General features: G+C 58.4%; 58 protein-coding genes and 1 pseudogene (2 of these 59 running past the window's edge). 33 read left to right on the forward strand and 26 right to left on the reverse strand.

What is annotated here, in order from left to right:
* On the forward strand, positions 1–740 hold the final stretch of the coding sequence (gene amaB, locus ACR0B7_RS14480) for an L-piperidine-6-carboxylate dehydrogenase (RefSeq protein ID WP_170486182.1). It extends 757 nt beyond the left edge of the window; 740 of the gene's 1,497 nt are visible here — the last part of the coding sequence; its start codon lies beyond the left edge, outside the window; the stop codon is at positions 738–740.
* Between the two features lie 39 nt (positions 741–779).
* On the opposite strand, the gene ACR0B7_RS14485 is transcribed toward amaB, so the two are convergent.
* A complete protein-coding gene (locus tag ACR0B7_RS14485; protein ID WP_170486158.1) occupies positions 780–2,357 on the reverse strand; it encodes a DUF5928 domain-containing protein in 1,578 nt (525 codons plus the stop codon).
* Positions 2,358–2,499: 142 nt separating this feature from the next.
* Between ACR0B7_RS14485 and ACR0B7_RS14490 the strand changes: the two genes are divergently transcribed.
* Positions 2,500–3,318, forward strand: coding sequence for a sulfotransferase family protein (locus ACR0B7_RS14490; protein ID WP_170486157.1), 819 nt, complete (start codon positions 2,500–2,502; stop codon positions 3,316–3,318).
* Positions 3,319–3,520: 202 nt separating this feature from the next.
* Here the strand turns inward: ACR0B7_RS14490 and ilvD are convergent, their stop codons facing one another.
* Complete coding sequence (ilvD, locus tag ACR0B7_RS14495; protein ID WP_170486156.1) at positions 3,521–5,353, reverse strand: dihydroxy-acid dehydratase; 1,833 nt, start codon at positions 5,351–5,353, stop codon at positions 3,521–3,523.
* A 107-nt stretch (positions 5,354–5,460) separates the two neighbouring features.
* Between ilvD and ACR0B7_RS14500 the strand changes: the two genes are divergently transcribed.
* From ACR0B7_RS14500 to ACR0B7_RS14510, 3 genes are all read left to right on the forward strand, one after another.
* Positions 5,461–6,024: an XRE family transcriptional regulator gene (locus ACR0B7_RS14500; protein ID WP_170486155.1), complete on the forward strand. Its 564-nt coding sequence runs from the start codon at positions 5,461–5,463 to the stop codon at positions 6,022–6,024.
* A 73-nt stretch (positions 6,025–6,097) separates the two neighbouring features.
* A complete protein-coding gene (gene sseA / locus ACR0B7_RS14505; RefSeq protein ID WP_170486154.1) occupies positions 6,098–6,952 on the forward strand; it encodes a 3-mercaptopyruvate sulfurtransferase in 855 nt (284 codons plus the stop codon).
* A complete protein-coding gene (locus ACR0B7_RS14510; RefSeq protein ID WP_170486153.1) occupies positions 6,952–8,136 on the forward strand; it encodes an amino acid aminotransferase in 1,185 nt (394 codons plus the stop codon). The genes sseA and ACR0B7_RS14510 overlap by 1 nt, the downstream gene beginning before the upstream one ends.
* A 546-nt stretch (positions 8,137–8,682) precedes the next feature.
* Here ACR0B7_RS14510 and ACR0B7_RS14515 read toward each other — a convergent pair.
* Positions 8,683–10,005, reverse strand: coding sequence for an ammonium transporter (locus ACR0B7_RS14515; RefSeq protein ID WP_170388665.1), 1,323 nt, complete (start codon positions 10,003–10,005; stop codon positions 8,683–8,685).
* Positions 10,006–10,038: 33 nt separating this feature from the next.
* On the reverse strand, positions 10,039–10,377 hold the full coding sequence (locus ACR0B7_RS14520; RefSeq protein WP_170388666.1) for a P-II family nitrogen regulator: 339 nt from the start codon (positions 10,375–10,377) through the stop codon (positions 10,039–10,041).
* 259 nt (positions 10,378–10,636) lie between these two features.
* Here ACR0B7_RS14520 and ACR0B7_RS14525 point away from each other — a divergent pair, with 259 nt between their 5' ends.
* Positions 10,637–12,811 carry a PBP1A family penicillin-binding protein gene (locus ACR0B7_RS14525; RefSeq protein ID WP_170486152.1) on the forward strand — a complete coding sequence of 725 codons (2,175 nt, stop codon included), beginning with the start codon at positions 10,637–10,639 and terminating at the stop codon, positions 12,809–12,811.
* 59 nt (positions 12,812–12,870) lie between these two features.
* On the opposite strand, the gene leuB is transcribed toward ACR0B7_RS14525, so the two are convergent.
* Together leuB and ACR0B7_RS14535 are read right to left on the reverse strand one after the other, a co-directional pair.
* A complete protein-coding gene (leuB, locus tag ACR0B7_RS14530) occupies positions 12,871–13,974 on the reverse strand; it encodes a 3-isopropylmalate dehydrogenase (RefSeq protein ID WP_170486151.1) in 1,104 nt (367 codons plus the stop codon).
* Positions 13,975–14,115: 141 nt separating this feature from the next.
* Positions 14,116–15,009, reverse strand: coding sequence for a LysR family transcriptional regulator (locus tag ACR0B7_RS14535; RefSeq protein ID WP_170486150.1), 894 nt, complete (start codon positions 15,007–15,009; stop codon positions 14,116–14,118).
* Between the two features lie 85 nt (positions 15,010–15,094).
* On the opposite strand from ACR0B7_RS14535, the gene ACR0B7_RS14540 reads away from it, so the two are divergent.
* Positions 15,095–15,994 carry a Rossmann-fold NAD(P)-binding domain-containing protein gene (locus tag ACR0B7_RS14540; RefSeq protein WP_170486149.1) on the forward strand — a complete coding sequence of 300 codons (900 nt, stop codon included), beginning with the start codon at positions 15,095–15,097 and terminating at the stop codon, positions 15,992–15,994.
* A 6-nt stretch (positions 15,995–16,000) separates the two neighbouring features.
* Here ACR0B7_RS14540 and ACR0B7_RS14545 read toward each other — a convergent pair whose 3' ends face one another.
* The 5 genes from ACR0B7_RS14545 to leuC form a co-directional block, all read right to left on the reverse strand.
* Positions 16,001–17,029: an endonuclease/exonuclease/phosphatase family protein gene (locus ACR0B7_RS14545; RefSeq protein WP_170486148.1), complete on the reverse strand. Its 1,029-nt coding sequence runs from the start codon at positions 17,027–17,029 to the stop codon at positions 16,001–16,003.
* Positions 17,026–17,856, reverse strand: coding sequence for a hypothetical protein (locus ACR0B7_RS14550; protein WP_170388672.1), 831 nt, complete (start codon positions 17,854–17,856; stop codon positions 17,026–17,028). The genes ACR0B7_RS14545 and ACR0B7_RS14550 overlap by 4 nt, the downstream gene beginning before the upstream one ends.
* A gap of 329 nt (positions 17,857–18,185) precedes the next feature.
* Complete coding sequence (gene leuD / locus ACR0B7_RS14555) at positions 18,186–18,791, reverse strand: 3-isopropylmalate dehydratase small subunit (RefSeq protein WP_170486147.1); 606 nt, start codon at positions 18,789–18,791, stop codon at positions 18,186–18,188.
* 42 nt (positions 18,792–18,833) lie between these two features.
* Entirely contained in the window at positions 18,834–19,388 is a 555-nt protein-coding gene (locus tag ACR0B7_RS14560) for a DUF308 domain-containing protein (protein WP_170388674.1), read from the reverse strand.
* Positions 19,389–19,426: 38 nt separating this feature from the next.
* Positions 19,427–20,830, reverse strand: coding sequence for a 3-isopropylmalate dehydratase large subunit (leuC, locus tag ACR0B7_RS14565; RefSeq protein ID WP_170486146.1), 1,404 nt, complete (start codon positions 20,828–20,830; stop codon positions 19,427–19,429).
* Positions 20,831–21,082: 252 nt separating this feature from the next.
* Between leuC and ACR0B7_RS14570 the strand changes: the two genes are divergently transcribed.
* From ACR0B7_RS14570 to ACR0B7_RS14585, 4 genes are all read left to right on the forward strand, one after another.
* The gene (locus ACR0B7_RS14570) at positions 21,083–22,432 is read left to right on the forward strand and encodes a mechanosensitive ion channel domain-containing protein (protein ID WP_170486145.1); all 1,350 of its coding nucleotides are present in this window, start codon (positions 21,083–21,085) and stop codon (positions 22,430–22,432) included.
* 164 nt (positions 22,433–22,596) lie between these two features.
* On the forward strand, positions 22,597–22,956 hold the full coding sequence (gene rsfS / locus ACR0B7_RS14575) for a ribosome silencing factor (RefSeq protein ID WP_170388678.1): 360 nt from the start codon (positions 22,597–22,599) through the stop codon (positions 22,954–22,956).
* 44 nt (positions 22,957–23,000) lie between these two features.
* Entirely contained in the window at positions 23,001–23,471 is a 471-nt protein-coding gene (gene rlmH, locus ACR0B7_RS14580) for a 23S rRNA (pseudouridine(1915)-N(3))-methyltransferase RlmH (protein WP_170571175.1), read from the forward strand.
* A 1-nt stretch (position 23,472) separates the two neighbouring features.
* Entirely contained in the window at positions 23,473–23,958 is a 486-nt protein-coding gene (locus ACR0B7_RS14585) for an NAD(P)H-dependent oxidoreductase (protein WP_170486143.1), read from the forward strand.
* A gap of 2 nt (positions 23,959–23,960) precedes the next feature.
* On the opposite strand, the gene ACR0B7_RS14590 is transcribed toward ACR0B7_RS14585, so the two are convergent.
* Both ACR0B7_RS14590 and ACR0B7_RS14595 read right to left on the reverse strand, forming a co-directional pair.
* The gene (locus tag ACR0B7_RS14590; protein ID WP_170486142.1) at positions 23,961–24,308 is read right to left on the reverse strand and encodes a hypothetical protein; all 348 of its coding nucleotides are present in this window, start codon (positions 24,306–24,308) and stop codon (positions 23,961–23,963) included.
* A 35-nt stretch (positions 24,309–24,343) separates the two neighbouring features.
* A complete protein-coding gene (locus tag ACR0B7_RS14595; RefSeq protein ID WP_170486141.1) occupies positions 24,344–25,042 on the reverse strand; it encodes a DUF599 domain-containing protein in 699 nt (232 codons plus the stop codon).
* Between the two features lie 81 nt (positions 25,043–25,123).
* Here ACR0B7_RS14595 and ACR0B7_RS14600 point away from each other — a divergent pair, with 81 nt between their 5' ends.
* The 6 genes from ACR0B7_RS14600 (at position 25,124) to ACR0B7_RS14625 (ending at position 31,362) form a co-directional block, all read left to right on the forward strand.
* Entirely contained in the window at positions 25,124–26,563 is a 1,440-nt protein-coding gene (locus ACR0B7_RS14600; RefSeq protein WP_170486140.1) for an FAD-linked oxidase C-terminal domain-containing protein, read from the forward strand.
* 65 nt (positions 26,564–26,628) lie between these two features.
* The gene (locus ACR0B7_RS14605; protein ID WP_170486139.1) at positions 26,629–27,729 is read left to right on the forward strand and encodes an FAD-binding protein; all 1,101 of its coding nucleotides are present in this window, start codon (positions 26,629–26,631) and stop codon (positions 27,727–27,729) included.
* Positions 27,730–27,733: 4 nt separating this feature from the next.
* Positions 27,734–29,056: a glycolate oxidase subunit GlcF gene (glcF, locus tag ACR0B7_RS14610; RefSeq protein ID WP_170486138.1), complete on the forward strand. Its 1,323-nt coding sequence runs from the start codon at positions 27,734–27,736 to the stop codon at positions 29,054–29,056.
* Positions 29,057–29,171: 115 nt separating this feature from the next.
* The gene (locus tag ACR0B7_RS14615; RefSeq protein ID WP_480681812.1) at positions 29,172–29,963 is read left to right on the forward strand and encodes a trypsin-like serine peptidase; all 792 of its coding nucleotides are present in this window, start codon (positions 29,172–29,174) and stop codon (positions 29,961–29,963) included.
* Positions 29,960–30,772, forward strand: coding sequence for a trypsin-like serine protease (locus ACR0B7_RS14620; protein ID WP_170486137.1), 813 nt, complete (start codon positions 29,960–29,962; stop codon positions 30,770–30,772). Before ACR0B7_RS14615 ends, ACR0B7_RS14620 begins: the two co-directional genes overlap by 4 nt.
* Positions 30,773–30,894: 122 nt before the next feature.
* On the forward strand, positions 30,895–31,362 hold the full coding sequence (locus ACR0B7_RS14625; protein ID WP_170416289.1) for an Hsp20 family protein: 468 nt from the start codon (positions 30,895–30,897) through the stop codon (positions 31,360–31,362).
* 321 nt (positions 31,363–31,683) lie between these two features.
* Here ACR0B7_RS14625 and ACR0B7_RS14630 read toward each other — a convergent pair whose 3' ends face one another.
* Both ACR0B7_RS14630 and ACR0B7_RS14635 read right to left on the reverse strand, forming a co-directional pair.
* Positions 31,684–31,968 (reverse strand): hypothetical protein, encoded by a 285-nt coding sequence (locus ACR0B7_RS14630; RefSeq protein WP_170486136.1) that lies wholly within the window; start codon positions 31,966–31,968, stop codon positions 31,684–31,686.
* A gap of 181 nt (positions 31,969–32,149) precedes the next feature.
* Positions 32,150–33,625 (reverse strand): NAD-dependent succinate-semialdehyde dehydrogenase, encoded by a 1,476-nt coding sequence (locus ACR0B7_RS14635; RefSeq protein ID WP_170486135.1) that lies wholly within the window; start codon positions 33,623–33,625, stop codon positions 32,150–32,152.
* Positions 33,626–33,877: 252 nt separating this feature from the next.
* Here ACR0B7_RS14635 and ACR0B7_RS14640 point away from each other — a divergent pair, with 252 nt between their 5' ends.
* The 4 genes from ACR0B7_RS14640 (at position 33,878) to ACR0B7_RS14655 (ending at position 38,764) form a co-directional block, all read left to right on the forward strand.
* Positions 33,878–34,957 (forward strand): coiled-coil domain-containing protein, encoded by a 1,080-nt coding sequence (locus ACR0B7_RS14640; RefSeq protein ID WP_170486134.1) that lies wholly within the window; start codon positions 33,878–33,880, stop codon positions 34,955–34,957.
* 247 nt (positions 34,958–35,204) lie between these two features.
* Positions 35,205–36,323, forward strand: coding sequence for a hypothetical protein (locus ACR0B7_RS14645; RefSeq protein ID WP_170486133.1), 1,119 nt, complete (start codon positions 35,205–35,207; stop codon positions 36,321–36,323).
* A 57-nt stretch (positions 36,324–36,380) separates the two neighbouring features.
* On the forward strand, positions 36,381–38,312 hold the full coding sequence (locus tag ACR0B7_RS14650) for an ATP-binding protein (RefSeq protein WP_170486132.1): 1,932 nt from the start codon (positions 36,381–36,383) through the stop codon (positions 38,310–38,312).
* Positions 38,309–38,764: a hypothetical protein gene (locus ACR0B7_RS14655; protein ID WP_170486131.1), complete on the forward strand. Its 456-nt coding sequence runs from the start codon at positions 38,309–38,311 to the stop codon at positions 38,762–38,764. The genes ACR0B7_RS14650 and ACR0B7_RS14655 overlap by 4 nt, the downstream gene beginning before the upstream one ends.
* On the opposite strand, the gene ACR0B7_RS14660 is transcribed toward ACR0B7_RS14655, so the two are convergent.
* Complete coding sequence (locus ACR0B7_RS14660; protein ID WP_480681817.1) at positions 38,761–38,883, reverse strand: hypothetical protein; 123 nt, start codon at positions 38,881–38,883, stop codon at positions 38,761–38,763. The genes ACR0B7_RS14655 and ACR0B7_RS14660 overlap by 4 nt on opposite strands.
* Between ACR0B7_RS14660 and ACR0B7_RS14665 the strand changes: the two genes are divergently transcribed.
* Genes ACR0B7_RS14665 through ACR0B7_RS14675 form a run of 3 tightly spaced genes read left to right on the forward strand, consistent with a single transcriptional unit; the run spans position 38,882 to position 41,142 of the window.
* Positions 38,882–40,219, forward strand: a complete 1,338-nt coding sequence (locus ACR0B7_RS14665; RefSeq protein ID WP_170486130.1) for a DUF6638 family protein — start codon at positions 38,882–38,884, stop codon at positions 40,217–40,219. The two genes, ACR0B7_RS14660 and ACR0B7_RS14665, sit on opposite strands and share 2 nt — an antisense overlap.
* A complete protein-coding gene (locus ACR0B7_RS14670) occupies positions 40,220–40,486 on the forward strand; it encodes a hypothetical protein (RefSeq protein WP_170388696.1) in 267 nt (88 codons plus the stop codon).
* An 11-nt stretch (positions 40,487–40,497) separates the two neighbouring features.
* Positions 40,498–41,142 carry a DUF1523 family protein gene (locus ACR0B7_RS14675; RefSeq protein ID WP_170486129.1) on the forward strand — a complete coding sequence of 215 codons (645 nt, stop codon included), beginning with the start codon at positions 40,498–40,500 and terminating at the stop codon, positions 41,140–41,142.
* A gap of 41 nt (positions 41,143–41,183) precedes the next feature.
* Here ACR0B7_RS14675 and ACR0B7_RS14680 read toward each other — a convergent pair whose 3' ends face one another.
* From ACR0B7_RS14680 to ACR0B7_RS14690, 3 genes are read right to left on the reverse strand one after another with little or no spacing between them, the layout of a single operon-like run.
* Positions 41,184–42,278 carry a flagellar basal body P-ring protein FlgI gene (locus tag ACR0B7_RS14680; protein ID WP_170486128.1) on the reverse strand — a complete coding sequence of 365 codons (1,095 nt, stop codon included), beginning with the start codon at positions 42,276–42,278 and terminating at the stop codon, positions 41,184–41,186.
* Positions 42,275–43,282 (reverse strand): flagellin, encoded by a 1,008-nt coding sequence (locus tag ACR0B7_RS14685; RefSeq protein WP_170486127.1) that lies wholly within the window; start codon positions 43,280–43,282, stop codon positions 42,275–42,277. The genes ACR0B7_RS14680 and ACR0B7_RS14685 overlap by 4 nt, the downstream gene beginning before the upstream one ends.
* A 2-nt stretch (positions 43,283–43,284) precedes the next feature.
* On the reverse strand, positions 43,285–43,527 hold the full coding sequence (locus ACR0B7_RS14690) for a flagellar basal body rod C-terminal domain-containing protein (protein WP_170571158.1): 243 nt from the start codon (positions 43,525–43,527) through the stop codon (positions 43,285–43,287).
* A gap of 28 nt (positions 43,528–43,555) precedes the next feature.
* On the opposite strand from ACR0B7_RS14690, the pseudogene ACR0B7_RS14695 reads away from it, so the two are divergent.
* The 4 genes and pseudogenes from ACR0B7_RS14695 to ACR0B7_RS14710 all read left to right on the forward strand — a co-directional run.
* Positions 43,556–43,999: pseudogene (locus ACR0B7_RS14695) on the forward strand (flagellar hook-basal body protein); the annotation flags it as partial.
* Positions 43,999–44,415 (forward strand): flagellar basal body P-ring formation chaperone FlgA, encoded by a 417-nt coding sequence (gene flgA / locus ACR0B7_RS14700; RefSeq protein WP_170486125.1) that lies wholly within the window; start codon positions 43,999–44,001, stop codon positions 44,413–44,415. The pseudogene ACR0B7_RS14695 and the gene flgA, both read left to right, overlap by 1 nt.
* A gap of 32 nt (positions 44,416–44,447) precedes the next feature.
* The gene (gene flgH, locus ACR0B7_RS14705; RefSeq protein ID WP_480681818.1) at positions 44,448–45,146 is read left to right on the forward strand and encodes a flagellar basal body L-ring protein FlgH; all 699 of its coding nucleotides are present in this window, start codon (positions 44,448–44,450) and stop codon (positions 45,144–45,146) included.
* 14 nt (positions 45,147–45,160) lie between these two features.
* Positions 45,161–45,685, forward strand: a complete 525-nt coding sequence (locus tag ACR0B7_RS14710; RefSeq protein ID WP_170576859.1) for a flagellar basal body-associated FliL family protein — start codon at positions 45,161–45,163, stop codon at positions 45,683–45,685.
* A gap of 33 nt (positions 45,686–45,718) precedes the next feature.
* Here ACR0B7_RS14710 and ACR0B7_RS14715 read toward each other — a convergent pair whose 3' ends face one another.
* The 7 genes from ACR0B7_RS14715 to ACR0B7_RS14745 all read right to left on the reverse strand — a co-directional run bounded on the left by ACR0B7_RS14715 (position 45,719) and on the right by ACR0B7_RS14745 (position 52,506).
* Positions 45,719–46,102: a hypothetical protein gene (locus tag ACR0B7_RS14715; protein ID WP_480681819.1), complete on the reverse strand. Its 384-nt coding sequence runs from the start codon at positions 46,100–46,102 to the stop codon at positions 45,719–45,721.
* Positions 46,102–47,187 (reverse strand): flagellar type III secretion system protein FlhB, encoded by a 1,086-nt coding sequence (gene flhB / locus ACR0B7_RS14720; RefSeq protein WP_170486122.1) that lies wholly within the window; start codon positions 47,185–47,187, stop codon positions 46,102–46,104. Before flhB ends, ACR0B7_RS14715 begins: the two co-directional genes overlap by 1 nt.
* Positions 47,184–47,957, reverse strand: a complete 774-nt coding sequence (locus ACR0B7_RS14725) for a flagellar biosynthetic protein FliR (protein WP_170486121.1) — start codon at positions 47,955–47,957, stop codon at positions 47,184–47,186. Before ACR0B7_RS14725 ends, flhB begins: the two co-directional genes overlap by 4 nt.
* Positions 47,954–49,981, reverse strand: a complete 2,028-nt coding sequence (gene flhA / locus ACR0B7_RS14730) for a flagellar biosynthesis protein FlhA (RefSeq protein WP_480681938.1) — start codon at positions 49,979–49,981, stop codon at positions 47,954–47,956. Before flhA ends, ACR0B7_RS14725 begins: the two co-directional genes overlap by 4 nt.
* 69 nt (positions 49,982–50,050) lie before the next feature.
* On the reverse strand, positions 50,051–50,737 hold the full coding sequence (locus ACR0B7_RS14735; protein ID WP_170486119.1) for a lytic transglycosylase domain-containing protein: 687 nt from the start codon (positions 50,735–50,737) through the stop codon (positions 50,051–50,053).
* 73 nt (positions 50,738–50,810) lie between these two features.
* Positions 50,811–51,296 (reverse strand): Lrp/AsnC family transcriptional regulator, encoded by a 486-nt coding sequence (locus ACR0B7_RS14740; protein WP_480681822.1) that lies wholly within the window; start codon positions 51,294–51,296, stop codon positions 50,811–50,813.
* Positions 51,274–52,506, reverse strand: a complete 1,233-nt coding sequence (locus ACR0B7_RS14745) for an MFS transporter (RefSeq protein WP_170486118.1) — start codon at positions 52,504–52,506, stop codon at positions 51,274–51,276. Before ACR0B7_RS14745 ends, ACR0B7_RS14740 begins: the two co-directional genes overlap by 23 nt.
* Before the next feature lie 186 nt (positions 52,507–52,692).
* Here ACR0B7_RS14745 and ACR0B7_RS14750 point away from each other — a divergent pair, with 186 nt between their 5' ends.
* The 5 genes in view from ACR0B7_RS14750 to lptB are tightly spaced (at most 15 nt apart) and all read left to right on the forward strand, a layout consistent with a single transcriptional unit that may run on beyond the window.
* The gene (locus ACR0B7_RS14750; protein ID WP_480681825.1) at positions 52,693–53,307 is read left to right on the forward strand and encodes a ribonuclease D; all 615 of its coding nucleotides are present in this window, start codon (positions 52,693–52,695) and stop codon (positions 53,305–53,307) included.
* A complete protein-coding gene (locus ACR0B7_RS14755) occupies positions 53,304–54,272 on the forward strand; it encodes a KpsF/GutQ family sugar-phosphate isomerase (protein ID WP_170576857.1) in 969 nt (322 codons plus the stop codon). Before ACR0B7_RS14750 ends, ACR0B7_RS14755 begins: the two co-directional genes overlap by 4 nt.
* Positions 54,273–54,287: 15 nt before the next feature.
* Positions 54,288–54,887 carry an LptA/OstA family protein gene (locus ACR0B7_RS14760; RefSeq protein ID WP_170388703.1) on the forward strand — a complete coding sequence of 200 codons (600 nt, stop codon included), beginning with the start codon at positions 54,288–54,290 and terminating at the stop codon, positions 54,885–54,887.
* Positions 54,888–54,890: 3 nt separating this feature from the next.
* On the forward strand, positions 54,891–55,382 hold the full coding sequence (locus ACR0B7_RS14765; protein WP_170486116.1) for an LptA/OstA family protein: 492 nt from the start codon (positions 54,891–54,893) through the stop codon (positions 55,380–55,382).
* Positions 55,382–55,725: the 5' end (the start) of an LPS export ABC transporter ATP-binding protein gene (gene lptB, locus ACR0B7_RS14770; RefSeq protein WP_170486115.1), read on the forward strand. It continues 415 nt past the right edge of the window; the window shows 344 of its 759 coding nt (coding positions 1–344); the start codon lies at positions 55,382–55,384; its stop codon lies off the right edge, out of view. The genes ACR0B7_RS14765 and lptB overlap by 1 nt, the downstream gene beginning before the upstream one ends.

A 55,725-nucleotide genomic window follows, 5' to 3' on the forward strand; every position in this document is an offset into this window, starting at 1 on the left:
AGCTGGGCGGTAATAACGCGATGATCGTTGGACCCTCGGCCGATCTGGAAATGGCGGTGCGGGCGATCGTGTTCTCGGCCGTGGGCACAGCCGGTCAACGTTGTACCACGCTGCGCCGTCTGATCGTGCATAACTCGATCCGCGAGGAACTGGTGGCCCGCCTGAAAAAAGCCTATGCCGGTCTGCCCATCGGCAACCCGCTGACCGAGGGCACGCTGATCGGTCCGCTGGTGGATGAAGCCTCAGGCGCGGCCATGACCGCCGCGCTGGACGCAGCCAAAGCCGAGGGCGGCACCGTGTTCGGCGGCCAGCGCGTGACCGAGGGCGTGCCGGATGGCGTCTATATGCAGCCCGCCATTGTCGAGATGCCCGGCCAGACGGCTACGGTAAAGACCGAAACCTTTGCGCCGATCCTCTACGTGATGGGCTATGACGATTTCGACGATGCCATTGAGATTCAGAACGACGTGCCGCAGGGGCTGTCCTCCTGTGTCTTCACCCTGAACATGCGCGAGGCCGAGCAGTTTCTGACCGCAGCCGGATCGGATTGCGGCATCGCCAACGTCAATATCGGACCGTCGGGGGCCGAAATCGGTGGCGCGTTTGGTGGCGAAAAAGAAACCGGCGGTGGACGCGAAAGCGGATCGGACGCGTGGAAAGCCTATATGCGGCGTCAGACCAATACGGTGAATTACTCGGCTGAATTACCGCTGGCGCAGGGCGTCAAATTCGACATCTGACCCAAAGATCCGGCGGCTCACACCTGAGCCGCCGGATCGTCAATCTGCAAACAGGTAATCCAGGCGCATAACGGCATGCGCTTGTTTCGCAGAAATCCCAAGAAACGCGGCAAGGGACGCTTCGTTTTCAGCGCGCGAGTCAGTTTCCCGGATGCGCACGTAATCGTTCAGACCCGCCCCCCGGATCAAATCTGACTCGTGGGCGAGGGAATTGCGCAGCGTTGGAACCAGGCCCGACACCGTATCGGCGGGGCTATCAATGCCGGCCAAACCAACCCGACGGGCGTGGCCGATCAGGTAGTCGTCCGAATATTCACACTCGATCTCAAGCACGTGCGTCTTGGCCCGGTCAGAGTTGAAGTCCTCGATAATGTCCAGGTTGGCGGGGTCGACGCAGATGACCAATTTGTCCGTATCGAAGCTGTCGAACAGCATCCGCACGACCGCGCGTCGGTGGCGGGATCGCTTGACCAGCGTTGTTTCGATGCCGCCGAGATCGGGCAGGGCAGTGTCCTGTTCGTTGAACAGGTACTCGACACATGGAATGTCGGTCTCGGAAACGATCTGGTCAACCAGCCGCTTGGCGACGTGCCATTTCTTGCACACGATCAGAAAGACTTCGCGGTCAGACCCCAGCGTATTTCCCGCTTCCCAGAACCGCTGCCCGTACCGGCGGCCAACCCGCCCCCGGCCGGTCAGAAACCCGTAGAGATATCGCCCTTCGTCGGATATCGGAAAATCAACGCCCTCGGCTGCGTAGAGCTTGCCCAACCTCTCTTTCAGCTCGTGTGCTTCTGGGCTGATCTTTCGCGCAAAAAGATAGTCCTGTCCCAGCAGCATGTCGTAGTGATCATTGTAGAATGTTACCGGCATCCCATAGTCCGAGAACATCAGGAAGGTCGGTGTTCGGTTCTCGATCTCTTCTCTTGGCACCAGGTGCCGAACTAGGGTCTGGAAAAAGGTTTCATCTGGAATCCACGTGGTCGAGAAGAAACGGATCACATCCCGGCGCTGTTTCAGGAAGTCCAGAATCATCTCGACCGTCCGGCGGCGCAGACACCACCATTGACTGCCGATCTTGACCTGGATGTCGGCGGGAATTTCGCGGGTCAGGCCAAAGCGTTTCTGAAGCTCATACGCGGCATAAAACCAACGGGATTGCGTCCGCTCGTTGAAATAGTGGCGATAGATCAGCCGGTCCTCTTTCATGCCGGTCTTGATCCATTTGCTTTCAAAGAAGTCGTGGCTTTCGACAAAATCCTTGTCACGTTCGTCCAGAAAACGGTGTGCGTATTCCGCCGTCTTTATCGCCATGCAGTCGCCAGACAGCATGTAGAAATGGGTGGCGCGTGGAAAAGCGTCCACCGCTGCTTCGATGGCGTGCAATGTGGCCTGCACCAACGACCACTCTCCCCAGCCACACTTGATCCGCTTGGCGGCAAAAGTGACGTTCGGATTTGGGCCCAGCGCGTCCTGAATGCGCGCATATGCGGCAGAGCTGGCACGCGCGTCAAAATGAATGGCCATGCAATCCCCGGCGGCCGTCAGTTGCTCGGCCTGCGCAATGATTGCGTCAGGGTCTTTGTGGCACAGCAAAATATAGGCGATCCTGGCCATTTCGGTTCTATGATTTCCGTTTCTGCCCGTTTCCAACCGTGATACTGAGGATGAACGATTGAATAAACAGAATATTTTTGGTTTTTTGATTTCAAAAGCGGGCACGAATAACAAGTTCTGACCCGCAGAGGAGGCGCAGCAGATGGGTTTTCCCGGTACATGGATGACCGAGAGCGAAAGCATGGTTTACCGTGTGGTGCCGAAGTGCGCCTGCTCGACCATAGGGCAAATCATGTACTACTCGGATCACGGTCGGTTTTTCGAGGGTGACATTCACGACGCAAGTGACGGGATGCACAAATGGGCGTTTGAGCCCAGTCAGGACGCAATTTCCAGAATTGTCCGCGATCATGCGGGGTATTCATTTACCTGCGTGCGGAACCCTTACACGCGAATTCTAAGTTCTTTTTTCGACAAGATTTGTGGAATTCAGCGAAACGGAAAACGGTACCGGGGCAATCTCGTTCCGACGCTGATTTACAACTATGGAATCGAAGTCGGGGGCGACGATGGCAAGGGCGAATTCGATCAGATCGCCAGCTTCCGTCGGTTTCTTCTGTTCGCACGAGACACGATCCGATGGCGCAGGCCGATGGACCCGGATATTCACTGGTCGTCGATGTCAGGACATGTCTCGACCTTCATCGCGAATGGCGGGCGATATGACAAGATTTTCTGGACCGAGAAATTCAACGACGGGATGCAGGGTGTCTTGGATCACCTTGAAACGCCCCACGCGGTGAACCTGTCCGATATCCCGCGCTTTAACGAGTCCGAAGGGCACGGGCCCAAACGCGCCCATCCGGTCGAAGACTATTTTGACGACCTCTCGATGCATCTGGTCTACGAAATCTACAAACAAGATTTCGATCTCTTTCGATATGATTTCGAGAACCCGGCCAACAAGATGCCAATTGGTGAAATTGATCTGGATGAAGTTCACGCCAAACTCGGCGACTGATTCAATTCCGGGGATGCTCCCGTTCATCGTCAATGTCTCTGACGAGACATCTCCTCTGGTTGGGCCCGGCGCCGCGCAAAGCGCGGCGCCGGGCCCAAGACCGAATGGAGTATCGGCGCAGCCGATGGCTCAGTTCGGGCGCGGGAGCGTTTGGTTGTCTAGAAAACCCGGTTCAGAGTCACCTTGAACCGGGCTTTCAGAATCACAACTGGCGTACCGCCCCTTTTGCGGCACTCGTAGTCAGCTTGGCATATGCCTTGAGCGCCGTGGACACCTTGCGCTTGCGAGGTGCCGCAGGCTGCCACCCTTTTTCGTCTTGAATCTTGCGGCGTTCCGCCAGCTCTTCCTCTGACACAACAAGCTGGATCGAGCGGTTTGGGATGTCGATCTCGATCCGGTCTTCGTTTTCTACCAATCCGATGACCCCGCCCTCGGCCGCTTCGGGTGAGACATGGCCGATCGACAGGCCCGAGGTGCCGCCCGAGAACCGCCCGTCGGTCAGCAGGGCGCAGGCTTTGCCCAGACCTTTGGATTTCAGATATGAGGTCGGGTACAGCATCTCCTGCATTCCCGGACCACCGCGCGGTCCTTCGTAACGGATGACGACCACGTCGCCCTCTTTCACCTTGCCGGTCAGGATGTCGTTCACTGCCTGATCCTGACTTTCGCAGACATAGGCCGAGCCGGTGAAGGTCAGGCTCGCCGGATCAACGCCCGCCGTTTTCACGATACAGCCATCGCGCGCGATATTGCCGAACAGAACGGCCAGACCGCCATCTTGACTGAATGCGTGTTCCTTGGACCGGATCACGCCGCCTTCGCGGTCGGTGTCCAACTCTTTGTAGCGGTTCGACTGGCTGAACGCCTGTGTGGTGCGCACACCACCGGGCGCGGCCTTGAACAAGTCTTGCGCTTTGGGGTTATTGGCGACCTTGATGTCCCAGTTGGCAATGGCTTCACCCATCGTCGCCGAATGCACGGTGCTGCAATCTTCGTGCAGCAGCCCCGCGCGGCTGAGTTCGCCGAGGATCGAGAAGATACCACCGGCGCGGTGGACGTCCTCCATATGCACGTTCTCGGTGTTGGGCGCGACCTTGCACAGGCAGGGCACCTTGCGGCTGAGGCGGTCCATGTCAGACATGTCGAAATCGACTTCGCCCTCGTTGGCGATGGCCAGCAAGTGCAGCACGGTGTTGGTGGACCCGCCCATAGCGATATCAAGGCTCATGGCGTTCTCGAACGCATCGAAGGTCGCGATTTCGCGCGGCAGAAAGCTTTTTTCGTCCAACTCATAGTGACGCTTGGTGATCTCGACGATGCGGCGGCCAGCTTCGAGGAACAGCTCCTTCCGGTCCGAGTGCGTCGCCAGCGTCGAGCCATTGCCCGGCAGCGCCAGACCCAGCGCCTCGGCCAGACAGTTCATCGAGTTCGCGGTGAACATGCCCGAGCACGACCCGCAGGTCGGGCAGGCGTTTTCCTCGATATGCTGGACCTGCTCATCGGTGTACTTGTCGTCAGCGGCGGCCACCATTGCGTCCACGAGGTCGATCTTTTTCACATCCAGATCGGCGATGTCGATCTTGCCGGCCTCCATCGGCCCGCCCGAGACAAAGATCGCGGGGATGTTCAGACGCATGGCTGCCATCAGCATACCGGGCGTGATCTTGTCGCAATTCGAGATACAGACCATCGCATCGGCACAATGCGCGTTGACCATATATTCGACCGAATCCGCAATGACCTCACGCGAGGGCAGCGAATACAGCATCCCGTCATGGCCCATGGCGATGCCGTCATCCACCGCAATGGTGTTGAATTCTTTTGCAACGCCGCCAGCGGCCTCAACTTCACGCGCAACCATCTGGCCAAGGTCTTTCAGGTGGACGTGACCCGGCACAAATTGCGTGAACGAGTTGACGATGGCGATGATCGGCTTGCCGAAATCATCGTCGCCCATGCCGGTTGCACGCCACAGGCCGCGGGCACCGGCCATGTTGCGGCCATGGGTTGAGGTTCTGGATCGGTAGAGTGGCATGACGCTGTTTCCCTTTTGCCTCGGGTTGCATGTCTTGGGGTTCGTACGTTATAGCGCACGTATCACATGTGCGCTATAACGCACAAGAGGATTCGCGGGACGCTAAGATGGACTCTGACGATATTACGCTGAAACTGCGGGACGTGCGGGCGGCAACCGGCTTGAGCCTGTCAAAAGTGGCCGAGTTGACGGGCGTCAGTAAGGCCATGCTAGGCCAGATCGAGCGCGGCGAATCCAGCCCGACCATCGCCACCTTGTGGAAAATCGCCAAAGGGTTCCAACTGCCGCTCAGCGCTTTGATCGGATCGTCGGCGCTGCGCGATCCGGCGGATGCCAGCCTGTTCCGAACCGTGACCTTTCCCGGCAGCATCGAGGTCAAGATCGTCTTTCCTTTTGACCCTGTGCTGGGCGCGGAAACCTTCCATGTCGATCTGGCCCCGAACCAGAGCCACGAATCCGCTGCCCATGCCGCCGGTGTGACCGAGGAGGTCTTTGTGCTGAACGGGTCGCTTGAGATTCTACGCGATGGCGAATGGGTTCCGTTGCAAGCCGGGCAGGGTCTTCGCTTTGCCGCCGATCTGCCGCATGGCTATCGGGCGGGTGATGAGGGCGCTGCATTTCTGAACATGCACCACTATCCATCGTCCGTGGTTATGGAAACGGCCCCCTGAAAACGCCATCCAGCCTTGAACCCGCAACCCTGCGCGTATAGGGAAAACCCAAGCTCGCTTTGGGGAGACTTTGATGCAGGACGATCCGAAAACCCTCGTTTCAACCGAATGGCTTGCAGCCCATCTCAAGGACCCGGACCTGCGGGTTCTGGACGGGTCGTGGTATTTGCCGCAGCAAGGGCGGGATGCAAAGGCCGAGTATCACGCGGCCCATATCCCGGGTGCGCGGTTCTTTGACATTGACGAAATCTCTGATCACCGGTCGGACCTGCCGCACATGGCGCCTCCGGTCGAGAAATTCATGTCGCGCCTGCGGGCGATGGGCGTTGGGGATGGTCATCAAGTGGTGGTCTATGACGGCGCTGGGCTGATGTCCGCTGCACGGGTCTGGTGGCTGTTCCGTCTGATGGGTCAGGACAATGTGGCCGTTCTGGATGGCGGTTTTCCCAAATGGCAGGCCGAAGGGCGTGAGATTGAAGACCTTCCCCCGGTTATCCGCGATCGCCACATGACGGTGCGCGTGCAAAACCATCTGGTGCGGGATGTCACTCAGGTCTCGGCGGCGGCGAAACTGGCCGACCACGAAATTATTGATGCGCGCTCAGCTGCCCGATTTGCAGGAACCGGAACCGAGCCGCGTGAAGGGCTGCGTTCGGGTCATATTCCGGGCTCGCGCAATGTGCCGTTCGATACGCTGCTGAACAAGAATGGCACGATGAAATCCCCCGAGGATTGCCGCGCCGTTTTCGAGGCCGCAGGCGTCGACTTGTCGAAACCCGCCATCACCTCATGCGGGTCGGGCGTGACAGCCGCGATCCTCAGCCTTGCGCTTGAACGCATGGGCAAGAAAGACCACTCGCTTTATGACGGCTCCTGGGCTGAATGGGGTGCCTTCCCGACCCTGCCCGTCGCAACCGGAGAGAACTGATGTTCGAGAACCTCAAACCGCAGCCCGCCGACAAAATTCTGGCGCTGATGCAGATGTACCGCGAAGACCCCCGCGATCAAAAGATCGACCTGGGTGTTGGCGTCTACAAGAATGCCGAAGGGGTAACCCCGGTGATGCGTGCGGTGAAAGCAGCCGAAAAGCGCATTTTGGAAGAACAGGAAAGCAAAGCCTATACCGGGCTGGCCGGTGATCCGGCCTATGCCGATGCAATGATCGGCCTGATCCTTGGCACTTCGGTCCCGCGCGGCAATATTGCGGCCGTGGCAACGCCCGGCGGCACCGGTGCGTGTCGGCAAGCGTTTGAGATGATCCGCATGGCCAACCCGTCGGCGCGCGTCTTTGTGTCGAACCCCACATGGCCGAACCACCTGTCGATCCTGAATTATCTGGGCATGGAAACCGTCCAGTACCGTTATTTCAACGGCGAGACCCGAGGCGTGGACTTCGATGGCATGGTCGAAGACCTGAAGACTGCCAAGGCGGGCGACGTGGTGCTGCTGCATGGTTGCTGCCACAACCCGACCGGGGCCAACCTGAACATGGTTCAGTGGCAAGAGGTCGTGAACATCATCAATGAGCTTGGTCTCGTGGCAATGATCGACATTGCCTATCAAGGGTTCGGGGACGGTCTGGAAGAAGATGCGCAGGCCACGCGCCTTGTGGCCTCGTCGGTCAAACGTTGCCTGATCGCGGCGTCCTGTTCCAAAAACTTCGGAGTGTACCGCGAACGGACCGGTCTGTTGATGGCGATCAGCGATGATGCGGCGCATACGGCGCTGAACCAGTCGACACTGGCCTTTCTGAACCGTCAGAATTACTCCTTCCCGCCCGATCATGGTGCGCGTGTAGTGACCACGATCCTGAATGACGAGGCTCTGCGCGCGGATTGGGCGGCCGAGTTGGAAGAGGTGCGCCTGTCCATGCTGGGTCTACGCCAACAACTGGCTGACGAACTGCAAAGATTGAGCGGCTCGGACCGTTTTGGTTTTATCGCCCAGCACCGCGGCATGTTCTCGCGTCTGGGTGCAGCACCCGAGCTGGTCGAGAAACTGCGTGCCGATCACGGCATCTACATGGTGGGTGACAGCCGTCTGAACATCGCGGGTCTGAACGCGACAACGGTTCCGATTCTGGCCAAGGCGATTGTCGACGTCGGCGTTTGACCTTTATCTGCCACACACATCAAAGCCGCGCCCTCCAGCGCGGCTTTTTTGCGCGCTATCGAAAACGGCCATCTTCGTCAGGCCACGTCCAAATTTTCGGGTCGCTGGTGATCGCGTCTACAACCTGTGCCGCACGTTCACGTGTGCAGGGTCTTTCCGTAAGTCCCATATGCACAAGTTCTATTTGCACAAGGTATTCAGCCACATCCTCTTTACTCGTTTCTCTTCTGATCTGACTAGCCGCCTGAATCAAATATGAATCGTATTCGTCGGCGAAAGATAGACAGTCCTCGTCATTCCAATTCTCTTCCGGCTTCAAAAGGCCGATAGGATCCCAAAGACGCCAGCCAATGTCTCGGAGTCTGGAAAGTTTGATACGAGGAGGTGGAGTAAGTTTCATTGCAATCGACTTAGTCAGAAATTGTTCCGGACAGTTTCACAGCGGCAGTCTTGGGGTAAGCGCCTAAATTCAAATGATTTGTTGAAAGACAAAACAAAAAAACCGGGCGCGAACGCCCGGTTTCGGATTTGGTACTTGATCAGGCGTTAGCCCTTGGAAAACTCGGGATAGGCTTCCATACCCAGTTCTGCCATGTCGAGGCCGTTGATCTCGTCCTCTTCGCTGACGCGGATGCCAACGACTGCCTTCAGGATCGTCCACAGGATCAGCGCACCGACGAAGGTGAACACACCGTAGGCTGCGATACCCAGCAACTGAGTGCCCAGGCTTGCTTCACCGTAGAAGATCACGGCGATGGTGCCCCAGATACCGGCAAACAGGTGAACCGGGATCGCACCGACAACGTCGTCCAGCTTGAACTTGTCCAGCATCGGAACGGTCAGGACAACGATAACGCCGCCAACTGCACCGATCCACAGAGCGCCGAACAGGGTCGGGGCCAGAGGTTCAGCAGTGATCGAGACCAGACCGGCCAGAGCACCGTTCAGAACCATCGTAAGGTCAGGCTTTTTGTACAGCAGTTGGGTCAGGATCAGTGCGGTCACTGCACCCGAAGCGGCTGCCATGTTGGTGTTGGCAAAGATGCGCGACACGTCGGAAACGTCACCCACGGTGCCCATTGCCAGCTGCGAGCCGCCATTGAAGCCGAACCAACCCAGCCACAGGATGAACGTACCCAGTGTGGCCAGCGCCAGGTTTGAACCGGGCATCGGGTGGACTTTGCCGTCTTTGTACTTGCCGATGCGCGGGCCCAGTACGATGACACCTGCCAGAGCTGCCCAGCCACCGACCGAGTGCACAACGGTCGAGCCAGCGAAGTCCGAGAAGCCAGCTTCAGACAGCCAGCCGCCGCCCCACTGCCAGGAACCCGAGATCGGGTACAGGATGCCGGTCAGGACGATGACGAAGATCAGGAAGGGCCACAGCTTGATACGCTCGGCCACGGCACCCGAAACGATCGAGGCAGTTGCGGCAACGAACACAAGCTGGAAGAAGAAGTCCGAACCGATCGACGCATAGTCCAGCGCCGCTTCTGCGGGGTCAACGCCCACGGCATCAAGCGATGTGGTCGAGAAGAACGGGCCCAGCCAACCAGCGATGGACCAGCCGTCGCCGGGGTACATCAGGTTGAAGCCGATCAGCCAGTACATGATCGCGGCAAAGGAAAACAGCGCCACGTTCTTGATCATCTGCATGGCCACGTTCTTGGAACGCACCAGGCCACCTTCCAGCATGGCAAAGCCTGCCGCCATGAAGAAGACCAGGAACCCTGCCATCAGGAACAGCAGCGTGGTGAAGATATATTGGGTATGGAGCGCGGCTTCGCCGTCGGCGGCCTCTTGCGCCAGACCCATCTGCGGCAGCGCGACGATCGCGGCAGCAGGGATGAGAGATTTCATCAGGTTCATTGTTAGTCCTCGAGTGATTGTGAGTGGGGGCGCTTACAGCGCCTCTTCGTTCGTTTCCCCGGTCCGCACGCGCAGGGCCTGCTCGACATCGAGGACGAAAATCTTGCCATCGCCGATCTTTCCGGTCTTGGCGGTTTTGGTGATGGTCTCGACGATCTGGTCGGCCATCGCAGCGGGAACTACGATCTCCAGTTTGATCTTGGGTACGAAGTTCACGGCGTATTCGGCCCCGCGATAGATTTCCGTGTGACCCGATTGCGAGCCGAAGCCCTTGATTTCGGTCACCATCATGCCGCGTACGCCAGCGTCGGTCAGTGCTTCGCGCACCTCCTCGAGCTTGAACGGCTTGATTGTCGCGATGATCAGTTTCACGTTAGTCCCCTCTGCTTCTCCGGTCTGTCCGGTCGGTTTGCACTCGCAGAAAAAGAGCGCGCCTGACCGCAGTAAGGAACGATTCAGGGGGGCGGACGCTGGGGAAAATAGTGGCAAGGTGCACAATTTTTGCACAAATACGGCGCAATGATTAAAAATTGAGCAAATTGAGGAAGGCTTTTAGGCGTATTTCATACCTCTACTTCATCTGTGTGGCAGGGTATGGTGCCTCAAAACGATAACCGGGCAGAGCTTGAGCATGACTGAGTCCAGGCGCGGCAAGAAACCTCTTGTTGCGGACAAACGATACCCGTCGAAGGGGCGAAAATCCTCGGCGTCAAAGCGCGCCGCAGGCAAGAAGGCGACTGCGCGAAAGACAACGACGCGCAGAACGGCCCGCAAGAAAACACGCAAGTCCACCAAGAACGGCGGCGGGTTTTTCCGCCGTATGTTTCGCTGGCTTTCGCGGCTGGTCTGGGGTGTGACCTGGCGGGTTGGCGCGGTCTGTGCCCTGCTGCTGGCGCTTGCGATAGGGGTTGTCTACAGCACGTTGCCGGATGTTGATGCCTTGCTGGACGGTCGTGCGCGCGGATCGGTCACGATGCTGGACCGTGACGGCAAGGTATTTGCGTGGCGAGGCGATCAATTCGGCGGGGTCATTACGGCCGATACGGTGTCTCCGCACCTCAAGCACGCGGTCGTCGCGACTGAGGACAAGCGATTCTATCGCCATTTCGGTGTCAGCCCGCGCGGGGTTGCCAGCGCCGTGCGCATCAACCTGAGCGAGGGCCGGGGGCCGCTGTCAGGTCATGGCGGTTCGACCATCACGCAGCAGACGGCCAAGCTGCTTTGCCTCGGCGTTCCTTATGATCCGGCTGATTGGGAGTCCGAGGCCGCCTACGAAGCTGACTGTCGTCAGGGATCGTTGTGGCGCAAGGCCAAGGAAGCCGTTTACGCGATGGCGATGGAGGTCAAATACTCCAAGGACGAAATCCTCACCATCTACCTGAACCGGGCGTTCCTTGGAGCAGGCGCGCGAGGGTTCGAGGCCGCCAGCCAGCGGTATTTCGGAATTTCAGCCGCCGAGGTGTCCCCGTCCGAGGCCGCGATGCTGGCGGGCCTTCTGGTCGCGCCGACCCGGTATGCGCCGACGAACAACCTGCAACGCTCGCAGGATCGGGCGCGTCTGGTGGTCGGGTTGATGGAGGATCAGGGATACCTTTCCCCCGCGCAGGCCAGCGAAGCCCGCACCCGTCCCGCGGAACTGTCCGAAGCCGCCGCCGCGCGTGCAGGTGGGTATTTCGCCGATTGGGTCATGGCCAGCGGGCCCGAGTTCTTTACCCGCAACACCACCGAGGATGTGGTGATCCGGACGACTCTGGATCAGCGCCTGCAGAAATCGGCAGAGGAGGCGCTGCAATACATCTTTCAGGAAAAAGTTCGCGAAGGGTCCAAGGCGCAGGCCGCGATTGTTGTGATGTCCGCAGATGGGGCGGTGCGTGCCATGGTCGGCGGTCGCAAGACGCGCGTATCAGGTGCGTTCAATCGCGCGACGCAGGCATTGCGACAGACCGGATCATCCTTCAAACCCTTCGTGTACGCGACAGCGTTAGAGCTTGGGTATTCTCCGCTGGATACGGTCGTGGACGAGCCGTATTGCATCAATATCCCCGGTTCGGGCCAGTGGTGCCCCAAGAACTATACCAACAAGTTCTATGGCCGGGTCACGCTTGCGGATGCGTTGAAGAACTCGCTGAACATACCCGCTGTCAAAGTGGCCGAGGTTGCGGGGCTTGAAAACGTGCGCACCGTTGCCAGCGGGTTTGGGATTGCCAATGATCTGGCCGAAGGACCGGCCCTTGCTCTGGGCGCGTCGGAAAGCACCCTGATCGAGATGACCGGGGCTTATGCGGGTATCCTGAACGGCGGCTCGTCCGTGGAACCTTATGGTCTGACCGAGTTGAAGCTGCTGGGGGATCAGACGCCCGTGATGGTGACGACGACCGGCATCGGAGAGCGTGTCATCAACGACAAGGCGGCCAAGCAACTGACATGGATGATGGAGCGCGTGGTCTCGGAAGGCACGGGTGCGCGGGCGCAGCTTCCGGGCTGGCAGGTGGCGGGCAAGACCGGCACAACTCAGGCCGCGCGCGATGCGTGGTTCATCGGGTTCACGGCGGATTACGTGGCGGGTGTCTGGATGGGCTATGACGACAATACGCCGCTTTCCGGTGTTACTGGCGGCGGATTGCCTGCGGAAATCTGGAAGGAAACCATGCTTCGTGTGACCGAAGGGATGACGCCGACGCCCTTGCCGATGTTGGCCCCGGACCCGCCCGTGCGAACCGCGCAGCCCCGGCAGCAACGTCGTAGGCAGGGCAACGGGTTCGAGAACGCCATTAACAACCTGTTGAACAATATCTTCGGCAACTGATCGGCAAAGAAAAAGGCGGCGCGCATGGCACCGCCTTTGAAATGCGTTTGGCCGCCTGATCAGACGGTTTCGTCCAGCGCCGCCAGAATCGCGTCACCCATTTCGGTGGTCGAGACCGGCTGCACGCCTTCTTCGGCCAGCAGATCGGCGGTGCGGACACCATCGGCCAGAACCTTCTCGATTGCCGATTCCAGACGGTCAGCCTCGGCCCCCTGATCAAAGCTATAGCGCAGCGCCATGGCAAAGCTGAGGATACAGGCGATCGGGTTCGCCTTGCCCTGGCCCGCGATATCGGGGGCCGAGCCGTGGACGGGTTCATACATCGCCTTAGGGCGGCCATTGGCCATCGGTGCGCCCAGCGACGCGGATGGCAGCATCCCCAGCGAGCCGGTCAGCATCGCCGCACAATCCGACAGGATATCACCGAACAGGTTGTCGGTGACGATCACGTCGAACTGCTTGGGTGCGCGCACCAGCTGCATTGCGCCATTGTCGGCATACATATGGGTCAGCTCGACCTCGGGGTAATCCTCGGCCACGCGATCCACGACCTCGCGCCACAGAATGCCCGACTCCATGACGTTGGCTTTTTCCATCGAGCACAGCTTCTTGTTCCGGCGCATCGCCAGTTCAAAAGCCGAGCGCGCGGCGCGTTCGATCTCGGATTCAGTGTAACGCTGGGTGTTGATGCCCACGCGTTCGTTGCCTTTCTCGAAGATGCCGCGCGGCTCTCCGAAATAAACGCCGGAGGTCAGCTCGCGCACGATCATGATGTCCAGACCGGCCACGATATCCTTTTTCAGCGACGAGAAATCCGCCAGCGCGTCAAAGCACTGGGCCGGGCGCAGGTTGGAAAACAGGTCCATTTCCTTGCGCAGGCGCAGCAGCCCGCGTTCAGGCTTTACGCTGAAATCCAGATCGTCGTATTTCGGGCCGCCAACCGCGCCCAGCAGCACCGCGTCAACCTCTTGCGCCTTGGCCATGGTCTCGTCCGACAGGGGCTTGCCATGGGCGTCATAGGCGGCACCGCCGACCAGATCCTCGCTCACGTCGAACGCCAGACCGCGGTTCGCGCCGAACCAGTCGATGATGCGGCGGACTTCGGCCATAACTTCGGGGCCAATACCGTCTCCGGGCAGGATCAGCAGCGAGGGGTTGGACATGAAGGATCTCCTTGCGTTTCGTCGCAATGGCCCTAGCGCCTGCGCCGCATCGGGTCAATGAGACGAACAGGCCAAAACAAACAGAGTCGACGGGAATCTCGGTTTCCGTGACGAAACGGCACGGTCAAAGCAGGTTCACCGTCAAAGACTGGCCTTCAGACCGTCGGCAAGCAGGTCCCAAACGCGCCGGATTCGCGGGGTTTGGCGCATCGCCTGCGGAGCGGCCAGCCACACGGGTAGGACCGGGATTTCCACGTCCAGCGGCAGGATTTCGACCAAGGGGTCTGCCTCGGCAACATGCGTCTGGGTAAACCCAATTCCGCAACCGGCTCGGATTAGTTCCCAATATGCACTCTGAAGGTCGCAACGGGTTGCGAAATTGTCCCGGCTCGCGGGCCAGCCTTTGTTGTGCATCTCTTTGATGATCTGCTCATTGGCGTCAAAGCCGACCAGATCGTGATTGAACAATTCTCCGGGGTCTGCCGGGCGGCCTGCTCGGTCCAGATAAGACCGGGCCGCGCAAAAGCACATGCGCACATCGCCCAGATACCTTGAGACGATGTCGACCTGCTCGGGGCGATACATGCGAACTGCAATATCAGCCTCGCGATACAGCAGGTTTTCGACCGTGTCCGTTGCGACAAGCTCAAGCTGTATCGCCGGTTCTTGCTTGCGGATTTGGGCCATGATGGGCGGCAGAAGATGATGGGCTGCAAAAACCGAAGTGGTTATGCGCACTGTCCCTTCCAATTGTTGCGACTGGCCTGCCGCGGTCAGGCTGATTGCGCTCATGGCAGAGTTTATCTGCTGCGCCATAGGTAGCAGTTGCGCGCCGACTTCACTCAGCCTCAGACCGCGCGCATGTCGATCAAAAAGAGATACGCCCAACTCGTCCTCAAGCGCGTGAATTTGTCGGCCTAGCGTCGGCTGGCTTCGCTCTAACCGCCGGGCTGCCGCAGATAGTGAACCGGTTTCAGCTACGGCCAGAAAGCTTTGGATCAGGGACCAGTCGGACGGGGTGATGAGTCTATCCATTCATGAATGAATACACGTTCTGCACATGCAGGCAATTCCCATATCCCTTTGAATGGATCAGTGTTGAGAGTGACAGGAGGTTGCCATGACACAAACAGCACTGATTTTGGGCGCAACAGGCCGGTTCGGGCGCAATAGCGCCGAGGCATTTCGCAAAGCGGGTTGGTCGGTCCGCAGTTTTGACCGCAAATCGCAGGATTTGAAGCACTCCGCAGAAGGAGCCAGCATCATCGTAAATGCCTGGAATCCACCTTACCCGGACTGGGCCAGACTGGTGCCAAAGTTACATCGACAAGTCATCGACGCAGCCGAACACGCCGGGGCGACAGTGATCGTTCCCGGCAACGTGTATGTCTTTGGGGCTTCTACGCCTTTGCCGTGGTCCAGTTCTTCGCCCCATTTCGCTGAGAATCCGCTGGGCAGGATCAGGGTCGAGATGGAAGACGCCTACCGCAGTTCCTCGGTCAAGACGATCATCTTGAGGGCAGGAGATTTCATCGACACCTGCGCGTCAGGCAACTGGTTCGATCAGGTTTTGATCAAGCGTTTGTCAAAGGGACAACTGGTGTATCCGGGTCGGCCTGACATTGCCCATTCCTGGGCTTATTTGCCGGATCTCGCCCGAGCCGCCGTTGCCCTGGCTGAGATACGAGACGACCTGCCGCGTTTTAGCGACGTGCCGTTTGCAGGTTACACCCTGACAGGAAAGGAACTGGCGCAATCGCTATCGCGGGTGACGGGTCACAGCGTGCAGGTAAAGCGCATGAACTGGTGGCCGATCCACCTGAGCCGAATGTTCTGGAACCTTGCGCCGCATCTGATCGAAATGCGCTATCTATGGGATGCGCCGCATTGTCTAGACGCAGAGGCTTTCAACGAACTGGTGCCGGGGTTCACGCATACTGATCTGGATGAGGCCATAAACACGGCCATTTCGGACGGGCAGCCTGGGCTGTATCCCACCGCAACCACGGCCAGAGTTTAAGTGGTTTCAGGGCGCGGCCAGTTCGACCCACACCAAGCGATGTCTGCTGGCGGTCTCGGCCGCTGCGCGCAGGTCTGATCCGGGCGCTGGCCAGAACACTCCGGCATCCATGACACGCAAGTCAGACGAGGGCAATACGTAGTCCACGCGCATGTCCCCGACGCCCTTCCACACGACCGTGGTTTCTTTTCCGGTTGCATCTTCTGGTACAGGGTCTTGCAAGCGCGGGTCGCTCAATAGCTGCCGAATTGCCTCTTTTCGCCCCTCGCCGCGGTCGGGATCGAGGTTCGCATCCCCCGCCAAAACAAATGATCCCGTCGGCGCCTGAGTGATCTCGCCGTTCAAAAGGGACATCCAAAAGCGAATCTCATCCCGGTTGCGAAGTCCGTTCCGATCCTCCGGCCCGTCAAAAACTGGGGGAGCGGCGTGAAACGTCATCAGATCGACAACTCCGATCGGTGTTTCGATGGGCACAAGCCAGTGTGCGGTGGAAGACAGGCGTTGAATATTCTGTGCCTCGTCCGAGGGAAAAGCTGCCGAACCCTTGCGGGGAAGCTGGGCGCCGGGAAGATCCCGCCACAGCAAATCTGTAAAACCCCGAACGTTTTCGGTCTGGATGGGATAGCGCGACAGGACCGCAAGGCCGCCATGCCCCGTGAACCGGCCCCAGCCCTGTGCATCGCCCGGACCATGTGTTCGACCATCGCCATCCATATCCAGATCGGTTTCAAGCCCCGAATTTGGCCGTGCCGTAAATTGATGAGGGTAGTCCAGACCGGCCTGGCGCAGCCGCTCGGTCAGCGCAGCTAGGGTCTGTCCATGAAAATCCCAGTCGATCCCCTGCAGGGCGACAATATCGGGGTGTGACGCCACCAGGACTTCGATGACAGCTTTGGCCTGCGCGTCTCCGCGCTGAATGTCGCGCAGCAGCAGGCCCGGCCCCTTGCGGCTGAGTTCAGTGTTGAAAGTAGCAACGCGCACGGTTTCTGCCTGCGCCATCAGGGGCAGCCAAAGCAGGACAAGAATTCGGATCATGCGGTCTGAGTGGACTCGGCCGTGGAATAGGCGCGGCGTTTTTCAACAATCAGGTTCGCGATGCGCAGGGTAGCCATGCCGCGCATGATCATGCTGGCGGGCAGGAAAGCCCATGCGCTCATGGTCCAGATCAGGGTCTGAGGATTGCTGAGCGAAATGGGATCGACATAGTTCGTCAGCATCTTGATCATCGCTGGGATCAGGAAGGGCAGCAGCACGCCGATCGAGATGTTGAGCCGGCCGTCGCGCTGAAGGCGCGTCACCACATCACCGCCCTGCGTCGGATCGAACAAGGGCAGGTTGGTCCAGACGTTGAAAGCACCGTTTCCGGTGGGCCAGCCACGTAATTTCACCGCGTAGGCAAAGCTGCCGATCGTGACCAACGCGGTCAGGTACGCGACGCTGGCGGATATGCGCACCAGTTCGATAAGGGGCGCACTGGCATCTCCGGGCAACATCAGAACGATCAGCCGCACCGGTGAATACGGAAAGTCGACCACATTCGCCAAGCTGAATCCTATCGAATAAAACAGGGCGGTAAGCTGTGTGGGCAGATATGCGTTTTTGCAGATCAGGGTCAAAAACATGATCATCGTGACCAGCCCAACAAAGCGCAAACGGTTCACAGGCGGAGCATCGCGGAACTCGATAAAGCTGGGAAAGGCCGAGTTATATTCAGCAAAGGTCAGGAAAAACGCGAGAATGGCGAGAAACACGACGATCTCGGTCCCATTCGTTGACGATGCGGGCAAATACAACGCGGGGGTCAGCACAATCAGTGCAACCAATAATCCCCGAATTGCCGCCCCTGTTGTGCGCGCAATCACTATCCGAACCCTTTCAAACTGGATCGGTCGGTTCTTTGCCGACTTCAATTCCAACTTGTGCCCGCCGTTTGTTTTTTGACGGATGCCTCTATAGCGCCAACACTGGCCCCGTTAGGCATTGCGCTCAAGCCAAGGTGCAGAAAACACGTGATTTTGGGCAAAATGATGGCAAAACTGGTGCGGGTTTGCATCATTCCTGACGCAAATCCGACGTGTAATTTAGCATTGCCGCTACATGTTGTGGTTGCTGCAAATTCAACCCCTAGAATGCGAAAGGGGCCGCCGAAGCGACCCCTTTAGGTTGAGTGCCCACAGAATCATCCACAGAATCAAACCCAGGGGCGGGCCTGACTTGCGTGCTCCTCGAACTTGTCGATGTGATGTTCCTTCTCCATCGACAGGCCGATATCGTCCAGGCCGTTCAGCAGGCAGTGCTTGCGGTGCGGGTCGATGTCGAACTCGATCACGACGCCATCGGACGTGGTGATCTGCTGATCTTCCAGATGCACGGTCATGCGGGCGTTTTCACCCTTGTGCGCGTCATCCATCAGGATCGCGTGGTGTTCGTCCGCAACCACGATGGGCAGGATACCGTTCTTGAAGCAGTTGTTGAAAAAGATGTCGGCAAAGCTGGTCGAGATCACAACCTTGATGCCGAAATCCTTGATCGCCCAAGGTGCGTGTTCACGCGACGAGCCACAGCCAAAATTGTCGCCTGCGACCAGAATCTCAGTTTCACGATACGCGGGTTTGTTCAGGACGAATTCTTCGTTTTCCTGCCCGTCGTCGTGATAGCGCATTTCGTCAAACAGAACGACGCCGAGGCCGGACCGCTTGATCGTTTTCAGGTGCACTTTCGGGATGATCATATCGGTGTCGATATTGATCAATGGCATTGGGGCGGCCACCCCGTGGACTTTTTCAAACTTTTCCATGTTCACACTCCTGCGGGAGAGGGCCGACCCCGTGCCCCGCGTTTAAGCTTGTTTCGCTTCAGTTGTTGCGTCGTTGGGGGCGTTCTTGACGAAGAACGCCATGAAGACCAAACCGAACCCGTTGAACAGCATCTCGATCCCAAGGAAGATGCCCAGAATGCTCATCAGCACTGCGGGTTCACTTCCTACATAACTCCAGATGATGCCCGCGAGGACGATCGACAAGATGCCTGAGATGATCGTCGGCCAGAAATACTGCGTTCCGCGCATCTGGAACGACAGAATGACCCGCGCGATGCCGCCTGCCATGAACAGGATCAGCATGACCATCGCCAGGGTGAGCGTTCCGGCCAGCGGCTGAGACATGAAGTTCCAGCCAAGAAACAGCATCACGGCACCCATGATAAGCGACAGAATCTTGTTGCCGGCTCCTTCAACCGTAAAACCGCCGACAACTTGCAGCGCGCCTGAAATCAGCAGAAACACTCCGGTCACTACTGTCACAGCTATCGAAGCCACCACCGGCGCGCCCAGCACAAAGATGCCAAACGCAATCGAAAGCAGCCCCAACAAGAGCCATTTGACCCAATCACTCATCTCAGTCTCTCCCTCAAATATTCAGATATGAGGGCACCTTACATCAATTCGCGGACGTCTGTCAGCCGTCCTGTTATCGCTGCAGCGGCAGCCATCGCGGGGCTCAGCAGGTGGGTACGTCCACCCCGTCCCTGACGGCCTTCAAAGTTGCGGTTCGAGGTCGCGGCACAGCGCTCGCCCGGTTGCAACTGGTCGGGGTTCATCGCCAGACACATCGAACATCCCGCCAAGCGCCATTCAAACCCGGCCTCTTTGAAAACGTCTGCCAGACCTTCTTCCTCGGCCTGAGCGCGCACCAGACCCGAGCCGGGCACGACCATGGCGCGCAACCCGTCCTTGATCTTTTTGCCTTTCAGGATTTCAGCCGCAGCGCGCAGGTCTTCGATCCGACCGTTGGTGCAGGAACCGATAAAGACCGTGTCGATCTCGACATCGCTCAGCTTTTGGCCGGCTTCCAGACCCATGTATTCGATCGACCGGCGGGCCGCGTCGACCTTGCCGCCTTCAAAATCTTCGGGGTTGGGCACGGTCGCGGTGATCGGCAGCACATCTTCGGGGCTGGTACCCCAGGTCACGACGGGCGCGATATCTTCGCCGCGCAGGGTGATGACCTTGTCAAAATGCGCATCCTCATCGGTATAGAGCGTTTTCCACCAGGCCAGAGCCGCTTCCCATTGTGCGCCTTTCGGGGCGTGGGGGCGGCCTTTGACATATTCAAAGGTGGTCTCGTCCGGGGCGATCAGACCAGCGCGGGCGCCACCTTCGATGGCCATGTTGCAGACGGTCATGCGGCCTTCCATCGACAGATCGCGGATCGCTTCGCCGCAATATTCGATGACATAGCCAGTGCCGCCAGCTGTGCCGGTTTCCCCGATCACGGCCAGAGTGATATCCTTGGCGGTCACACCCGGCTGCAATTTGCCGGTGATTTCCACCTTCATGTTCTTGGATTTCTTCTGGATCAGGGTCTGCGTGGCCAGAACGTGTTCGACCTCGGACGTGCCGATGCCGTGGGCCAGCGCGCCGAACGCGCCGTGAGTGGCGGTGTGGCTATCGCCGCAGACAACGGTCATGCCGGGCAGGGTCCAGCCCTGTTCGGGTCCAACGATGTGGACGATGCCCTGACGGACGTCGTTCACAGGATAGTAGTGAATACCGAAATCCTTGGCGTTCTTGTCCAGTGCTTCAACCTGAATACGCGATTCCGGGTTCTCGATCCCGTTTACACGATCAGGCGTGGTTGGAACGTTGTGGTCCGGCACCGCGATGGTTTTCTCAGGCGCGCGTACCTCACGACCGGCCATGCGCAGCCCTTCAAAGGCTTGCGGGCTGGTGACTTCGTGCACCAGGTGACGGTCGATATACAGCAGGCAGGTGCCATCATCGGCTTCGTGCGCGACATGGGCATCCCAGATCTTGTCATAGAGTGTTTTGGGGGACATCGGTCCTCTCCCGTATTGTAATGAGAAATAGCTGGCGAGTGGCTGGGCCGCTTATAGGCGGGCCAGAACCGTGCGGGCGGCCCCAAAGAACCGTTCACGCAGGCGCGTGCGGTCTTGCAACGTCGGAGCTGGGGCCAAATCGAGTCTCATGCGCACCAGATATATCGCGTCTTCCCGTCAATCAAGGTTCAAAACCGCGTCAGGCTTGCATCAATGGACTTTGCTGTCCAAGCTGTCGGGCAGGAGACGTGAATGAACCAAGACCTGATCCCAAGTTCTCTGTCGGACCTTTACGATGACATGGTCGCGGCCTTTTCCTCTCAGTTTGAAAACTTTGCCGAACTGATCGTCACACCGGGCTGGCGGCAATACCAGCTTGTGATCATCCTGTTTCTTTGGGGTCTTGCCTTTGTTCTCAAGCTGTTGACCCAAGGTCGATGGGAGTCATGGGCGCGGTCTCGCACCGGGTGGCCGAAATGGAGGCTGCGTGTTCTCGTCCAGTTGATGCAGCGCCTGACGCTGGTCTATTTCGTGGTTCTGTCTTGGGCGTTGTACCTTGTGATGCAGCAGATCACATGGCCTTCGCGCAGCTATATCATAGGCGTGATCGCAACGCTGGCTGCTGCGTGGCTGGCGATTGCGTTGGTGGCCCGATTGGTGCGCAACCGAACGCTGCGACGAATCTTCAAATGGGCGATGTGGATCTACGCGACGCTTGTGGCCCTGAACCTGACCGACGACGTGGCCGGGTTTCTGGACGGCGTGGCGATCTCGATCGGTGATCTGCACATCTCGGCACTGGGGATTATCAAGGCGGTTCTGCTGATCGGCATTCTTCTGACACTGGCGCGTGTCGGGACCCGCGCGGCCGAACGCGGTTTGATGAGGAATGATGACATCACCCCGTCGATGCAGGTGCTGCTGGCGAAGGGCATTCAGGTGCTTCTATACGGCGCGGTCTTTCTGGCCGCGATCCGCACGCTGGGATTTGACCTGACCGGTATCGCGCTGTTGTCCGGGGCCATTGGTGTGGGGATCGGGTTCGGGCTGCAAAAGGTCGTGTCGAACCTGATCTCGGGGATCATCATCCTGATGGACCGCTCGATCAAGCCGGGCGACGTGATCTCTTTGGGCGATACGTTCGGTTGGATCAACGCGCTGGGCGCGCGCTATGTTTCGGTGGTGACGCGGGACGGGCGGGAATACCTGATCCCGAACGAGGACCTGATCACCAATCAGGTGGTGAACTGGTCGCATTCCGACAAATTCGTGCGGCTGGATCTGGAGTTTGGCACAAGTTACGAAGACGACCCCCACAAGGTGCGCGCGACGTCAATCAGCGCGGTAAAATCCGTGTCACGGGTGCTGAGCGGCGGGTCTCATGAGCCTGTTTGTCATATCACGGGGTTCGGAGACAGCAGTGTCGACTATGTCCTGCGCTTCTGGATCAGCGACCCAACAAAGGGGCTGACTAATATTCGGGGGAACGTCTATCTGGCGCTATGGGATGCGTTCCAGTCGGAAGGTATCTCGATCCCATTCCCGCAGCGCGAAGTGCGCCTGCTGTCAGACGCAGACTCGCAACAGATCGCCGAAGAGTGAACGGACGTTGCGGACCTTTCGCGCCCGTTCATTGAAATGTTGCAATCCGCTTGTTACCTTAATAGTACCCCGGCGCCGGGGATTTGCGGCGCGCAGCAAAGGAGGACTATGTCCTGTCTCTACATACCCAGGCGGGTTTGCCCGCCGATGACGGGGCCAGCGTGATGGCCCACTCTCAGTCAATCAGCGACAAGCTGCTTGAGCGTATCCTTTCCTCACTTTCCGATGACAAGGCCGAAGACGTCGTGCAGATCAACCTGCAGGGCAAATCCTCGGTTGCGGATCACATGGTGATTGCCTCGGGTCGGTCGACCCGTCAGGTCTCGGCCATGGCGGAAAAGCTGACGGATCGGATCAAGCAGGAATTCGGTTTCACCTCGAAGGTTGAAGGTAAGGATACCGGCGACTGGGTGTTGATCGATACGGGCGACGTGATCGTCCATATCTTCCGCCCCGAAGTACGTGAATTCTATCAGCTGGAAAAGATGTGGCTGCCTGCGGGTGGCAGCGCCTCGGCGAACTGAGGCGCTATCCCGGCCTGTATTGAAAGGCCGGAGGCGAGAGAAATATGCGGATCAGCATAGTTGCGGTCGGGCGATTGCGCGCCGGACCCGAAAAGACACTGCTTGACGATTACCTGACCAGATTTGACCGGACCGGCCGGAGCTTGGGCCTTGGCCCCGCGCGGGTGATCGAGGTTGAGGACAAGAAAAACGCGGGCATGGGGGCCGAAGCCGCGCTGTTGCGCAAAGCGCTGCCCAAAGGTGCGGTGATCTGCACGCTGGACGAGCGCGGGCGGATGATGTCCTCGCCTGATTTTGCGAAAAAGCTGGGCGGCTGGCGCGATGCCGGGCGGCAGGATCTGGCGCTGATCATCGGCGGGGCGGACGGAATAGACCCTAACCTAAGGGCTGAGGCCGATTTTTCGATCTCGTTCGGGGCGATGGTCTGGCCTCATATGATGGTCCGTGTGATGTTGGCGGAACAGCTCTACCGGGCCGCAACCATCCTGTCGGGCGGTCCCTATCACCGGGTCTGACATGGCGCAGCTTTTGATCGTTTACCATTCACGCACCGGTGGGTCCCGGCAAATGGCCGAGGCTGCGGCTGAAGCCGCGCGCAACGAGGCAGACGTGGTTCTGAAAGCCGCTGATCAGGCAGGCCCGGATGATTTGCTGAACGCGGATGGCTATGTTTTCTGCGCGCCCGAGAATCTGGCCGCAATTTCCGGCGTGATGAAGGATTTCTTTGACCGCAGCTATTACCCGGTTCTGGGCCGGATTGAGGGTCGGCCCTATGCGCAAATGATCTGCGCCGGGTCCGATGGCGAAAACGCCGCCCGCCAAACCGCCCGCATCGCAACCGGCTGGCGGTTGAAAGAGGTGCAGCCGCCTTTGATCATTTGCACCCACGCGCAGACCCCCGAGGCGATACTTGCCGAGAAGACCATCCCCGCCGACCAGCTCGAAACCTGCCGTGAGTTAGGTTTGGCCATGGCTGCCGGGTTGCAGATGGGCGTCTTCTGACCTTAATTCAGGTCAACCACAAAAGTCTTTTCCGCCCAGCCATCCACGTTGGTTCGGGCCTGCACCTGCACTTGTGCCGTTCCTTTGGGAATCGCCACACCGCTGAGCGATCGTGTGAAGGGCTGCTCGTTCTCGTGCGGGTGATGCAGCACGCGCATCCCCAGTTCGGCCCCATTCATATCCAGCACCCGCCAGCCATCGGCATAATCGTCCCAACCCGTTTCGGGATGCGAGACGGTGACGTCGAATCGCCATGTATCGCCGCTTTGTCTGGCAGTAACGTTTTCAATCACCGGATCATCGGCAAGGGCCGGGGTTGCGAGCAGGGCGGTCAGAACAAGATATCTCATGTTGTGAAGCTACCCTATTGTGAGGGGCCACATGATCACGATCCGGTGTTGAGAAGTACTGTCCGTGAATGCGACGCAAACTCTCTGCGGTAGAGCATGGCCAGTGTAATCAGCGTGCCCGCGATCAATGCATAGGGTCCCAATATCCACGCCACGGACGCCAAGGCGAAATAGGTGGATCGCAGACCTCGGTTGAAGCTGCGCGCGGCGGTGACGCAAATCTCGGCGGCTTGGGCGGCACGGGGGTAGGCCGCAGGATCGGCTGGTTCATTCGGCACGGCGGCCATCAGCACCGCGCAATAGCCAAACAGCCGATGCGCCCAGACATATTTCAGAAACGCATTTGCCAGAAACAGCAGGATGGTCAGGATCTTGATTTCCCACACCAGTGCAGGGGCTGTCCCCAACGCAAGATCCTGAGCAAGCCCGGCCAGGCGTTCGGTGTTTCCCAACAGGGCCAGCCCGCCCCCAATCGCAATCATCGTGGTCGAGGCAAAGAAAGTACTGCCTTGCCGCATCGTGCCCACCACCTGCGCGTCGAACATACGGGGTTGGCGGGTCACCATTTCCTTCATCCATTCGCGGCGATAGTCGTCCATGATCATGCTGACAGACGGCTTTTGCGGCGAAGGATTCTCGATCCGCCATCCGATCAAAGGCCACGCGCCGATTAGCAGCGCGATGCCGATGAAATCCAGCGGTGAAAACAACAATGACTGATCAATCCAAGACATAAGCGCGACACTAAGTCGTGACGTCACAACTTGCCAGATCGGAAAATTGGTAATATTATTTTACCAAACGGAGGGTCAGCCATGGAAATGCCAACACCAAACCCTGATATTCTGCGGCGCAAGGATGTGGTCCTGCGGCGTCTGCTGCAAGTTCTCCCCGAAGACGCCGTGATCCACGAACCGGCTGAGACGCGGGCCTATGAATGTGATGCGCTGACGGCCTATCGCTGCCCTCCGATGCTTGCCGTGTTGCCGTCCACGACTGCTGAGGTCTCGGATGTGCTGCGCATCTGCAACGAAGAAGGCGTTCCGGTCGTTCCGCGTGGCTCGGGGACATCTCTGGCCGGTGGCGCGCTACCAACGGCCGATAGTGTCATTCTGGGTATCGCGCGGATGAATGATGTGTTGGAGGTCGACTATGACAACCGTTTCATCCGCGTTCAGACCGGCCGTACCAACCTGAGCGTGACCGGAGCCGTGGAAGAATACGATTTCTTTTACGCCCCCGACCCTTCGTCGCAACTGGCCTGCGCCATCGCCGGGAATATCGGCATGAATTCCGGCGGCGCACATTGTATGAAATATGGCGTGACCACGAACAACCTGCTGGGCGTCAAGATGGTGATGATGGATGGCAGCGTGGTCGAAATCGGCGGCGCACATCTGGACGCGGGCGGGCTGGACCTGCTGGGCGTGGTCTGCGGCTCGGAAGGGCAGTTGGGTGTCGTGACCGAGGCCACCCTGCGCATCCTGCGCAAGCCCGAAGGCGCGCGGCCTGTGCTGATGGGGTTCGACGACAATGAGGTGGCCGGGCAATGTGTCTCGGACATCATCAAATCGGGTATTTTGCCGGTGGCAATCGAGTTCATGGATACGCTGTGCATCAAGGCGTGTGAGAATTTCGCCCATGCCGGCTATCCCGATTGCCACGCCTTGCTGATTGTCGAGGTCGAGGGGTCCGAGGCTGAAATCGACTATCAACTGTCGAAGATCATCGAGATTGCCAAACGTCACAACCCGGTCGAATTGCGCGAAAGCCAATCGGCTGAAGAAAGCGCCAAAATCTGGCTGGGACGGAAATCGGCTTTCGGGGCGATGGGCCAGATGAACGACTACATGTGTCTGGATGGCACGATCCCCGTCTCCTCTCTGCCAGAAGTGCTGCGCCGGATCGGAGAGTTGAGCGAGGATTACGGATTGCCGGTAGGCAACGTGTTCCACGCAGGTGATGGGAATATGCATCCACTGATCCTGTTTGATGCGAACAAGCCCGGTGACCTTGAGAAATGCGAGGCGTTTGGGGCCGATATCCTCAAACTGTGCGTGGACGTGGGGGGATGCCTGACGGGTGAGCATGGCGTGGGGATCGAAAAACGGGATCTGATGTCGCACCAATACGCGCCGCAGGACCTTGAGGCGCAGATGGCCGTAAAGGATGTGTTCGATCCCAATTGGCTGCTGAACCCGGCCAAAGTGTTCCCGCTGGATGTGTCCGAAGTCCGCAGGATCGCCGCTGAGTAGGGGGCGCTGCCCCCATCGCGGCAAGCCGCGATTCCCCCGAAGTATTTTTGAACAGAAGAAGTGTCATGAGACCTGAAACAGAGACCGAACTGGCCGAAATCGTGGCCGGATTGCAAGGGCCCGTGCGAATTGCCGGTGGTGGAACCCGAGGGATCGGTGGGCCGGATGATCTTATTGAAACCGGCGGATTGAGCGGGATTACCCTGTATGAGCCGGGCGCGTTGACGATCGTGGCGCAGGCCGGAACCCCGGTGGCCGAGATCGAGGCCGCGCTGGACGCCGAAGGTCAGCAATTGGCGTTTGAACCGATGGATCATCGCGGTTTGCTGGGGACCAATGGCACTCCGACAATTGGCGGTGTCGTGGCTGCCAATATCTCGGGACCGCGCCGGATTCAGGCGGGGGCGTGCCGCGATTTCCTGCTGGGCGTTCGTTATGTCGATGGTCGTGGTCAGATCGTAAAGAATGGCGGGCGTGTGATGAAAAACGTGACCGGGTATGACCTGGTCAAGTTGATGAGCGGTGCCTGGGGAACGCTGGGTGTGCTGACCGAAGTATCGCTGAAAGTGCTGCCCAAGCCTGAGGCGACGGCAACCCTGCAAATCCCGGTAGCGGATGCAGGGGCGGCAATTCGGGTGCTCTCGGCTGCTTTGAAATCCCCGTACGAGGTGAGCGGTGCGGCCTATGATCCGCAAACAGGTCGTGCGCTGCTGAGGATTGAAGGTTTCGCGGATTCGGTGGCCTACAGGGTCGAACAGTTGAAATCCACGCTGGCCAGCTTTGGCGCGCCTTCCGAGGTTGAGGGATCGGCTGACTTGTGGCGCGGCATTCGGGATGCTGCAGCGTTTCATGACAAGGATGGCGATGTGTGGCGTATTTCAGTCAAACCGACGGACGCGCCAGAGGTATCCGCGCGTCTGGATGCAAGCCAGACCCTGTTCGATTGGGGCGGCGGGTTGATCTGGGCGCTTGTCCCCGCAGGCACCGATCTGCGCGCGCGGCTTGGTGTGTTCAACGGTCACGCGACGCTTGTCCGGGCGGAGCGGGAAACTGCGGCGACACTGGGCCGGTTCCAACCCGAAACTGCTGGGGTTAAGGCTCTGACAAAGGGGTTGCGGCAAAAATTTGATCCGCGTGGTTTGTTCAACCCGGGACTGATGGGATAGAAATATGCAGACGACGTTTTCCGAAGAACAACTGCAGGATCCGGGCATCAAGCGCTCGAACGAAATCCTGCGCAATTGCGTGCACTGCGGGTTCTGCACGGCGACCTGTCCCACCTATCAGGTGTTGGGGGACGAGCTGGACAGCCCGCGCGGACGCATCTACCTGATCAAGGACATGCTGGAGAATGAGCGTGTTCCCGATGAGAAGACCGTCAAGCATATCGACCGCTGCCTGTCTTGTCTGGCGTGCATGACAACCTGTCCTTCGGGCGTGCACTACATGCATCTGGTCGATCACGCTCGCGAATATATCGAACAGAACTACAAACGGCCCTTTTCGGATCGCGCATTGCGGTGGGTTTTGGCGCAAATCCTGCCCTATCCGATGCGGTTTCGCTGGGCGCTGATCGGTGCGAAACTCGGCCGACCGTTCAAATTCCTGATGCCCGACGCGCGGCTGCGGGCAATGCTGGATATGGCACCGAAGCACATCCCACCGGTTAGCCGCAACGATGATCCCCAAAGCTTTGCGTCAAAAGGCGAGCGCAAGAAGCGCGTCGCGTTGATGACGGGGTGCGCACAGAGGGCTCTCAATACGGATATCAACGATGCCACCATCCGCCTGCTGACGCGCATGGGCTGCGAAGTTGTCGTGGCCGAGGGTGCCGGGTGCTGCGGTGCCCTGACCCATCACATGGGCAAATCAGACGACAGTCACAAGGCCGCCGCCGCGAATATCCGCGCCTGGACAGCCGAGATGGACAAGGACGGGCTGGATGCGATTGTTATCAACACCTCTGGCTGCGGCACGACCGTCAAGGACTATGGCCACATGTTCCGAAATGATGCGCTGGCCGAAGATGCGGCGCGGGTATCCTCTATCGCAATGGATATCAGCGAGCTGTTGGTGCAGCTTGACCTGCCGGAAGGCGCAGATAAGGACATGACCGTCGCCTACCATGCAGCGTGTTCTCTGCAGCATGGCCAAAAGATCAAGACGCACCCCAAAGACTTGCTGAAACGAGCGGGCTTCACCGTGGTCGAGCCTGCGGACAGCCATCTGTGCTGTGGCAGCGCGGGCACCTATAACTTGATGCAGCCCGAGATTTCTGGAAAACTCAAACAGCGCAAGGTCAGGACTCTTGAGGCGAAGAACCCTGATGTTATCGCCGCTGGCAACATTGGTTGTATGATGCAGATCGGTTCGGGCACCGACGTTCCGATCATGCACACGGTGGAATTGCTGGATTGGGCAACCGGAGGTCCCATGCCCAGAGCGATGCTGCAGGATCGCAGACCAGATCGCGAGGTTCCGATCCTCAGATAAGGTTTGATGCAGCGACGCATCAGTTCGGCATTGATATGACCGGCCAAGTCAGCGCCCTATTTTCGCCTCACCCGGTGCGTAGGAAGATGCGTCGATAGCAACGCCGGAGAACCGCTTGCGAAACTGGATCAAGGCTCTAGTGCTGGCATGTTTGCCGATGACGGCCAACGCACAGGATTCCAGGCTGAAAAGCCTGGATACCACGGATGCGGGGCGCGCTTGGATGGCTGTGGGTCGTCTGGATATCGGCGGTGCGGGCTTTTGCACGGGTACTCTGATCTCTCCGACGTTGGTTTTGACGGCGGCCCATTGCCTGTTCGACAAGGTCACGGGCCAACGCGTGGAACTGGCTCAGGTCGAGTTTTTGGCGGCGTGGCGACTGGGGCGTGCGTCCGCTTACCGCGCCGCACGCAGAGCCGTGATTCATCCTGACTACCAGTACGGCGAAGAAGCATCTGCCGCGCGCATCGGTAGTGATATTGCGCTAATCGAACTGTGGCAGCCGATCCGAAACACGACCGTCATTCCTTTTGAAACAGGCAACCGCCCCGCAAAAGGCGAGGAGGTGGGCGTGGTATCTTATGCTCAGGATCGGGCCGAGGCTCCGTCCTTGCAAGAGGTCTGTTCGGTCATGACCCGCAGGTCCGACGTACTGGTCATGTCGTGCGACGTGGAATTCGGATCGTCCGGCGCGCCCGTGTTTTCGTTTAGTGGTGACAGGCCGCGTATAGTTTCCGTTGTTGCAGCAAAAGCTGAGTTCAATGGGCAGCGCGTCGCCGTAGGAACCGCAGTTGAAAAGTCCCTTTCGTTATTGCAGGCCGAACTGTCGGCGGGTCGCGGTTTTACCGCTTCGACGGAACAGAATGGATCAGGAAACAACGTGGGCGCTCGGTTCATCAAGCCATGATCCGCTTTCTTCTTCCCGCCCTTTGTTTGTTTGCATTGTCCGCTGCGGCGGCTGCGCAAAGCGGTAAGCGCACCTTGACGGATCGGGATGATCTTTACGGATGGGAGGCCGTTGGCCGACTGGACATCGGGCAGGACGGATTCTGCACAGGAACGCTGATTTCTCAGGACCTTGTACTGACAGCCGCGCATTGTGCCCTGAACCGGGCGAATGGTGCGCCATACGAACCCGGAAAGGTGACATTCCGTGCGGGGTTGAGCGACGGACAAGCATTGGCCGAGCGAAAGGTTGTTCAGATTGCCGTTCACCCCAACTATGCCAAACATCCCCATCTTTCGGCCGAGGCCACACGCGCGGACGTTGCGCTTATGCGTCTGGATCGGCCGATTCCCTACTCGGTCGCAGATCCGTTCGCGTTGCATAGCGGTCGGGTCGCAGGCAGCGAGGTTAGTATCGCCTCGTATGGGCGCGGTCGGTCCGAGGCAATAACGCGAGAGCGATCTTGCCGTATCCTCGATCGTCGGCAAGGGCTGATTACTTTCAATTGCGACGTCACATTCGGCTCGTCCGGGTCGGCTTTGCTGGCCCGAAACGGTCCCCGCTGGCAGATTTTGTCGGTCGTGTCCGCTGTAGGGACGGATGGTCGGCAAAAAGTTGGATTTGGCATGGAACTGTCTGGAATCGTGTCGGAATTGAAGTCTGCATTGCGGCGCGATGCCCCGCAACCCAAGGCAGCGATACGACGGTTGCCGGTTGGGTCCGGCAAGTCCAGCTCGGGTGCGAAATTCATCAGCCCCGGCGGGGGTTGAACTCGGTCAAATCTCTACCCATGTGAACTGTATCGGGTCGCCAAAAACGGGGCCTGATAAATCATCGCCCGTCCGGTTGGAGGGCACAATTCGATCATCGCTCTGACATGAGGATACGACACATGCGTACATTTGACTTTGCACCGCTGCACCGCGCCACCATTGGTTTCGACCAGATCGCCGACATGATGGATCGCGTTCTGACGAACGACGTGGCTCAGCCCAGCTACCCGCCTTACAATATTGAAAAAACCGATGCCGACACCTATCGCATCTCGGTCGCTGTTGCCGGTTTTTCCGAAAATGACCTGTCGGTCGAAGTAAAAGAGAACTCGCTGGTCGTCGCAGGCAAGAAAGCTGCCGAGGACAAGGACCGTTCTTTCTTGCACCGCGGCATCGCCACCCGCGCGTTCGAGCGTCGTTTTGCTCTGGCCGACCACGTCCGCGTGACCGGCGCCAGCCACGAAAACGGTATGCTGAACATCGACCTCAAGCGCGAAGTTCCTGAAGCACTCAAGCCCCGCCGGATCGAGATTTCGTCTGGTAAAGCGATTGAGAAAGATGTGGTCGACGCCAAGGCCGTGAACTGAGGCCGTCTGATCACATAGCGATAGTCCCGCCTCTCTGGATTGTCGCAGACTGCACGCCCCGCGTTCCTCCAGACGCGGGGCGTTGTTTCTTTGGATAGCACTGAAGGTCTGTTTCACGGGCAAGTCGGATTGAGGTTATGACAGTCCATCGCCCATTTCAGCGAAAGTCCCGTTGAAAAATCCAAAGCCAAGTTTGTGCGTGAATTCCATAGGATTTCGGCACGGCTACAGCGCGCCGCGTCATTCTTGGATGCCCAAGTTGACGACTTCCTATCGCGTTTCAGCTACAACTTTGTCAGCGCCAAATTTTCTTGCGGGTGATTATCCGTTGGCGAAGGTCGGCCCTCGGTGAACGCTACTCATCTTCATTGGAAGTTCACCCGCCGCTTCTTCCCTGATGGCATCAATCTTCGCCTGCGCGGAATCTGCTGCCGCTTCATCCGCGTATTTTGTGACAACAAGAAAGCTCAAATCCCCGGTTCTCACCATGTCGACGCTTTGGGCCCCTAACGCCATGACCATCGGAACGTATTTGTCTCGCGCGAGCGCTTCCATCTCGGCGGTCCAGTCAGTCGCAGACCAATGCGATACAGAAAAATAGGCCATTTCAACTCCCCCCTACTACTTTTCCTAAGAATGCTTAGGAGTATCACAATGACACAAGTCTGGCCTTTACCATAGGGCAATTCGAGTTGGAGCTCTCTGAACTGGCAAGGGCCTAGCTTCTAGCCTCAACCTCGACCAGATCAGTCAACGAGGCCACCGCCGGAACGGTGGCCCATTCAGTTCAGACCGACAGGCAGACGTATTTCATCTCAAGATAATCTTCCATCCCGTGATGGCTGCCTTCGCGCCCAAGACCGGATTGCTTGACGCCACCAAAGGGACCCAGCTCGGTCGAGATGATGCCGGTGTTCACGCCGACAATGCCATATTCCAGCGCCTCGGCCACTTTGTAAACGCGGCTCAGGTCCTTGGCATAGAAATACGAGGCCAGACCAAAGATCGTGTCATTGGCCATAGCGATCACGTCATCCTCGTCCTCGAACTTGAACAGCGGGGCCAGCGGGCCGAAGGTTTCATCCTGAGCAACCAGCATGTCCTGTGTCACACCGGTCACGATGGTTGGCTGGAAGAAGGTTCCGCCCAGATCATGCGGAAGGCCGCCGGTCAGGATCGCACCGCCCTTGTCGGTGACGTCCTGAATATGTTCCCGCACCTTGGCGACCGCGTCATCGTTGATGAGCGGCCCGGTCGTGGTGCCCTCCGTCAGACCATCGCCCACGTTCAGCGCTTCAACTGCGGCTTTCAGTTTGGCGGCAAATTCGTCATAGACACCCGCCTGCACATAGATGCGGTTGGCGCAGACGCAGGTCTGGCCATTGTTGCGGAATTTGCACAGCATCGCGCCTTCGACCGCTGCATCCAGATCGGCATCGTCGAACACGATGAACGGCGCGTTGCCGCCCAGCTCCATCGAGCATTTCATCACCTGATCCGCAGCCTGCCGCAGAAGAATGCGCCCCACTTCGGTCGAGCCGGTAAAGGTCAGTTTGCGCACGCCGGGGTTTTCGCAGAATTCCTTGCCAATCTCGCTGGCCCGCGATGAGGGAACGACACTGAACACACCTGCCGGAATGCCCGCCTGTTCCGCCAAAGCCGCCAGAACCAGCGCCGACAAAGGCGTTTCCGCCGCCGGACGCGCAACAAAGGAACAACCTGCAGCCAAGGCTGGCCCAGCCTTGCGGGTGATCATTGCGTTGGGGAAGTTCCAAGGCGTGATCGAGGCCGCCACGCCGATGGGCTGTTTCAGCACCATGATCCGCTTGTCGCGCTGATGGCCCGGAATCGTCTCGCCGTAGACCCGTTTGGCTTCTTCACCAAAAAACTCGATGAAGGATGCGCCATACCCGATCTCTCCAACGGCTTCGGCCAGCGGCTTGCCTTGCTCGGCGGTTAGAATCCGGCCAAGGTCTTCCGCGTTTTCCATCATCAGGTCATACCAGCGCCGCAGGATCACTGCGCGTTCCTTGCCCGTCAGCTTGGCCCATTCCTTTTGCGCTGTTTCCGCTTGCGCGATCGCGCCTGCAACTTGTGCGCGGCTGACATCTGCGACTTCGGCAACAACATCGCCACGTGCTGGATTCAATACGGCAAAGGATCCATTGTCGCCCTCTACCCATTGGCCACCGATGTAAGCCTTTGTGACCAGCAGGTCGGGGTTCTTGAGGATGGATTTCAGGTCAGTTGTTGCATCCAGCATGGGTCAGCCTCCGGGGCGGATATGATTTATGCGCACCCAATCAGGTGACGTCGAATATGTCTATGTCCACAGTGGTGCTCGGATCAATCCAGATTTGATCAAAAAAACCGCAAATGGGCCGTATTGGATCGCTCCTATCTTTTTGGGGCCGAGTTTGCCAAAGTTCCGGGGAATTTTGGGCGCAAGGGGATGTAAATAGTTATAACATTCCCTATCTTATTGGGTAATTGAACAAAAAAGGGGATAGTGCAGATGTCGAACCATCAATTTGACGCCTTGATCGAAGAGACGCAGGCGAAAGTGCGCGAGAGTCAGTCGCAGATTGAGGGGCTGACTTCGCGGATTGACGCGGCACGGGCCAAGATCGGCACCGCCGAGGCCGATATCGACATCGAAAACGCCACTTTGGAGGATGTGCACGCTCATACCGAGGTGATGAACGCCAATATCGCCGAACTGATCATGGGTCTGGACGATGTTACCAACGCGTTTTCCAAGGATTTCGACGAAATGCGCTCGAAAACCGGGTGGGAGAGCTTTGTCGGTATCTTCGCCAAAGGTAAATCCGAATCCATGCGGCAGGAACGGATGCGCACCGCCAATATCGACGACAAGCTGCAGGATTTGATCGCCAAATCGGACGTGATTGTGAAACTGCTGGAAGGCCAGTTGTCCGTGCTGGAAGAACAGCGTGTGAAAGTCGAAGACAACCTGACCGGCACGCTGGATGATCGAGAGGCGACCGTGGCAGAGTTAGAGGCGCTGCGTGTTGAAATTCAGGGCATGGACCCGACGATCATCACGCTGGAGAACAAGATCAGCGTCGAACAGGACGCCGCCGTGCGCACGCAGTTGGAAACCGAACTGGCCGAGTTGAACAAGCAATACAACGCCAAGGTTCAGGAAGAACAGGTCAAGCTGGCCAAGTCCCAGACGCTGGAGCGCTATATTGAAAAGGGTAAGACCTGGGTCGATTCACTGCAAAACCAGGCGGCGACGCAAATGGTGCTGATCAACAAGTTGCAGACAGACACGCAACAGCGCGTGGTGCTGTATGACGCCCTGACCAAATCGCTGAAAACCGCGCAGCAGCAGGACGTGGCCCACCGCATCAACGAGATCGGCGTTCAGACCGACCAAGAGGCGCAAACCGCCATGGCCGCCATCGGCACCGCGACCAATCAGAAAATGGCCGATATGCTTGAGGCGCATGAGGACCACATGGTCTTTGCCCGCGACGTGTTGGAGAAGAAGGCCAAGGCGGATGAACGCTTTGCCCGGCGCTTTGCCTCGATCGTTGAGAAGCATGATAAGAATTTGTATGGGGGTTAAGTGCAAAGGGAAGGCGGAAACAAACTCTTTTGGATCGGCTTTACACTGGTGGTCTGGCCGTTTGCGACAATGTTCCTTCTGTGGCTTTTTGCCAGCACTGAAATTGGAAAGGACATATCGCTTTTATGGGGTTACCTCACTTGGTTGTTAGGAACTGCAAGCGTTCCAATTGGACTGTTGTTGATTGTCTGGTTTCTATCCAAAAAGTTGATTGCCGCAGCTATGGTTTGGCGCTCAGGTATCGCAGATGACTAACCCCACCCAAGACCATGTCGGCCTGACCGACACCTTCGCCTCACGTCGCTATTTCCGCAAGTTTGAGGTGATCACCGTCCACCTGTTGCGCGTGGCCGCGACGTTGGAGGCCGAGGGCGCGATCAGCAAGCAAGAGGTGCGGATCGTGTCGCGTTACCTTTCAGGGCTGCTCTACACCTTCCGCGCGCTTTCCATGAAATACCTGCTGGTCGGGCGCGATACGGGGCGGTTTTTTGGCAGCCTTGCCATGGACAAGCGCGACAGCGGGTTTCCGGTGGCGGCCGAGCTTCTGACCATGGCCAATGACGCGCAGCAGGCGCAGGTGCATCTGGCGAATATGCCCTCGGAAGACGAGCTGAAAACCGACATGGTGCGGACGATCATTGGCGACCGGGACATCCCCACCAAGCTGCAATTCGCGCTGTCGCAAAGGCTCTACTACGAGGAATTGCTGAAGGGCCAGCTTTTCTGGGCCCGCAATGACCCCGAATGCCACTGGGTCGGGAACGAGGGTGATCGGCGCAAATTCCTGCTCCACTGGGCGGTTTATGACAGCCAGATCAACCTGCCAGTGATCTACCTGATGCAGTTGGAGGACAGCGGTCGGACGGCCTTGCCCAAAGACCAACGCCGCTGGCCCGAGGTACAGGCGCATCTGATGGCGCAGTCCTTGGGCGGGTTGAAACTGGTGACAATCGCCAAGGGGTTTGATCAGGATTTTGACGATCTGCACCCCAAACACCTGCGCCGCATCCATGTGGGGCCGATGTATTCCTCGGCTTATACCGAGCAATCCGGCCCCCTGCGGCAGGTGCTGGAAGACGCGCAAGCACCCGAGGGTCAGGATTGGGCCTTGGCCTGGACCACCGAAGAGTTGGAAAGCGAAGAGGTCATCGAAGAACGGGCCGGGTGGTTCTCGACCGTCGAGCGCGAGGTGTTCGCTCTGGACCCGTTTGGCGGGCAGGGGGCCGAGACCGGAGCCACGCAAACGCAGCGCTCGATCATCCTGCCTCAGCGCCCGTTTCAGGTGCTGGCCGAGCGCAACCCGCCGGGTTTCGCTGACGTGCGCAAATTCGTGGTCAGCAAGGCGGGGCAAGTGTTGCGCTATTAGATTTTATGCCTCCGGCGGAAGTATTTTTGAACAGAAGAAGCAAGGGCGGTTTTTGAGATGAGTTTGACGTCAGATCAGATGGAATTGCGCGAGGCGGATATTCGCAAGCACTATCCGGCTGCGACCGCTTTGCTGAACGGGTTTGAACATGCGCCGCGTATTGCGAAGGCGGTCGAGGTGGCCGTGGAGCGATCTCCGGGCGTTTCGACGGGGCGGCGTTTCCGGTCGACGACTCCGGGGTTGGTGACGCGTCGCACCGTGCGTTTAGACGGTGTGCATCTGGTGGACCGGATCGAGGCCTCGGATGAGGGTGACATGCTGGTCTCGCCGCCGCAGGCGACCACGCAACAGGCGATACGACGCGCCATCGCCATCGCTTTGGCCGTGGCCGAGGCGTATGCCGAGCAGACCTCTCTGGCCGATCTGAAGCGCGCCAACCTCGCGGGCGACTTGCCGGCCGCGCGTAAGACTGAATTCTCGGAACTGCTGACGGCTGAGGCGCTGATCACATCCCACACGTTCGGCAATGCCTTGGCCTATCTGATGTCCTCTCATCTGGGCGAGACCACCGTCGATATTGGCGAGATCGAAGAAGTTCTGACCGACAATGGCCAGCTTGCCCTGCATGGCGCGCTGTGGGAACTGGACCAGACCCTTGCCAAACACGCGCCCGATGACACTCACCTGATTGCGGCCACCAGCGCTTATGCCGAGCAGTTGATGGAAAAAGCAGCGCTGCGCGCGCAGTCTGCGGGTCATCTGGCCCCGTTCCAGAACGCAGCCTGGCATATCGAGGCCGATGACCTGACCATCCGGGGATTCGAACCGGCCTCCAAAGCTAAGTCCACCACGCTCACCATGACGTTCAAAAAGCCGAATGAGGTGGTGGGCAACCATATCGCCAAGTATCAGGCCATGAAGCTGGCCAAGATGCTGATGGCCTATGACTTCGACCGTCGCTTGAACCCCTTCGCGGAACTCGGTGGGTTCATCTTTACCTTCATGGGCGACGGCAAACCGGGCACCGGAAAAACCACTCTGATCCAGATGATGGCCGGGCTGATCAACGAGTATTGCCAGAACGCGGGCTACCCGTTCCGCTATCAGAACCTGAGCACCGACAATATCGACAGTTATCAGGGCAAGTCCGGCCAGAATGCCAAGGCGTTTATCAATACGATCATCGACCCCTCGGTCATCGGGTTCGGTACCATCGACGATATCGACCAACTGGCGGGCAAACGGGGCGACCGGCAGTCCAGCGCGGGCCAACTGGAAATCACCGCCGTGCTGATGGAGAGCTTTGCGGGCGCCAACACCGTCGTGCGCGGGAACTGCACCTTTGGCATGTTCTCGAACTACCCCGAGAATGTGGACGATGCCTTGCGTCAGAGGGCGGGGGCGCGGTTCTTGGTGGACGGGCCGCAAACGCGCGATGACTATATCGACATCCTGCACCTGTTGATGGGCCGCAACCACGACATACCCTTGGGCGAACACGACGCCTATGCCGCGCAGGAAATCAAAAAGGCCGTCGCCGCCAGTTTTGAAAGTCATTCCCGCCCGCATGAGGACGCCTTGATGCAGGTCTATGACCGGGTCTCGGGCGAGATCGGCCACATGGACACCATCGCCAAGCTGGGCACCTACCTCAAGGCGATCCAACAGGCGGATGAACGCTTCACCGGCCGCGCGATCAAGAACATCACCGACGCGGTCAAGGTCCGCGCGATGGATTTTGAACTGCCCGACGAATGGATGGAGAACCCCGACCTGTTCCTGTTCCGCGACTACGACATCAAGAAGGCAATGATCGAAGACCTGCGCCAGCCGATCACGGTGGACATGGTGATGCAGGAGATCAACCGCTACGCCGACAGCGAGTTCCGCTATGCCGACAAGAGCGATGAGGTCGCGATTGAGAACGCCGTGCGTGAGATGGGCCGGATGGAAGAGGCCAAGCGGCGGTATTTGGAGGGGAAGGGGTGACTTACTTTACTAAAGTGAAGACCATGATGCTCGGCCTGCTAATTGCGACGCCCGGCAGCGCAGAAGTTGACTATAACGCAATCGGCAAAATAGCTTTTTCTCAATGGAGATGTGCAGCGTATGCGGCTTTGACTGAGGACTACCAACAACAAGGTCTCGAGCTTTTCGATACAGGCTATGAGAAACTTGTCGTGCTCGTTAAGGCGTGGCGAGCCGGTAAACTAAACGAAGACAATACAAATGAAGTCCCAGTAGGAATTGCATGGAATTTAGTTGTAGGCCCCACTGCGGATTTCTCGATTGGCTATATGTGGGCTCAATTTCTGGAAGAAGCTGAGGGGAAGACTTGGGACGAAGATATTAAGGGTAGCTACGACGAATTGAAGACGTTGCAAGCTGTTAAGGCAGGTAGCGCATTTCGGGAAATGAATTGTGAGCTTATACTTGATTAAAGTTGGTGTTTCAGCGGCGCAGCCGCGCCGCGCCCGACCCGCCCCCCAGGGCGGGCGCGTTCCACATCCACCCTCGGGCCGGGCGCATCGCTACCGTTGCGCTGGAAGGCAATTGTCATGATCCGCCTCATCGAAAAAGGCCTGATGTTTGGCAACCTCGTCCACATCTCCAGCCCGGCTCTGGTCGAGCGGTATAACCGCGCGTTGCAGCATCTGGCGGGTAAGACCACGGCGTTGACGGATTTCCACGTGGATATCTCGGGCTTTTCGCCAGAGGTCGGGCAGGAGTTGGACGACCCGCTCTACCTCAACCCCAACGGGGTCAACCGGCAGTTCATCCTGCTGACGACCGAGCAGAAACGTGCGCCTCTGCTGAACGTCAAATTCTCGACCTCGCGCGATATCCTGCGCGAGTTTATCGAGATGAACGAGGCGCAGTTGTTCGCCCTGACCGCCACGGATGCAGTGGCCGGTGAGTTGGTGAATTCGGTCCTCAAACTCACCACGCCGCGCGACCTGCTGACCCTGCGCAAGATCGAGATCGAGGTCGACACGGTCGGCGGCACCCTGCGCAAGGCCGAGCAGCTGGCGGGCATGGTCGAGCAGTTCAAAACCGAAGAAGACGCCTGGTTTGACGATGTGCTGATCGCGAAGATGATCGAAACGGCCCGGGATACGGGCGATGTCACTCGCAACCCGGTGCGTCTGCGCCACACGGCCTTTGATCAGCCGAATTTCTGGACCGCGCATTTTGGTGGTCTCTACCTGTTTCCCGATCTGGACCATCCTGCGGCGATCAGCATGGACAACCCCTCGGTCGATTTGCCGATGGACTATGTGTTCCATGCGGATCAGCGCAACCAGATCGCGAAATTCCTGAACTACAACGATCTGGTCGAGACCATCATCGAGGCGCGCGGTGTGGATTCCGCCGCGATCCTGCAACAAAAGATGGATTTCCTGACCATCGCTGCGGCCGCGGATGCTGGTGTTGACCTGACCGGGTTGGATCGGCGTGACATGCGGCGATTGGCCCGAAACCACGCCGACCGATTGCCCGAAGTCTATCACGGCCTCGCGCAATTGCTGCGCTGGGCGACCGAAGGCGGGCCGTGGCCGCGCATCACCTCGGATCATCCGGCCTATTTCTATACCCTGCGCGCGGCGAACACGCCCAACCGGGACCTTGTGAATATGCTGCTGGCTGAGCTTGCCCCGCTGGATCCGCGCCAGATGTTCATCTGCCACAAAGAGCTGTTCTACCGGACCTATTCGACATGGCCGGAAAGCAAGAAAGCCTTTGTTGCCGACTTCCTCGCGCGCGAGTATCAGGTGGACAAAGCTGGTGCGCGGGCCGCCCTGTTCGGGCATGAGCCGGACATGAGCGGCGAGGACCGGGTCAGCGATCAGATCATCGCGCGTGTCGGTCCCTGGGGCGCTGTTGGGAGAAGTTAAATGTTTGTCGCACTCCGGTTTTTGATCCCGCTTCTGATCGTTCTGACGGTCCTCTATGTCGGCGTGTCGATCTATTCCCGCTGGGTGCGTCGCGGTAAACTGATCGCGCATTGGGACAAGAAAGGTCTGACCGGCGATCGGGATGCCTTTGTTCAGCGCGGGCTGCAGAAATACGACGCTTCGTTCCGCCGCAAACTGATCCTTGGGATCTATATCGTGCCGCTGGGCGTGATCGCGATCCTGATTTACGTTACGAACTTCATGTGAGGGTTTCGCTTATGCGTTACATCAAATGGGCCATCATCATTCTGTTCTGGGGAACGCTGGCCTCGGTTTTGAATTACACCCTGCCGCAGCACGATGTGGTCAGAATCTCGGATACCTACGAGAAACGGATCGATCCGGGCGAAAACAGCATCTTCTGGTCCGTTCAGGATGTCGGAAGTGATCCGACCACGCCAAACCGCGACGTGTTCTTTATCCAGACGCGCAAAACCAACGGTAAGGTCATGGTCTACCGCAACGAAGACACCGGGTGGGGCTGGCCGCCGTATTTCAAGCTGAACTCGTCCAACCTGCAGGCCGAGGCCGCAGACCTGAAATCAACACCCGAAAACCCTCGGTGGGTTGTGGTGCGCCACTATGGATGGCGGAGCGAGTTCCTGTCGATCTTCCCGAATGCTGTCAAAATCTGGCAGGTCGAAGACCCTGAGGTTCGGATCATCCCGTGGTTCAACATCATCTTCCTGACCGTCTTCTTCGCACTGCTCTGGGCCATCTGGGTTCGCTGGCGCAGATTTCGCGAAGCCCGCGTCGACCCCATGATCGAAAATGTCGAGGATGGGCTGTACGCTGCGGGCGATGCGATCGAGGAGAAGACCAGCGGTTTCAAGAGATGGCTGAATAGCTGGAAATCGAAATAGGGATCGTTGGGGCACTCTGACCTCGGTCGTGTCTGATTGACTTATCGGACGACGAATTCGGCGTGCAGGGCACCTGCGGCCTTGATCGTTTTTAGTATGTCGATCATGTCGCGTGGCGAGACCCCAAGAGCGTTCAGCCCTGCCACGACCTCGGACAGGGTGGTGGCTTCGGGTATCTCTGCTAAGCCGGTGCCTTCCTCCTCTTCGATGCCGGCGATGGTCCGGGGGACCACCACGGTTTCGCCGCGTGCAAATGGGTTGGGTTGAATGGCGATCGGTGCTTCTTCGACAGTGAGTGTCAGGTTTCCTTGCGAGACCGCGACCCGGGAAATCCTAACCTCTTGCCCCATAACGATCGTGCCCGAACGCTGATCGACCACAACCCGGGCCTTGGCCTCGGGTTGCACCAGAATGTTTTCGATCCGACCCAGCGCATGTGCCGTGGTGATCGACTGCGTGGCGGCGATGTTCAGTTCGACTGTCCCGGAATCGCGCATGATGGCGACGGGTCGGTTGAATTCCCTGTTGATTGCCGCTTCGATCCGCCCCGCCGTTGTGAAGTCAGGCTCCCGCAGGGCCAGACGCATCTGCGTCAGGGACGAAAGCTCAAAGTCAATTTCGCGCTCAACCCGTGCACCCGATGGTATGACGCCCGAAGTTGGAACACCCCGGACAACGGATGCGGCTTCGCCTTCCGCCACAGCGCCCCCGGCCAGAACCGTCCCTTGGGCAACGGCGTAAATCTGACCGTCAGCGGCGTTCAGAGGCGTCATGACCAGAGTTCCCCCCAACAGGCTTTTGGAATCGCCAATCGCTGAAACGGTGACGTCGATCTGGCCGCCAACTCGGGCAAAGGCGGGCAGGCTGGCGGTCACCAAGACGGCGGCCACGTTCTTGGGGCGAAAATCCTCGCCCGTGACGTTCACGCCAAGGCGTTCAAGAATATTCGACATAATCTCTTCGGTGAAGGGAGAATTCCTAAGCCCGTCACCGGTTCCATTCAGGCCCACAACCAGCCCATACCCGACCAGATCGTTGCCGCGGACGCCGTCGAAATCCACCAGATCCTTGAGGCGGATCGCGCCCGCGAATGACATGCCGGGCAGAAGGATCAATAGAAAAACAAGTATCTTCATCTCAGGAAATTCACCAGCGACAGGTTCGCGTTGCGAACGGTTACGGAATACAGGCTCTCGAGTTGAAACTGGACGGTCTGCAACTGCGCCGCTGTCTGGTACGGGTCCGCCGCAATCAGCTCATTGCGGCTGAATTCCAACGAGGTACGCGCAGCGCTGTTGCGCGTGGACGCCTGCTCAACCCGCGCCTGCGTCGCACCGATCTGGCCGCGCAGATTGACCGTTTCATTCTGGGTATTGGCAAGGTCGACCCCTAGTTGCGTGAACAGCGCCGTGCGTTGCGCGCGAGGCAGGGCCAGTGCTGTGTCTGATACAACCGCCGCGACCGAAATATCGCGCAAGGCTGCTTTGATCGTCGGATCAATCGCTGTGATCGGGACGGTGATGTTTTCGTTCTCGGAAATCTGCATGGGGGCGAGCGTGTTGGCGGACCCCTGATAAATGACCGCGTCGAACCCGGCAGGATCGTTGAACCAGTCTTCAGCCGCTTGGCGTATATCCGTGACCGTCGTCAGCCCGGCCAGTTCCGTCTGTAACGCAGACATCAGCGCGTCTGCTGACAGCAGCGGAGAAACGTCTGTCGCTGTCCCGGAAAACAGGCTGCGCCCTCCCGCCCGGGTGTTCAGCGCGGAAATGATCGTATCCAGCTCGTTCCTGGCTTGAACGGATGCGTTTTCGTGCGTCACCGCCTGATTGGAAGTGCCAAAAGACAAAAGCGCGCCAGTGATTTCACCCACGGATTCATCAATTGTTGTCAGGCTTTGTTGCATCGCGTCCGTGAACAGACCAGCCTCGGCAGTTGAAATCCGAAACGCATCGAGTCGTGCCAGATTGCGATCCAAATCCAGAAGGTGCGAGTAATCACCGTCGAGCCGCCCAGACACATCCTGAACCTTGCCGCTAGACATTTCGTAAGACAGGGTTTCGATCTGGCTTTTGATATCCGTCGCGCGGGATTTGAGTGTCAGGCCCCGGGCAAGATCACCGATAGACGTCAAGTTCATCGTCACAACCTCAATAGAGTGTCCATGAGTTCATCCACGACCGAGATCAGTCGCGCGTTCGCGGCATAGACCTGTTCGATCTGCATAAGGCGTTGCAGTTCCTGATCGGTGTCCACGCCCTGTTCCGCTTCGATCTTTGTCATCTCCAACAGGTTGCTATTGGCAAAAACAAGGCGCTGATTGGCGGTATGCGCATCCGCGCCGGTCTTGGACAGAAGCGCCTCGGTCAGGTCCGCTGCGCGCATGTTGCCGCTGCCGAAGATCGAACCCGGTACCCGCGATGGCAGCCTGAAACGCTCTGCCGAGGGCTTGATCGTCACTTCGGACGGGTTTTCCGTGGCCCCGGAAATCACCATCCCCGACGACGCAAGATCAATCTCGATTAATGCGTCCGGTGAAGTCTATGCCTATTTCGACGATGCGGTCGAAGGGCAGTTGCTGGGTGAGTTCACGCTGGCGAGCTTCTCGAACGCCAAGGGTCTCGAAGCCATCGGCGGCAATCTGTTCAGGGAAACTGAAGCCTCGGGCGCGCCTGTTGTCGGATCTCCCGGAGAAGTCGGGCTGGGGGCTTTGCGGCAAGGTTATCTGGAAGACAGTTCCGTCGATGCCGTGCGCGAAGTCACCGAGTTGATCGAGGCCCAGCGTGGATACGAAATGAACGCCAAGGTCATCTCTGCTGTTGATCAGATGATGGGCGCAACCACTCAGGTGCGGTGATGAGGCTTTTGATAGCGGTGCTAGGTCTGTTTTCTCCGGTCGCGGCAATGGCAGACATCGTGGTTCCGGCTCGCACCATTCGGGCCAAGCAGATCATTCAGGTGGCTGACCTTGTTCGCAAAGATCAGCAAGTCCCCGGTGCAGTGACCAGCGTGGACGCCCTTATCGGGCAAGAGGCAAGGGTCGCGCTTTATCCCGGACGCCCCATCCAGGAGGGCGATGTCGGGCCCGCCGCAATCGTCGACCGCAATGATCTGGTGGTGCTCGTCTTTGATCGCCGCCCTCTTTCAATCAAGGCCGAGGGCCGCGCATTGGGTCGCGGCGGGGTTGGTGACCGCATCCGGGTCATGAACCTGTCCTCGCGCTCGACCGTTACTGGCCTCATCCGGGCTGATGGGCAAATCGAGGTGAAATGATGATACGGGTCTCCAGATATTTGTTTTGTTCCATGCTTGTTTTGTCGGCTTGTGGCCGCGTTGATCATTTGGGCAAACCGCCCAGTTTCACTCCAAACGAAGACTCGCCGGAACATGTAGCGATGTTGTGGCCCGGCCTGCCGCTGCACACGCAGCCGCACCGCGCGGTTGACCAGTCGTCGCTGTGGAGCGGCGGGCAGCACTCGCTTTTGGGGGATCAGCGAGCGATCAAAAAGGGAGATATCCTGACCGTCGTGATCGAGTTGGACGAACAAGCTGAAATTTCCAATGATACGAACCGGTCGCGAACAGCCTCTGAGAGCCTTGAGGTTCCCGGTCTTTTTGGCCTGCCTCAACGTGCCGCCGATCATCTGCCGGAGGGTGCGTCACTTGACGAAGCTGTCTCGATTGACTCGGCCTCATCCAGCAAGGGCAAGGGGTCGGTCAAGCGCAAGGAAAAGCTGACTCTGCGCGTTGCGGCGACTGTAATTGATGTGCTGCCCAACGGGGTGCTTTCGATCTCGGGTTCACAGGAGTTGCGCGTCAATTTCGAGCTGCGAGAGCTGTTGGTCGCGGGGTATGTGCGTCCGCAGGACATTTCACGCCAGAACGAGATTACCTACGACAAGATTGCCTCGGCGCGGGTGTCGTATGGCGGCCGCGGCCAGATCACCGATGTACAGCAGCCCCGCTATGGGCAGCAGGTTCTGGATTCACTGTTACCGTTTTGAGGCTTTTGATCGTGATGAGAAAATTTGCACCCGTCGTATTTCTATTGGTCGGACTTGCTGCTGGCGCAGGTGCGGGGATCGCCCTGAAACCAAAAGGCGGCTCGAACGGAGCATCCGAAAGCCAGGCACAAACGGGGAAAGAAAAGTCTGATACCAACAAGTCCGCCGCGTCCAAGGCACAGGACGTGGGCAAAAAACCGAAGGCAAGTCCCGGCGATTTTGAATATTTGAAGCTGAGCAGGCCGTTCGTAGTTCCAGTGGTGGAGTCCGAGCGGATTGCGGCGATGGTTATGATGTCCCTCAGCCTTGAAGTGGTGCCGGGTATCAGTGACTCATTCTATTCGATTGAGCCCAAATTGCGGGATAGGTTTCTGCAGGTTCTGTTCGACCACGCCAACACTGGCGGGTTCGATGGGAACTTCACCAATTCCGACAATCTTGCCGTTCTGCGAAAATCTCTGCTGAATGTGGCACGCAAGGAAATGGGGGGCGACGTGACGAAGGTACTGATCACGAGTGTCAATCGCCAAGACACTTGACCGGCTGGAAAAGCGTCGGGGCTTAACCGCCAGCTAACGGTTCTGCCTCTTCGGGCCGCCACTCTGCGCGGCCTTTTTCGCCTGATCAGATAGGTTTTGGACGGCCTGCTTGCGCCCAAAAGCCGAGCGCAGCCTGTCCATCGCCGAAAGTTTCTGCGATCTGATCCGCGCAAGTTCCGTATTCAAGTTGCGACGCGTCGAGGATTCCCAGCCGTTCCAAAGCACATCAGTTCCGGTCACTTGATAGCCGTCGGTCCGGGCCGAGTTTCGCCGGGTTTGCAATGCCTGATCATCCAACCGCGCCAACTGTTGCAAAACCTTGGCTTCGGCCTCCAACGTAGGGCGCAACGCACTGTATTCCTTCTGATATAACGCCTCGGCCACTTTTTCCATTTCGGTCAGGTCCTTGCGTCTCATCAAATTTGGCTCTTTGCTCGTTTTCGCATTTCCTCGGCGAACCGGATCGCTGCGGCCACAGGACGATAGTGTTCCTCAGCAATCTCCTGTCCGATGTCGACGGTGGCATGCAGGGCGCGGGCGGTCGGAGGATCGGAATGAATCGGAACACCGGACTGCCCGGCCGTTGTTCGGATCGCGGCGGCGACCTCGTCGACACCTTTCGCTACGCAAACCGGCGCGGATCCCGAGCGCCGGGACCATTTCAACACAACAGCGAAATGGGTCGGGTTTACGATCACGACGTCTGCTTTTGGAACCTCGGCCATCATTTGATTTGTCGCTATTTCCTGCGCCCGCTGGCGGCGCTGCTGTTTAACATGGGGATCGCCTTCTGCGTCCTTTGTCTCGTCCTGAATCTCTTTGCGTGACATGCGATTCTTGCGCAAGTGCTCGGCGTATTGCCAAAGATAGTCTGCCGCGCCTATCGCCAGAGCAATCGTGATCACGATGAAGATGAATCTGAACAGAAGAGTCATCATGAGTTGCAAGGAAGATCCTGCGGGTGCGGCGCTTGCAGACAGTATGTCGTCCAGATTGGCGCTCAGAAAAAGTGCCAGGCACGTACCGTAAATCACCAGCTTCACAAAGCTCTTGCCGAACTCGAACAGGCCGCCGCGACCAAATTTGTTCTTGGCGTTCGACAGGATCGAGATACGAGAAAGCTTGGGTTTGAGCTTGCTTGGTGCGAAAACCAAGGCGCGTTGCGCGATCAGGCTCAACAATACGGCTGCGGCCGGGAGTGCAAACACCAGCGACAATGCTGCCAGCGCAGACCTGAGCATCCCCCCGACCGGGCCGCGCGCAGAGCCCGATATCAACAGATCGGCGATATGATCGGATTGACCGATCAGAACCACAAACATCGTGCCCATTTTCTGCAGCCCAAACTGCCCAGCCGCCAATAGTGCGATCAGAAAACCAGCATAGGCGGCCACAACGGACAGGTCGTTGGACTTCGCAACTTCTCCTTTGTCGCGCGCCTTTTTGAGCTTCTGGGGTGTCGGCTCAAATGACTTGTCGCTGTCATCGTCAGCTGTGCTCATCGGGTACTTTCAAGCGGCGTTTCGATGAAAATGAACAGAGCCTCGGACCAGACGGACAAGATCAGCGGAGTGCCGGCGAATAGCAGGAACAGCCCTGCGAAGGTGATCGCGGGCGCGCCTACAAAGGCCACCATGAGTTGAGGCATGGCCCGGTTGATCACTCCAAGCGCCAGATTGTAGATCAATGACGCAATAACGAAGGGCATCGCAAGGCTGAAGGCCATGCTGAAACTCTGCGAGATCTGGCGCACGCCCCATTGTGCCAAGTCTGGCCCAGGCAAAGACATCCCCATTGGAAATAAGGTGTAGCTGTGAACCAGGAACTGCGCGACATGGATGTGCAGTCCCAACAGGACCGCCAGCGCGAGCCCGGCAAGCGTCAGGAAATATCCCATGGCCGGGACAGGATCCGCTGCTGCGCCACCCAGAATCTGAGAAAGCGACGTCGCCTGCGCTGCAATTGAACCTGCGGTCTGCAAGGCCAGTACAAAGAGGCGCAGACCCAGGCCAAGAACCAATCCGGCCAGAACCTCTGTTCCTGCAAGATGCAAAACAGGGAACGCCTTCGGGTCATGAGCGTAACCCTGTACCGCTGGTGCTGCGATCAATGTAAAGGCGGCTGCGGTCGCTAGTTTGACGCGAGCTGGAATGTAGCGCTCGCCAAAGGCGGGCAGCAGGGAAACCACGGCGGAAACGCGCAGGAAAACTGCGAAAAAATGCCAGAAACCCGCCCCGAGTTGCTGCAGAAGGTCTGGCGGCAACGCGATCATGCAGGCACGGTGCCAACTAGAGCCGGGCGCGCCTCGAGCCCGATTTCTTCAAAAGACAATACCGGGTTTGATATGCCACGGGCGTGCATGATCGTGCGCAGCAATCTGCGGCGCCGGGTCGAGGTCACCACGGCCGGAAAATGCCCGCGATCTGCCGATGTGGCGACGCTGTCCACCACTCCATCGGCCAGTTTGTTGAACAGGTCGGGGGGCAAAGCAACATCCAGACCAGCGTTAGGTGTGTCGATCTGGTAGGTGGCAAAGGTATCTTCCCATTCCGGGGCAAGCTGGATCAACGGGATCGAGCCGTCCTCGCGTTTCATCTCGGCGACCAGTTGGAACCCGAGGCGTTGCCGAACAAGCTCGCAGATGTTTTCAGGTTGGGTTGTCGTCAGACGAGCCTCTGCCACGCTTTCCAGAATCAACGCCATGTTGCGGATCGAGACCCGTTCGTCCAACAACAGCCGCAGCACCGCGTGCAGAGTGTCGATCGGGACCTTGTCCGGGATCAGCTCGTCCAGCAGTTTCCGGTTGGCCTCAGCCCGGACTGGATCGCTGAGGCGCGTCGTCTCGGACAGCAGGCGACGGAGTGATTTCAGGGTCAGCAGGCGCGAGAAATTCTGTTTGATGATTTCCAGCAGATGCGTCGCCAGTATCTCTGGCGGTGAAACGATGGTTGCGCCACTTAGTGCCGCGGCTTCCTGATCCTTGGGCAAAATCCAACGAGCGGGCGCGCCGTAAACCGGCTCGGTGACGTCATTTCCTTCGGGCAACAGGTCGTGGCCGTCCTGCACAAGGGCCAGCACAAGATCGGGGTTCAGGACGCCACGTGCCTGTTCGACCCCCTGAATCTTGACCACATATGTGCCCATCGGCAGATCAGCGCGGTCGGTCAGGCGAATATCTGGCAGTATCAAACCAAAGCTCGAGGCCACATAGGTCCGCATATTGGCGATCCGTGCATCCAGGCCGGTGCCGGGGTTCAGAACCATGCTCACGAGGTCAGGTGCGAACTCCAGATGGACGTCATCCAGATCCAGAACATCCCCGATGGCCTGAGACACAGGCGTATCGTCCGATGGGTCGGGCGAAATGGCCGCAGCCTCATCCTCGTTTTGCCTTTGGTGCACGGAATAGGCCGCGTATCCCAGCACGCCCGCGCCCAATATGAACGGCAGGAAGGGCAGGCCCGGCACCAGCGCGAATAGCACCATCAGGATCGCCACAGTACCCAACGCCGCCGGATGGCGACCCAACTGCGAGAATATAGCACTGTCCGTTGCCCCTTGCGCACCGCCGCGCGCCAACAACAGAGCCGACGCGATCGAAATGATCACCGAGGGAATCTGCGAGACCAGCCCGTCACCGACCGTCAGGATCGCATAGGTTTCAAAGGCCGATGAGATGGGCATCCCATGTACGATCACCCCCATAACCAGACCCATCACGAGGTTGAGCAATGTGATCAGCAATCCGGCGATGGCATCGCCTTTGACAAATTTTGAAGCGCCGTCGAGCGAGCCGAAAAACGTCGTCTCTTGTTGTTCGCGTTCGCGTCGTTCTTTGGCTTGCTGGTGGTCAATGGCACCAGCGGACATGTCGCTGTCGATGGCAAGCTGCTTGCCGGGCATCCCGTCCAGCGCAAACCGGGCGCCAACCTCGGCCATTCTTGCCGCGCCCTTGGTAATCACCATGAAGTTCACGATCAGCAAAACACCGAACACCACCAGACCCAGAAAAATACTGCCGCCCATGACGAAATTGGCAAACCCTTCGATCACGTCCCCTGCTGCATTTGGACCGGTATGCCCCTGCCCGATGATCAACTTGGTCGAGGACACGTTCAGCGACAGCCGCAGCATCAAAGATGCAAGAAGGATCGTCGGGAAAGACGAAAAATCCAGTGGTCGCTCGATAAACAATGTGAGCGTGAAGATCAGAATGGCCAGTGCAAAGGAAGCCGCCAGCCCCACGTCCAGCACCCAAGCTGGCATCGGCAGGATCATCATCACGATGACGGTCATCAACGCCAGCGCCAGCAGAACGGTCGGAGAAAACAGGGTACGGGCGTCGATCTTGGGCACGCTGTGCTCCTAGTTGAAAGAGATAAAGGCGGTGGCGGTGCCGGATTTCGGAACCAGAGACCCCAGCGTCCCGGTTCCCGAGCCGTCCATACGCAGCGGGATCAGCGGGGCCGTCGCGCCTGAAAACGGATCGCTTGAGACAAGTATGGTTTCAGGGTTTTGCTGCAGCCGTTCCAGAACGTTTTGAAAGCGGCCGGAATATGCCCTTGCCAGATCGGGTGTGCGAGAGTGATACGCGCCTGCCGCAGCGGTCCATGAGCCCAGTTCGGCGTGCAGTTCTTTTAGGAAACGGGCGGCGTAGTCGGCGTTCTCTTCTGGTTTGAACATGGCGTCGATGGATCGGAACGCCTTGCCGTGCCAGCGGTAGTTGATCTGGAAACAGCCGATGTCAAAGCTGCGCTTCCCTGCTTTGAAGACACCGAAGACATATGACTTGGCTTCCTGCTCGGAATCGAACCAGAACCCCTTGCCCTCGACGTTTATTGTCCAGGGCCACGGCGCAAGCTGCCCATCCAGTGCGCGGCCGGTTTCAACACGCGAAATGGCGCGTAGCACGTCCAGCGGTACACCGTGTGACAAAGCTGCGCGCTGGGCAGCGCGATCGCAGAGTCCGGCTGTGCTGACATCAGGCCAAGAGGCCGCCGATTGCGCGACAAGAAGCGCAGCAATCAGTCCAATGAGTGTTCGATAGGGCATTCTGCCTGTCCGGGATTCTGATCAGTTCGGGACAGGCTAGCTGCGACTAGGTTTACAGAGAGTTATCGACTGCTCAGATTCGGTCGATCTTCCGGCCGAATACAACGCTGGTATTGGTGCGTAGAACACCGGGGATTTTGGCCAGGTCATCCACCAGAATATCCAGATCCTCGATCCGGGGCGCTTCGGCGGACAGCAGCAGATCAAACTCGCCATTGATGGACAGGCACAGTTTGACCTCGGGGTAGGCTTCCAGCCGTTTGATGATACGGGTCGTTTCCTTCTGCTGCACCTCAAGCAGTACGATGACCTGAACTCGTGGGGCATCTTCGGGTGCGTTCAGTACAACCGAGTAGCCAGCGATCACGCCGCGCTCCTCCATGCGGGTGATGCGTTCGTACACGGTGGTTCGGGCGACGCCGAGCTTCGCCGCAATCTTGGTAGTAGATTCACGGGCGTTGCGTTGAAGGGCGGCTATGATGCGACGGTCCAGTTGATCCATGATACCAAGGTGTAGTGCAGAGTTGCGCCGATGCTCAAGGCTTGTACGGACGTTCATTTGAAACGGCTTTACGGCGCGCTCGGGGCCATAACGCGACCACAAAGCCAAGCCCCAGAGCCGCTGCACAGGTCATCCAGATCAACGCCTGAGTGGTGCCTTTGGCCGTCATCAGCCATCCAGCCAATGGATAAAGGACAAGCCAGCACATATGGGACAGCGTGAATTGTGCGGCAAAGACGGCTGGACGGTCCTCGGGCCGGGCCGAACGTGTCAGCAGCCGACCCGAAGGCGTAAGGGTCGCGGAATATCCAAAGCCGATGCAGGCCCAGACAAGCATCAACGTAGGCAAAGTGATTTGGCCCAAGGCGGACAACGCGGCGCCAACCGCCATGAACACCGTGCCAAGAACCGCTCCGGTCAGCATGACTCGGCGATCTCGAAACCTGTTCAACAAAGAGGGCAAGGCAAAGGCTGCCAGCATCGATCCACCGCCAAATCCAGCCAACGCGATGGCAACTGCACTTTCAGTCAGGCCCAGATCGGCCCGAACGATCACTACCGTATTGACGATAACCATCGAGCTCAGGGCGGCGGCAGTCCAATTCAGGGCGAGCAACCCACGCAGGCGAGGCGTCGCTAGGTAGATGCGGATGCCACGGGTCGTCCGCTCGTATATCCCGCGTGCTTTTGCCGGTTTGGGTGAGGGCAGGGCAACCGAAACCACCAATAATGCCGATGCCGCGAAGCCAAGCCCGGTACCCCAGAACAGGCTGTCGAAGCTAACGATTGTCAGCAAAGCTGCGGCCAGGATCGGACTGACCACGCTTTCCAGATCATAGGCCAAGCGGGACAGCGAAAGGGCCTTGGTGTAGTCCTGTTCATCGGTCAGAACGTCCGGAATGGTGGCCTGAAAAGCAGGCGTGAAACCGGCTGACGCCGATTGGAGGATGAAAATCAGCACGTAAATCTGCCAGATATCGGTCACGAAAGGCAAACAGACCGCAACCGCTGCGCGCACGATGTCCAATGCGACCAGCATTCTGCGCCGGTCCAGCCGCTCGGCAAAGGCGGCAGCCAGCGGTGCCACCACCACATAGGCTACCATCTTGATTGTCAAAGCGGCGCCCAGAACCAGCCCAGCGGCATCTCCGGCCAGATCGAACGCCAGAAGGCCCAGCGCGACCGTTGCCAGACCGGTCCCGGTCAGCGCCACGATCTGAGCGGCCAGTAGATGGCGGTAAACACGGTTTCGCAGGACGCTCAGCATCTGCAATGCCTTTCTTGCAAGTGAAAATGCTCTGGCGCGGTGTGTGCTCAATACAGAACGTCATTTTCCGTGGTGCGACGCAAGGGTCAAGAAAACTGCGCATATTGGTCGTATTCTTTGGATGGCGTTGAGTTTGTGGGCCAAACCTCCTATCTCGGGGGCGATACCGCACAAAGGAAGACCCCCGTGGCGAACCACCTTTACAAAAACGACCTGCCGGACGGTTTGGATCTGGGCCCAGTTGTGGCCATTGACTGTGAAACCATGGGGTTGAACCCAAATCGTGATCGGCTTTGCGTGATCCAGATGTCCGGTGGCGACGGCCACAGCCATATCGTTCAGGTGTCAAAGGGTCAGACCGAAGCCCCGAACCTCAGCGCCATGCTGGAAAACCCGGATGTGCTGAAACTGTTCCATTTCGGCCGTTTTGACATCGCAGCGATGTACCACACCTTCGGTGCATTGGCCGCGCCGGTCTACTGCACCAAGATCGCCAGCCGCCTTGTGCGCACATATACGGACCGGCACGGGCTGAAAAACCTGTGTCAGGAATTGATCGGCGTCGATATCTCGAAGCAACAGCAGATGAGCGATTGGGGCGCGGAGACCCTGACCGACGCGCAGCTTGAATATGCCGCGTCGGATGTTCTTTACCTACACCGTCTGCGTGAGGCTTTGGACGGGCGTTTGGCCCGCGAAGGCCGGACCGAGATGGCGCAAGCCTGTTTTGACTTTCTGCCGATGCGTGCGAAACTTGATCTCGCAGGTTGGCCTGAAACGGATATTTTTGCGCACTCATGACTGATACAGAAGCATTCCTGAGAACCGCGCGACAGGTCGTCACCGACGAAGCCCGCGCACTGGACGTTCTGGCCGAAGGTCTGGACGAACACTTCGCCGAAGCCGTGCAAATGATTTTGCAGGCCAAGGGCCGCATCATCATCAGCGGCATCGGCAAGTCGGGTCATATTGGCCACAAGATCGCGGCGACGCTGGCCAGCACCGGTACACCGGCCTATTTCGTTCACCCGGCCGAGGCCAGTCACGGCGATCTGGGCATGGTGTCCAAGGGCGATGTGGTACTGGCCATCTCAAACTCGGGCGAAGCGCCCGAACTTGCGAACCTGCTGGCCTTCACGCGCCGTTTCGGCATCCCGCTGATTGGGCTGTCCAGCAAACCCGAAAGCACTTTGATGACCCAAGCCGATGTGCATCTTCTCATCCCGTCGATGGGTGAGGCATGTGGGTTCGGCATGGTGCCTTCAATCTCGACCACGCTGACGCTGGCGATGGGTGATGCGCTGGCGATTGCGCTGATGAAATACCGCGACTTCAAACCCGAGGATTTTCACGCGTTTCATCCCGGTGGCAAATTGGGTGCACAGTTGTCCACCGTGCGCGACCTGATGCATACGGGCGACGCACTGCCTCTGGTGGCGGCTGACACCGCGATGAGCGATGCGCTGATCGTGATCAGCCAGAAAGGGTTCGGCGTAGCTGGCGTTACCGATGCGCAAGGCCAACTGTCCGGTATCATCACGGATGGTGACCTGAGACGTCACATGGACGGTCTGCTGGACAAGACGGCCGCTGAAGTCATGACGGCAAACCCGACCACGATCGGCCCCAATGCGCTGGCGGAAGAGGCCGTGGCGATCATGAACGAGCGCAAGATTACCTCTTTGTTCGTGGTCTCGCCCGACTCTGACGGATCGGCAGAGGGGCTGCTGCACATTCACGACTGTCTGCGCGTCGGACTGGGCTAGGCGGAGGGCGGATCAGTGGACAGTCACTCGCGCATGGTGCAATTCCTCAAGGTGTTGCTGCCACTGGCGGCCATTGTGCTGCTGTCCACGGTTTTCCTGCTGTCGCGCAGTATCGAAACCAGTGTCACCGTGCCCTTCACGCAAAGAGACATCGAGGAACGGCTGGCCGATCAGATCGTGACCTTGCCGAACTATCGCGGCACGACCCGCAAGGGCGAAGAAGTTCAGATCGAAGCGACAAAGGCGACCCAGGGGACCAAAAACTCGGTGCCGACCGCGTCTGAGTTCAAAGGAAGGCTGGGCCTTTCGGATGGTGGCGTGATCACGCTGGACTCCAATTCCGGCATGATCCGCCCGGACAAGAATACGGCGACCTTTGTCGGGGATGTGGTCATAATTACAACAGACGGCATCAAGGTCACGACGGATCTTTTGAATACGGCGCTGGACGAAATCCGAGGTGATACACCGGGTCAGGTCGACGGCACGGGCATAATCGGTAACTTTTCCGCTGGCCGGATGACATTTGGGACTGAAAAAAAGGACGGGCCGGTCCATATTATTTTTACAGATGGCGTCAAGTTGGTGTATGAGCCGGAAAAAGCAGAAAGATAACCTGTGTTCGATTTTCGTTTTGCCATTGCGTGTTGTGTACTTGTAGCCGGTGCTGTCTCGGCGTCTGCGCAAGAGACGCAGGTCGCGTTCGGAGCGGTGAAGGCAGACCCCAGCCTGCCGGTTGAGGTAACGTCAGAGACACTCAACGTGAATCAGGAAGACGGGTCGGCCGAATTTCTGGGCAATGTGATCGTTATTCAGGGCGAAATGCGCCTGACGGCCGAGCGTGTTCTGGTCATCTACAACGAAGACCGTTCCGCGATTGATCGTATGGAGGCGACCGAGGATGTGGTTCTGGTCAGCCCACCGGACGCCGCCGAAGGGGACTGGGCGGAATACACCATCGACTCGGGCGTGATCGTCATGAAAGGCAATGTTCTGCTGACGCAGGGGCCAAGCACGATCAGTGGCGACCAGATGAACGCGAACCTCACCACAGGTACTGCGACAATGACGGGCAACGTCAAAACCATTCTGCAGCAGGGCGCCAACTGATGGCCGGGCCGAACCTGACCGTAGCCGAGGGCAACTCGGGTCTTAGGATCGAAAAACTGCGCAAGTCCTACCGCAAGAAGACGGTGATCCGGGACGTTTCCATGACGCTGGACCGGTCCGAAGTCGTGGCGCTTTTGGGGCCCAACGGATCAGGTAAGACGACGACGTTTTATTCCGTGGCAGGGTTGGTGTTCCCCGAAGCGGGCACCGTCACGATTGACGGGCAGGTGGTCACCACATTGCCGATGTACCGTCGCGCGCGGCTTGGTATCGGGTATCTGCCGCAGGAAATGTCGATTTTCCGTGGGATGAGCGTCGAGGACAATATCGCCTCGGTGCTGGA

The sequence above is a fragment of the Ruegeria sp. BB6 genome, from assembly GCF_056539385.1.

Coding starts and splice junctions, on each gene's coding strand:
- leuB (WP_170486151.1), bottom strand. CDS start 13,974: ATGTCCAACCCCTCGCTGCTGATCCTGCCCGGAGACGGTATTGGCCCC.
- ACR0B7_RS14665 (WP_170486130.1), top strand. CDS start 38,882: ATGATCCGCCTCATCGAAAAAGGCCTGATGTTTGGCAACCTCGTCCAC.
- ACR0B7_RS14540 (WP_170486149.1), top strand. CDS start 15,095: ATGACACAAACAGCACTGATTTTGGGCGCAACAGGCCGGTTCGGGCGC.
- ACR0B7_RS14605 (WP_170486139.1), top strand. CDS start 26,629: ATGAGACCTGAAACAGAGACCGAACTGGCCGAAATCGTGGCCGGATTG.
- ACR0B7_RS14710 (WP_170576859.1), top strand. CDS start 45,161: ATGAGAAAATTTGCACCCGTCGTATTTCTATTGGTCGGACTTGCTGCT.
- leuD (WP_170486147.1), bottom strand. CDS start 18,791: ATGGAAAAGTTTGAAAAAGTCCACGGGGTGGCCGCCCCAATGCCATTG.
- ACR0B7_RS14725 (WP_170486121.1), bottom strand. CDS start 47,957: ATGATCGCGTTGCCGCCAGACCTTCTGCAGCAACTCGGGGCGGGTTTC.
- ACR0B7_RS14650 (WP_170486132.1), top strand. CDS start 36,381: ATGAGTTTGACGTCAGATCAGATGGAATTGCGCGAGGCGGATATTCGC.
- ACR0B7_RS14570 (WP_170486145.1), top strand. CDS start 21,083: ATGAACCAAGACCTGATCCCAAGTTCTCTGTCGGACCTTTACGATGAC.
- ACR0B7_RS14515 (WP_170388665.1), bottom strand. CDS start 10,005: ATGAACCTGATGAAATCTCTCATCCCTGCTGCCGCGATCGTCGCGCTG.
- ACR0B7_RS14670 (WP_170388696.1), top strand. CDS start 40,220: ATGTTTGTCGCACTCCGGTTTTTGATCCCGCTTCTGATCGTTCTGACG.
- ACR0B7_RS14585 (WP_170486143.1), top strand. CDS start 23,473: ATGGCGCAGCTTTTGATCGTTTACCATTCACGCACCGGTGGGTCCCGG.
- leuC (WP_170486146.1), bottom strand. CDS start 20,830: ATGTCCCCCAAAACACTCTATGACAAGATCTGGGATGCCCATGTCGCG.
- ACR0B7_RS14630 (WP_170486136.1), bottom strand. CDS start 31,968: ATGGCCTATTTTTCTGTATCGCATTGGTCTGCGACTGACTGGACCGCC.
- ACR0B7_RS14635 (WP_170486135.1), bottom strand. CDS start 33,625: ATGCTGGATGCAACAACTGACCTGAAATCCATCCTCAAGAACCCCGAC.
- rsfS (WP_170388678.1), top strand. CDS start 22,597: ATGGCCCACTCTCAGTCAATCAGCGACAAGCTGCTTGAGCGTATCCTT.
- ACR0B7_RS14690 (WP_170571158.1), bottom strand. CDS start 43,527: ATGCGCGCAGCGGACCTGACCGAGGCGCTTCTGTCCAAGACCGGCGCG.
- ACR0B7_RS14560 (WP_170388674.1), bottom strand. CDS start 19,388: ATGAGTGATTGGGTCAAATGGCTCTTGTTGGGGCTGCTTTCGATTGCG.
- ACR0B7_RS14745 (WP_170486118.1), bottom strand. CDS start 52,506: ATGCTGAGCGTCCTGCGAAACCGTGTTTACCGCCATCTACTGGCCGCT.
- ACR0B7_RS14755 (WP_170576857.1), top strand. CDS start 53,304: ATGACTGATACAGAAGCATTCCTGAGAACCGCGCGACAGGTCGTCACC.
- ACR0B7_RS14735 (WP_170486119.1), bottom strand. CDS start 50,737: ATGCCCTATCGAACACTCATTGGACTGATTGCTGCGCTTCTTGTCGCG.
- ACR0B7_RS14680 (WP_170486128.1), bottom strand. CDS start 42,278: ATGAAGATACTTGTTTTTCTATTGATCCTTCTGCCCGGCATGTCATTC.
- ACR0B7_RS14490 (WP_170486157.1), top strand. CDS start 2,500: ATGGGTTTTCCCGGTACATGGATGACCGAGAGCGAAAGCATGGTTTAC.
- ACR0B7_RS14525 (WP_170486152.1), top strand. CDS start 10,637: ATGACTGAGTCCAGGCGCGGCAAGAAACCTCTTGTTGCGGACAAACGA.
- ACR0B7_RS14485 (WP_170486158.1), bottom strand. CDS start 2,357: ATGGCCAGGATCGCCTATATTTTGCTGTGCCACAAAGACCCTGACGCA.
- ACR0B7_RS14595 (WP_170486141.1), bottom strand. CDS start 25,042: ATGTCTTGGATTGATCAGTCATTGTTGTTTTCACCGCTGGATTTCATC.
- flgH (WP_480681818.1), top strand. CDS start 44,448: ATGCTTGTTTTGTCGGCTTGTGGCCGCGTTGATCATTTGGGCAAACCG.
- ACR0B7_RS14640 (WP_170486134.1), top strand. CDS start 33,878: ATGTCGAACCATCAATTTGACGCCTTGATCGAAGAGACGCAGGCGAAA.
- ACR0B7_RS14600 (WP_170486140.1), top strand. CDS start 25,124: ATGGAAATGCCAACACCAAACCCTGATATTCTGCGGCGCAAGGATGTG.
- ACR0B7_RS14660 (WP_480681817.1), bottom strand. CDS start 38,883: ATGACAATTGCCTTCCAGCGCAACGGTAGCGATGCGCCCGGCCCGAGG.
- rlmH (WP_170571175.1), top strand. CDS start 23,001: ATGCGGATCAGCATAGTTGCGGTCGGGCGATTGCGCGCCGGACCCGAA.
- ilvD (WP_170486156.1), bottom strand. CDS start 5,353: ATGCCACTCTACCGATCCAGAACCTCAACCCATGGCCGCAACATGGCC.
- flhB (WP_170486122.1), bottom strand. CDS start 47,187: ATGAGCACAGCTGACGATGACAGCGACAAGTCATTTGAGCCGACACCC.
- sseA (WP_170486154.1), top strand. CDS start 6,098: ATGCAGGACGATCCGAAAACCCTCGTTTCAACCGAATGGCTTGCAGCC.
- flgA (WP_170486125.1), top strand. CDS start 43,999: ATGAGGCTTTTGATAGCGGTGCTAGGTCTGTTTTCTCCGGTCGCGGCA.
- ACR0B7_RS14740 (WP_480681822.1), bottom strand. CDS start 51,296: ATGAACGTCCGTACAAGCCTTGAGCATCGGCGCAACTCTGCACTACAC.
- ACR0B7_RS14675 (WP_170486129.1), top strand. CDS start 40,498: ATGCGTTACATCAAATGGGCCATCATCATTCTGTTCTGGGGAACGCTG.
- ACR0B7_RS14590 (WP_170486142.1), bottom strand. CDS start 24,308: ATGAGATATCTTGTTCTGACCGCCCTGCTCGCAACCCCGGCCCTTGCC.
- ACR0B7_RS14645 (WP_170486133.1), top strand. CDS start 35,205: ATGACTAACCCCACCCAAGACCATGTCGGCCTGACCGACACCTTCGCC.
- ACR0B7_RS14500 (WP_170486155.1), top strand. CDS start 5,461: ATGGACTCTGACGATATTACGCTGAAACTGCGGGACGTGCGGGCGGCA.
- ACR0B7_RS14715 (WP_480681819.1), bottom strand. CDS start 46,102: ATGAGACGCAAGGACCTGACCGAAATGGAAAAAGTGGCCGAGGCGTTA.
- ACR0B7_RS14620 (WP_170486137.1), top strand. CDS start 29,960: ATGATCCGCTTTCTTCTTCCCGCCCTTTGTTTGTTTGCATTGTCCGCT.
- glcF (WP_170486138.1), top strand. CDS start 27,734: ATGCAGACGACGTTTTCCGAAGAACAACTGCAGGATCCGGGCATCAAG.
- ACR0B7_RS14685 (WP_170486127.1), bottom strand. CDS start 43,282: ATGAACTTGACGTCTATCGGTGATCTTGCCCGGGGCCTGACACTCAAA.
- ACR0B7_RS14545 (WP_170486148.1), bottom strand. CDS start 17,029: ATGATCCGAATTCTTGTCCTGCTTTGGCTGCCCCTGATGGCGCAGGCA.
- ACR0B7_RS14510 (WP_170486153.1), top strand. CDS start 6,952: ATGTTCGAGAACCTCAAACCGCAGCCCGCCGACAAAATTCTGGCGCTG.
- flhA (WP_480681938.1), bottom strand. CDS start 49,981: ATGACCGTCATCGTGATGATGATCCTGCCGATGCCAGCTTGGGTGCTG.
- ACR0B7_RS14535 (WP_170486150.1), bottom strand. CDS start 15,009: ATGGATAGACTCATCACCCCGTCCGACTGGTCCCTGATCCAAAGCTTT.
- ACR0B7_RS14625 (WP_170416289.1), top strand. CDS start 30,895: ATGCGTACATTTGACTTTGCACCGCTGCACCGCGCCACCATTGGTTTC.